56 protein-coding genes (2 of these 56 cut by a window edge) are annotated in these 57671 nt (G+C 40.7%); 33 read left to right on the top strand and 23 right to left on the bottom strand.

Going from position 1 to position 57671, the window contains the following annotated elements; translation table 11 throughout:
• From prpB to CWC16_RS05105, 7 genes are all read left to right on the top strand, one after another.
• Nucleotides 1–702 carry the 3' portion of a methylisocitrate lyase gene (gene prpB, locus CWC16_RS05135; protein WP_138540766.1) on the top strand. Its footprint begins 177 nt before the window's first position, so 702 of the gene's 879 nt are visible here — the last part of the coding sequence; its start codon lies off the left edge, out of view; it ends in the stop codon at nt 700–702.
• Nucleotides 703–744: 42 nt separating this feature from the next.
• Entirely contained in the window at nt 745–1872 is a 1128-nt protein-coding gene (prpC, locus tag CWC16_RS05130; RefSeq protein ID WP_138540765.1) for a bifunctional 2-methylcitrate synthase/citrate synthase, read from the top strand.
• A gap of 76 nt (nt 1873–1948) precedes the next feature.
• Nucleotides 1949–4558 (top strand): Fe/S-dependent 2-methylisocitrate dehydratase AcnD, encoded by a 2610-nt coding sequence (gene acnD, locus CWC16_RS05125; RefSeq protein ID WP_138540764.1) that lies wholly within the window; start codon nt 1949–1951, stop codon nt 4556–4558.
• 12 nt (nt 4559–4570) lie between these two features.
• Nucleotides 4571–5737 (top strand): 2-methylaconitate cis-trans isomerase PrpF, encoded by a 1167-nt coding sequence (prpF, locus tag CWC16_RS05120; protein WP_138540763.1) that lies wholly within the window; start codon nt 4571–4573, stop codon nt 5735–5737.
• A gap of 517 nt (nt 5738–6254) precedes the next feature.
• Nucleotides 6255–9281 (top strand): hypothetical protein, encoded by a 3027-nt coding sequence (locus CWC16_RS05115; RefSeq protein WP_138540762.1) that lies wholly within the window; start codon nt 6255–6257, stop codon nt 9279–9281.
• 64 nt (nt 9282–9345) lie between these two features.
• Complete coding sequence (locus CWC16_RS05110) at nt 9346–10437, top strand: hypothetical protein (RefSeq protein WP_138540761.1); 1092 nt, start codon at nt 9346–9348, stop codon at nt 10435–10437.
• A 9-nt stretch (nt 10438–10446) separates the two neighbouring features.
• Nucleotides 10447–12324 carry a hypothetical protein gene (locus CWC16_RS05105; protein ID WP_138540760.1) on the top strand — a complete coding sequence of 626 codons (1878 nt, stop codon included), beginning with the start codon at nt 10447–10449 and terminating at the stop codon, nt 12322–12324.
• A gap of 71 nt (nt 12325–12395) precedes the next feature.
• Here CWC16_RS05105 and moeA read toward each other — a convergent pair whose 3' ends face one another.
• Entirely contained in the window at nt 12396–13610 is a 1215-nt protein-coding gene (gene moeA, locus CWC16_RS05100; protein ID WP_138540759.1) for a molybdopterin molybdotransferase MoeA, read from the bottom strand.
• Nucleotides 13611–13657: 47 nt separating this feature from the next.
• On the opposite strand from moeA, the gene modA reads away from it, so the two are divergent.
• From modA to CWC16_RS05085, 3 genes are read left to right on the top strand one after another with little or no spacing between them, the layout of a single operon-like run.
• Nucleotides 13658–14410 (top strand): molybdate ABC transporter substrate-binding protein, encoded by a 753-nt coding sequence (gene modA / locus CWC16_RS05095; protein WP_138540758.1) that lies wholly within the window; start codon nt 13658–13660, stop codon nt 14408–14410.
• A complete protein-coding gene (gene modB, locus CWC16_RS05090) occupies nt 14397–15083 on the top strand; it encodes a molybdate ABC transporter permease subunit (RefSeq protein ID WP_055015044.1) in 687 nt (228 codons plus the stop codon). The genes modA and modB overlap by 14 nt, the downstream gene beginning before the upstream one ends.
• On the top strand, nt 15076–16113 hold the full coding sequence (locus CWC16_RS05085) for an ATP-binding cassette domain-containing protein (RefSeq protein WP_138540757.1): 1038 nt from the start codon (nt 15076–15078) through the stop codon (nt 16111–16113). The genes modB and CWC16_RS05085 overlap by 8 nt, the downstream gene beginning before the upstream one ends.
• Nucleotides 16114–16150: 37 nt before the next feature.
• Here CWC16_RS05085 and CWC16_RS05080 read toward each other — a convergent pair whose 3' ends face one another.
• On the bottom strand, nt 16151–16909 hold the full coding sequence (locus tag CWC16_RS05080) for a HesA/MoeB/ThiF family protein (RefSeq protein WP_138540756.1): 759 nt from the start codon (nt 16907–16909) through the stop codon (nt 16151–16153).
• A gap of 286 nt (nt 16910–17195) precedes the next feature.
• Between CWC16_RS05080 and CWC16_RS05075 the strand changes: the two genes are divergently transcribed.
• The 13 genes from CWC16_RS05075 to CWC16_RS05015 all read left to right on the top strand — a co-directional run bounded on the left by CWC16_RS05075 (nt 17196) and on the right by CWC16_RS05015 (nt 31258).
• Nucleotides 17196–18665 carry a NarK family nitrate/nitrite MFS transporter gene (locus CWC16_RS05075; RefSeq protein ID WP_138540755.1) on the top strand — a complete coding sequence of 490 codons (1470 nt, stop codon included), beginning with the start codon at nt 17196–17198 and terminating at the stop codon, nt 18663–18665.
• Between the two features lie 9 nt (nt 18666–18674).
• Nucleotides 18675–20414 (top strand): bifunctional protein-serine/threonine kinase/phosphatase, encoded by a 1740-nt coding sequence (locus CWC16_RS05070; RefSeq protein WP_138540754.1) that lies wholly within the window; start codon nt 18675–18677, stop codon nt 20412–20414.
• Nucleotides 20415–20423: 9 nt separating this feature from the next.
• Complete coding sequence (locus CWC16_RS05065; RefSeq protein ID WP_138540753.1) at nt 20424–21614, top strand: alginate export family protein; 1191 nt, start codon at nt 20424–20426, stop codon at nt 21612–21614.
• A gap of 208 nt (nt 21615–21822) precedes the next feature.
• Nucleotides 21823–23349 carry an FAD-dependent oxidoreductase gene (locus CWC16_RS05060; RefSeq protein WP_138540752.1) on the top strand — a complete coding sequence of 509 codons (1527 nt, stop codon included), beginning with the start codon at nt 21823–21825 and terminating at the stop codon, nt 23347–23349.
• Nucleotides 23350–23370: 21 nt separating this feature from the next.
• Entirely contained in the window at nt 23371–26061 is a 2691-nt protein-coding gene (locus tag CWC16_RS05055; RefSeq protein WP_138540751.1) for a nitrate reductase, read from the top strand.
• Nucleotides 26062–26077: 16 nt separating this feature from the next.
• Nucleotides 26078–27049 (top strand): GTP 3',8-cyclase MoaA, encoded by a 972-nt coding sequence (gene moaA / locus CWC16_RS05050; protein ID WP_138540750.1) that lies wholly within the window; start codon nt 26078–26080, stop codon nt 27047–27049.
• 1 nt (nt 27050) lies between these two features.
• Complete coding sequence (locus CWC16_RS05045) at nt 27051–27677, top strand: molybdenum cofactor guanylyltransferase (RefSeq protein ID WP_138540749.1); 627 nt, start codon at nt 27051–27053, stop codon at nt 27675–27677.
• Nucleotides 27674–28213, top strand: a complete 540-nt coding sequence (gene moaB / locus CWC16_RS05040) for a molybdenum cofactor biosynthesis protein B (RefSeq protein ID WP_004587753.1) — start codon at nt 27674–27676, stop codon at nt 28211–28213. The genes CWC16_RS05045 and moaB overlap by 4 nt, the downstream gene beginning before the upstream one ends.
• Before the next feature lies 1 nt (nt 28214).
• On the top strand, nt 28215–28685 hold the full coding sequence (moaC, locus tag CWC16_RS05035) for a cyclic pyranopterin monophosphate synthase MoaC (RefSeq protein WP_004587754.1): 471 nt from the start codon (nt 28215–28217) through the stop codon (nt 28683–28685).
• Nucleotides 28663–28962 carry a MoaD/ThiS family protein gene (locus CWC16_RS05030; protein ID WP_138540748.1) on the top strand — a complete coding sequence of 100 codons (300 nt, stop codon included), beginning with the start codon at nt 28663–28665 and terminating at the stop codon, nt 28960–28962. The genes moaC and CWC16_RS05030 overlap by 23 nt, the downstream gene beginning before the upstream one ends.
• Complete coding sequence (moaE, locus tag CWC16_RS05025) at nt 28962–29420, top strand: molybdopterin synthase catalytic subunit MoaE (RefSeq protein WP_138540747.1); 459 nt, start codon at nt 28962–28964, stop codon at nt 29418–29420. Before CWC16_RS05030 ends, moaE begins: the two co-directional genes overlap by 1 nt.
• A gap of 433 nt (nt 29421–29853) precedes the next feature.
• Nucleotides 29854–30537 carry a hypothetical protein gene (locus tag CWC16_RS05020; protein ID WP_138540746.1) on the top strand — a complete coding sequence of 228 codons (684 nt, stop codon included), beginning with the start codon at nt 29854–29856 and terminating at the stop codon, nt 30535–30537.
• A 76-nt stretch (nt 30538–30613) separates the two neighbouring features.
• Nucleotides 30614–31258 carry an MOSC domain-containing protein gene (locus tag CWC16_RS05015; protein WP_138540745.1) on the top strand — a complete coding sequence of 215 codons (645 nt, stop codon included), beginning with the start codon at nt 30614–30616 and terminating at the stop codon, nt 31256–31258.
• Between the two features lie 66 nt (nt 31259–31324).
• Here the strand turns inward: CWC16_RS05015 and CWC16_RS05010 are convergent, their stop codons facing one another.
• Together CWC16_RS05010 and metG are read right to left on the bottom strand one after the other, a co-directional pair.
• Nucleotides 31325–31969 carry a bifunctional 4-hydroxy-2-oxoglutarate aldolase/2-dehydro-3-deoxy-phosphogluconate aldolase gene (locus tag CWC16_RS05010; RefSeq protein ID WP_138540744.1) on the bottom strand — a complete coding sequence of 215 codons (645 nt, stop codon included), beginning with the start codon at nt 31967–31969 and terminating at the stop codon, nt 31325–31327.
• Nucleotides 31970–32067: 98 nt separating this feature from the next.
• The gene (gene metG, locus CWC16_RS05005) at nt 32068–34089 is read right to left on the bottom strand and encodes a methionine--tRNA ligase (RefSeq protein ID WP_138540743.1); all 2022 of its coding nucleotides are present in this window, start codon (nt 34087–34089) and stop codon (nt 32068–32070) included.
• Between the two features lie 187 nt (nt 34090–34276).
• Here metG and apbC point away from each other — a divergent pair, with 187 nt between their 5' ends.
• The gene (gene apbC, locus CWC16_RS05000) at nt 34277–35353 is read left to right on the top strand and encodes an iron-sulfur cluster carrier protein ApbC (protein WP_138540742.1); all 1077 of its coding nucleotides are present in this window, start codon (nt 34277–34279) and stop codon (nt 35351–35353) included.
• A gap of 2 nt (nt 35354–35355) precedes the next feature.
• A complete protein-coding gene (gene dcd / locus CWC16_RS04995) occupies nt 35356–35943 on the top strand; it encodes a dCTP deaminase (protein ID WP_055015027.1) in 588 nt (195 codons plus the stop codon).
• Between the two features lie 81 nt (nt 35944–36024).
• Here dcd and CWC16_RS04990 read toward each other — a convergent pair whose 3' ends face one another.
• The 4 genes from CWC16_RS04990 to CWC16_RS04975 form a co-directional block, all read right to left on the bottom strand.
• Nucleotides 36025–36390 (bottom strand): hypothetical protein, encoded by a 366-nt coding sequence (locus CWC16_RS04990; protein ID WP_138540741.1) that lies wholly within the window; start codon nt 36388–36390, stop codon nt 36025–36027.
• A gap of 21 nt (nt 36391–36411) precedes the next feature.
• Entirely contained in the window at nt 36412–36678 is a 267-nt protein-coding gene (locus tag CWC16_RS04985; RefSeq protein WP_138540740.1) for a type IV pili methyl-accepting chemotaxis transducer N-terminal domain-containing protein, read from the bottom strand.
• A 96-nt stretch (nt 36679–36774) separates the two neighbouring features.
• The gene (locus CWC16_RS04980; protein ID WP_138540739.1) at nt 36775–37557 is read right to left on the bottom strand and encodes a CLCA_X family protein; all 783 of its coding nucleotides are present in this window, start codon (nt 37555–37557) and stop codon (nt 36775–36777) included.
• Nucleotides 37558–37573: 16 nt separating this feature from the next.
• The gene (locus CWC16_RS04975) at nt 37574–38170 is read right to left on the bottom strand and encodes a tRNA-uridine aminocarboxypropyltransferase (protein ID WP_138540738.1); all 597 of its coding nucleotides are present in this window, start codon (nt 38168–38170) and stop codon (nt 37574–37576) included.
• Between the two features lie 137 nt (nt 38171–38307).
• Here CWC16_RS04975 and CWC16_RS04970 point away from each other — a divergent pair, with 137 nt between their 5' ends.
• A complete protein-coding gene (locus tag CWC16_RS04970) occupies nt 38308–38652 on the top strand; it encodes an Hpt domain-containing protein (protein WP_055015023.1) in 345 nt (114 codons plus the stop codon).
• Between the two features lie 240 nt (nt 38653–38892).
• Nucleotides 38893–40110, top strand: a complete 1218-nt coding sequence (locus CWC16_RS04965; RefSeq protein ID WP_055015022.1) for a pyridoxal phosphate-dependent aminotransferase — start codon at nt 38893–38895, stop codon at nt 40108–40110.
• A gap of 84 nt (nt 40111–40194) precedes the next feature.
• Here the strand turns inward: CWC16_RS04965 and CWC16_RS04960 are convergent, their stop codons facing one another.
• From CWC16_RS04960 to CWC16_RS04945, 4 genes are read right to left on the bottom strand one after another with little or no spacing between them, the layout of a single operon-like run.
• Complete coding sequence (locus tag CWC16_RS04960) at nt 40195–40662, bottom strand: outer membrane lipoprotein (protein WP_138540737.1); 468 nt, start codon at nt 40660–40662, stop codon at nt 40195–40197.
• Nucleotides 40663–40718: 56 nt separating this feature from the next.
• Complete coding sequence (gene lpoB, locus CWC16_RS04955) at nt 40719–41336, bottom strand: penicillin-binding protein activator LpoB (protein ID WP_055015020.1); 618 nt, start codon at nt 41334–41336, stop codon at nt 40719–40721.
• A gap of 11 nt (nt 41337–41347) precedes the next feature.
• Nucleotides 41348–41773, bottom strand: coding sequence for a YcfL family putative periplasmic lipoprotein (locus tag CWC16_RS04950; protein WP_024032667.1), 426 nt, complete (start codon nt 41771–41773; stop codon nt 41348–41350).
• An 8-nt stretch (nt 41774–41781) separates the two neighbouring features.
• The gene (locus CWC16_RS04945) at nt 41782–43146 is read right to left on the bottom strand and encodes a COG3014 family protein (protein ID WP_138540736.1); all 1365 of its coding nucleotides are present in this window, start codon (nt 43144–43146) and stop codon (nt 41782–41784) included.
• 690 nt (nt 43147–43836) lie between these two features.
• Here CWC16_RS04945 and CWC16_RS04940 point away from each other — a divergent pair.
• Nucleotides 43837–44700 carry a DMT family transporter gene (locus CWC16_RS04940; protein ID WP_138540735.1) on the top strand — a complete coding sequence of 288 codons (864 nt, stop codon included), beginning with the start codon at nt 43837–43839 and terminating at the stop codon, nt 44698–44700.
• A gap of 6 nt (nt 44701–44706) precedes the next feature.
• Here the strand turns inward: CWC16_RS04940 and CWC16_RS04935 are convergent, their stop codons facing one another.
• The 7 genes from CWC16_RS04935 to CWC16_RS04905 form a co-directional block, all read right to left on the bottom strand.
• Complete coding sequence (locus tag CWC16_RS04935) at nt 44707–45393, bottom strand: M15 family metallopeptidase (protein WP_138540734.1); 687 nt, start codon at nt 45391–45393, stop codon at nt 44707–44709.
• The gene (gene dapE, locus CWC16_RS04930; RefSeq protein WP_138540733.1) at nt 45393–46523 is read right to left on the bottom strand and encodes a succinyl-diaminopimelate desuccinylase; all 1131 of its coding nucleotides are present in this window, start codon (nt 46521–46523) and stop codon (nt 45393–45395) included. The genes CWC16_RS04935 and dapE overlap by 1 nt, the downstream gene beginning before the upstream one ends.
• Nucleotides 46523–46867 (bottom strand): ArsC family reductase, encoded by a 345-nt coding sequence (locus CWC16_RS04925; protein WP_138540732.1) that lies wholly within the window; start codon nt 46865–46867, stop codon nt 46523–46525. Before CWC16_RS04925 ends, dapE begins: the two co-directional genes overlap by 1 nt.
• Before the next feature lie 4 nt (nt 46868–46871).
• A complete protein-coding gene (locus CWC16_RS04920) occupies nt 46872–47369 on the bottom strand; it encodes a PTS glucose transporter subunit IIA (RefSeq protein WP_138540731.1) in 498 nt (165 codons plus the stop codon).
• Nucleotides 47370–47759, bottom strand: a complete 390-nt coding sequence (locus CWC16_RS04915; RefSeq protein ID WP_138540730.1) for an ACT domain-containing protein — start codon at nt 47757–47759, stop codon at nt 47370–47372. It abuts the gene before it with no gap.
• 226 nt (nt 47760–47985) lie between these two features.
• Nucleotides 47986–50145, bottom strand: a complete 2160-nt coding sequence (pta, locus tag CWC16_RS04910) for a phosphate acetyltransferase (RefSeq protein WP_138540729.1) — start codon at nt 50143–50145, stop codon at nt 47986–47988.
• A 2-nt stretch (nt 50146–50147) separates the two neighbouring features.
• Nucleotides 50148–51362: an acetate kinase gene (locus tag CWC16_RS04905; protein ID WP_138540728.1), complete on the bottom strand. Its 1215-nt coding sequence runs from the start codon at nt 51360–51362 to the stop codon at nt 50148–50150.
• 299 nt (nt 51363–51661) lie between these two features.
• Between CWC16_RS04905 and yfbV the strand changes: the two genes are divergently transcribed.
• On the top strand, nt 51662–52108 hold the full coding sequence (gene yfbV / locus CWC16_RS04900; RefSeq protein WP_138540768.1) for a terminus macrodomain insulation protein YfbV: 447 nt from the start codon (nt 51662–51664) through the stop codon (nt 52106–52108).
• On the opposite strand, the gene CWC16_RS04895 is transcribed toward yfbV, so the two are convergent.
• The 3 genes from CWC16_RS04895 to xthA are packed head-to-tail and all read right to left on the bottom strand — an operon-like array spanning nt 52092 to nt 54351.
• Complete coding sequence (locus tag CWC16_RS04895) at nt 52092–52895, bottom strand: putative RNA methyltransferase (RefSeq protein ID WP_138540727.1); 804 nt, start codon at nt 52893–52895, stop codon at nt 52092–52094. The two genes, yfbV and CWC16_RS04895, sit on opposite strands and share 17 nt — an antisense overlap.
• Nucleotides 52892–53539, bottom strand: a complete 648-nt coding sequence (locus CWC16_RS04890; protein ID WP_055017819.1) for an energy-coupling factor ABC transporter permease — start codon at nt 53537–53539, stop codon at nt 52892–52894. The genes CWC16_RS04895 and CWC16_RS04890 overlap by 4 nt, the downstream gene beginning before the upstream one ends.
• Before the next feature lie 5 nt (nt 53540–53544).
• The gene (gene xthA, locus CWC16_RS04885) at nt 53545–54351 is read right to left on the bottom strand and encodes an exodeoxyribonuclease III (RefSeq protein WP_138540726.1); all 807 of its coding nucleotides are present in this window, start codon (nt 54349–54351) and stop codon (nt 53545–53547) included.
• Nucleotides 54352–54592: 241 nt separating this feature from the next.
• Here xthA and CWC16_RS04880 point away from each other — a divergent pair, with 241 nt between their 5' ends.
• The 4 genes from CWC16_RS04880 to rluB all read left to right on the top strand — a co-directional run bounded on the left by CWC16_RS04880 (nt 54593) and on the right by rluB (nt 57376).
• Nucleotides 54593–55024, top strand: a complete 432-nt coding sequence (locus CWC16_RS04880) for a hypothetical protein (protein WP_055015006.1) — start codon at nt 54593–54595, stop codon at nt 55022–55024.
• A gap of 221 nt (nt 55025–55245) precedes the next feature.
• The gene (locus CWC16_RS04875; protein ID WP_055015005.1) at nt 55246–55767 is read left to right on the top strand and encodes an EF-hand domain-containing protein; all 522 of its coding nucleotides are present in this window, start codon (nt 55246–55248) and stop codon (nt 55765–55767) included.
• 152 nt (nt 55768–55919) lie between these two features.
• Nucleotides 55920–56510: an SMC-Scp complex subunit ScpB gene (scpB, locus tag CWC16_RS04870; protein WP_055015004.1), complete on the top strand. Its 591-nt coding sequence runs from the start codon at nt 55920–55922 to the stop codon at nt 56508–56510.
• The gene (rluB, locus tag CWC16_RS04865; protein ID WP_055015003.1) at nt 56507–57376 is read left to right on the top strand and encodes a 23S rRNA pseudouridine(2605) synthase RluB; all 870 of its coding nucleotides are present in this window, start codon (nt 56507–56509) and stop codon (nt 57374–57376) included. Before scpB ends, rluB begins: the two co-directional genes overlap by 4 nt.
• Before the next feature lie 73 nt (nt 57377–57449).
• Here rluB and CWC16_RS04860 read toward each other — a convergent pair whose 3' ends face one another.
• Nucleotides 57450–57671: the 3' end of a YciK family oxidoreductase gene (locus CWC16_RS04860; RefSeq protein ID WP_055015002.1), read on the bottom strand. 525 nt of this gene lie beyond the right edge of the window; the window shows 222 of its 747 coding nt (coding positions 526–747); the start codon falls outside the window, past its right edge — the gene reads right to left on this strand; its stop codon occupies nt 57450–57452.

The raw sequence follows: 57671 nt of genomic DNA, 5'->3' as shown, positions 1-57671 counted from the left end.
AGCCTTGATAACGTACTTGAAGATATTCGCCGTATTACCGGTGCCAGTGATTTACCACTTTTGGTAGATGCCGATACCGGGTGGGGCGGCGCGTTTAATATTGCGCGTACCGTTAAAGAAATGACTAAAGCTGGTGCGGCTGGTTTTCATATTGAAGACCAAGTAGCGCAAAAGCGTTGTGGACACCGCCCTAATAAAGAAATTGTAAGCCAAGGTGAAATGGTTGACCGCATTAAAGCGGCCGTTGATGCTAAAACCGATAGCGACTTTTACATAATGGCCCGCACTGATGCATTTCAAAAAGAAGGCTTAAATGCAGCGATTGACCGTGCCGCTGCCTGTGTAGAAGCAGGCGCAGACGCTATTTTTGCAGAAGCCGTGCATGACCTTGCCGATTACCAAGCGTTTTCGGAGGCGTTAAACGTGCCTATTTTGGCTAACATTACAGAGTTTGGCCAAACACCTATTTACACCAAAGAGCAGTTAAGCGAGGTAGGGGTTGAAATGGTGCTTTACCCACTTAGTGCGTTTAGAGCCATGAATAAAGCCGCACTTAATGTGTACTCTGCCATTTTAAATGAGGGCTCGCAGCAAAGCCAAATTGAAAACATGCAAACACGCGCTGAGCTATACGACTTTTTAGATTACCACACATACGAAAACACACTTGATAACCTTTTTTCATCAAAATCTGACAAATAACAATTATTAAAATCACACACAAATTTAAGATAGGAGAAGATCATGGTAGATAAAGCATTAGGCGGTGCAGGCTTACGCGGCCAAGTAGCAGGGCAAACAGCATTATGCACAGTAGGGCAAACAGGCTCGGGTTTAACGTATTGTGGTTACGATATTAGCGAACTTGCCGAAAAAGCGCAGTTTGAGGAGGTGTCGTTTTTACTTTCTCGTGGCGAGCTACCTACAGCCAATGAATTAGCTGACTATAAAGCTAAATTAAAAAGCCTACGTGGCCTGCCAGGTGCACTAAAAACCGTGCTTGAAAATATTCCTAAAGACGCGCACCCAATGGATGTTATGCGTACCGGTTGCTCTATGCTGGGTAACCTAGAAATGGAACTTGATTTTAGCCAAGCAAACGATGCGATTGACCGTATGGTTGCGCTCTTCCCAAGTATTATTTGTTATTGGTACCGCTTTACACACGATGGCGTACGCATTGATACACAAACCGATGACGACTCAGTAGGTGCGCACTTTTTAACTTTATTGCACGACAAAGCACCGAGTGAGTTATTTGCACAAGTAATGAATGTGTCGCTAATTTTATACGCAGAGCATGAGTTTAACGCCTCTACGTTTACGGGGCGCGTATGTGCATCTACTTTGTCTGATATTCATTCTTGTGTAACCGGTGCAATAGGCACACTGCGCGGGCCACTGCATGGTGGTGCAAACGAAGCGGCTATGGATATGATTCAAGGTTTTAAAAGTGCTGATCATGCCGAGCAAGAAATTATGGGTATGCTAGAGCGTAAAGACAAAATTATGGGTTTTGGCCACGCTATTTACCGCGAGTCAGACCCACGTAACGTTATTATTAAAAAGTTCTCTGAAAAACTAGCTAAAGAGGTGGGCGATGATGTGCTTTACCCTGTGTCGGTTAGGTGTGAAGAGGTTATGTGGCGCGAGAAAAAACTGTTTTGTAATGCTGATTTTTTCCATGCATCGGCGTATCACTTTATGGGTATTCCCACTAAGTTATTTACGCCAATATTTGTGATGAGCCGTGTTACAGGCTGGACGGCACATGTTAAAGAGCAGCGCGCTAATAATCGTATTATTCGCCCAAGTGCAGATTACACAGGGCCAGAGGCACGCAGCTACACGCCAATTGAATCAAGAGGCTGATTAGTCAGTATGTAAGGTGAGCAATACGCTCACCTTTTGCCTTTTATTTCCCGTCACTTATTAGCGAACCTGTACTATGACCATAATTAATAACACCCAATACCGAAAACCCTTACCCGGCTCAAATGTAGATTACTACGATACGCAAGAAGCCGTTGATGCAATAAAGCCAGGTGCGTATGCCACTTTGCCTTACACATCGCGTGTACTGGCCGAAAACCTAGTGCGCCGCTGTGAGCCTGATATGCTAACCGATGCGCTTACTCAGCTTATTGAGCGTAAACAAGATTTAGACTTTCCTTGGTATCCGGCGCGTGTAGTATGCCACGATATTTTAGGCCAAACCGCCTTGGTTGATTTAGCAGGCCTGCGCGACGCCATTGCTGCAAAAGGTGGGGATCCGGCAAAAGTGAATCCGGTGGTACCTACACAACTTATTGTTGACCACTCTTTAGCGGTGGAGCACGCAGGTTTTGACCCAGACGCATTTGAAAAAAACCGTGCCATTGAAGACCGCCGTAACGATGACCGTTTTCATTTTATAAACTGGACTAAAACCGCTTTTAAAAATATTGATGTTATTCCGCCTGGTAACGGCATTATGCATCAAATTAACCTTGAAAAAATGTCGCCAGTTATTCAAAACCGCGATGGCATTGCATTTCCTGATACCTTAGTGGGTACCGACAGTCACACCCCGCATGTGGATGCACTTGGCGTAATTGCTGTAGGCGTAGGCGGGCTTGAAGCCGAAAGCGTAATGCTTGGCCGCGCCTCTTACATGCGTCTGCCTGACATAGTTGGTGTTGAGCTAACAGGCACTCGCCAACCAGGTATTACTGCTACAGATATAGTATTGGCTATTACCGAGTTTTTACGCGAGCAGCGCGTGGTATCGACCTATTTAGAATTTTACGGCGAAGGTGCAGATGCACTAACCTTAGGCGACAGAGCAACTATTTCAAACATGACGCCAGAATTTGGTGCCACTGCGGCCATGTTTTACATAGACGATAAAACAATAGACTATTTACGTTTAACAGGGCGAGATGAAGAGCAAATAGCGCTGGTAGAAAACTACGCTAAAACAGCTGGCCTTTGGAGCGAGAGCTTAAAAACAGCTAAATATGAGCGGGTGCTTAAATTTGATTTATCAAGTGTAGGGCGCAACATTGCTGGGCCTTCAAACCCGCACCGCCGAGTATCCACCAGCGATTTAGCCAAAGAAGGTATATCTGGCACGGTTGAAAACGAAGAAGGCTTAATGCCTGATGGCGCATGTATTATCGCGGCTATTACAAGTTGTACTAACACCAGTAACCCGCGCAATGTAATTGCTGCAGGCTTACTTGCGCGAAACGCAAATGCTAAAGGCTTAATGCGCAAACCCTGGGTTAAAACCTCATTAGCACCAGGTTCTAAAGCGGTGCAATCATACCTAGAAGAGGCAAATTTACTCCCTGAGCTCGAAAAGCTTGGCTTTGGTATTGTGGGCTTTGCTTGTACTACCTGTAACGGTATGAGCGGCGCATTAGACCCTGTAATTCAACAAGAAGTAATCGATCGCGATTTATACGCAACAGCGGTACTTTCGGGCAATCGTAACTTTGATGGGCGTATTCACCCCTATGCTAAGCAAGCATTTTTAGCGTCACCGCCATTAGTAGTGGCGTATGCAATTGCCGGTACTATTCGTTTTGATATTGAAAAAGATAGTTTAGGGCACGATCAAAACGGCAACGAAATAACCCTTAAAGATTTATGGCCAAGCGATGAAGAAATAGACGAGGTAATAAAGCAAAGCGTTAAGCCAGAGCAATTTAAAAAAGTGTACGAGCCCATGTTTGACCTAACCATAGATTACGGTGAAGAGAACGATCCCCTTTATAACTGGCGCGAGCAAAGTACGTATATTCGCCGCCCGCCATATTGGGAAGGCGGCCTTGCCGGTGAGCGCACTATGACGGGCATGCGCGCCCTTGCTGTACTTGGTGATAACATTACAACGGATCATTTATCGCCTTCAAACGCCATAATGGCAAGCAGTGCGGCGGGTGAATACTTAACTAAAATGAATGTTCCTGAAGAGGATTTTAACTCGTACGCAACCCACCGAGGCGATCATTTAACAGCGCAGCGTGCCACGTTTGCTAACCCTAAATTACTTAACGAAATGGTACGTGATGAAAACGGCGAAGTTAAACAAGGTTCATACGCACGTATAGAGCCTCAAGGTACTCATACTCGTATGTGGGAAGCAATCGAAACTTACATGCAACGTAAACAGCCGCTTATAATTGTAGCGGGCGCAGATTACGGGCAAGGCTCGTCTCGCGACTGGGCTGCAAAAGGGGTAAGGCTTGCAGGCGTTGAAGTGATAGCCGCAGAGGGTTTTGAGCGTATTCACCGCACAAACTTAATAGGTATGGGTGTATTGCCGCTTGAATTTAAACCCGGCACTACCCGCAAAACACTTAACATTGATGGCAGCGAAAGCTTTGATGTAAAAGGCGAGCCTACACCTGGTGCTACCATTGATTTGGTGATTACGCGTAAAAATGGTGAGGTACTAACAGTACCTATGAAATGTAGATTGGATACCCAAGAAGAGCTTTCTATTTATGCTGCTGGTGGTGTATTACAACGTTTTGCACAAGACTTTTTAGAAGCAACCCAATCAGCATAAGGAGCGTGCATTATGTTTAAACCACAAATAAAAGTACCGGCAACTTATATGCGCGGCGGCACGAGTAAAGGTGTATTTTTTAAATTAACCGATTTACCAAAGCCCGCCCAAGTGGCAGGTGAGGCGCGCGACAATTTATTGTTGCGCATAATTGGTAGCCCCGACCCATATGGCAAACAAACTGATGGCATGGGCGGTGCTACATCAAGTACCAGTAAAACGGTTATTTTAAGTAAAAGCGAGCAAACCGATCACGATGTGGATTATTTATTTGGCCAAGTGGCCATTGATAAACCCTTTATAGATTGGAGTGGTAATTGCGGTAATTTAACCAGCGCAGTGGGTGCGTTTGCAATAACGAATGGCTTAGTTGATAAAAGCAGAGTACCCGATAACGGTGTAGCTATAGTACGTGTATGGCAAGCTAATATTAAAAAAAGCATTTTGGTTCACGTACCTATTACTAATGGCGAAGTGCAAGAAACAGGGGATTTCGAACTTGATGGCGTAACCTTCGCCGCTGCCGAGGTAAAGCTTGAGTTTTTAAACCCTGCCGATGGTGAAGGGGCGTTATTCCCTACAGGTAATGTAGTGGATGACTTAGAAGTACCAGGAATAGGTACCTTAAAAGCCACGATGATCAACGCGGGTATTCCTACTGTGTTTATTAACGCAAGCGATATCGGCTACAGCGGCACTGAGCTGCAAAATGACATAAATAATGATATCGACGCACTTAAAGAGCTTGAAACAATACGTGCCCATGGTGCGGTAAAAATGGGCCTGATCAGCAATATTAGCGAAGCTCAAACACGACAGCATACACCTAAAGTCGCTTTTGTGGCGGCGCCATTAGACTATAACGCGTCCAGTGGTAAATTTATTGAAGCTAAAACAATTGATTTATTAGTACGTGCTATGTCTATGGGCAAGCTGCATCACGCTATGATGGGCACAGCTGCAGTGGCTATTGGCGCAGCCGCGGCTATTGAAGGTACGCTTGTTAATGTGGCCGCAGGTGGCGGTGCGTTAAACGAAATTAACTTTGGGCACCCCTCTGGTACATTAAAAGTAGGAGCAGAAGCTCAACAGATAGACGGCGATTGGCAAGTAACAAAAGCGAGTATGAGCCGTAGTGCGCGGGTGCTGATGGAGGGCGTAGTGAGAGCACCTCAATAGTATTTCCAACGTTTTATTGAGTCATTAACGGTGCATACTGCGCGTTAATGACTTTTTAGCGTTTAGTCTTAATATAAAGCTAAATAAACACCCTGTTTATATATTTCATTTCAAAACACCCAACCCCATCCTTTTTCATTATATTAGCTTTGGCGGGCGTTTTTTTTAGCGTATCTGTCGCAATTACTTGAAGAATATTATTAACAAACTAAATTAAATGTAATATTCGCTTAATATTGTGGATATATGGTAGGCCAGAGCGATGCTTCTTAATGGTTTTAACATATGTTATTGAAAATATAGTAAAGCCTATGAAGAAGCGTCGTTTAAAATTAGATAAAAACTTGTACTCAAAACGTATAAAAATGTAGCAAAAACTCGTTACTTAATGTTACTTTAATTTATAAGTAACAAAGGTTGTTATTGTGTGTCTGTTTATGTTGTTTTGTAAACTTTCGCACGTATATTTAATAAAATAATTTTCTGATACTCATTGCAGGCTATCAAGGAGAAATAAATGGCACAGCGTATGACTAAAATTACCCCGATTGCAGCATCTGTTGCACTTACACTAGGTTTGGCGGGTTGTGGTTCAGACAACGACAGAAACACTTATGTTCCTCCAGTTGAATCGGTTACATCATCTGATGACGCTCAATTTAACGTAGAAATAACAGGTAAAGCTGTTAAAGGTGCAATGAAAGGTGCCGTTGTTAGCGTAATGACACTTGACGAAACAGGTCAAAGTGTTCCGGTTGCATTTAGATTAGAGGCTTCAGCAGAAGCTGAAACATTTACCGGCGAAGCAACGTCTCAAGATGCGGCTGATGCAGCAGTAGAAGCAAGTAAAATAGCGGGCAACCCCGATGCGCTAGTAACTGGCGATAATGGTAGTTACAGCATTTACCTTGAAGATGACTTTACAGGCCCTGTGTATATTACAGTTGCAACTGCTGAAGAGGGTGACGACAGTTATTTACGTTGTGATGCATATGTTGGCTGTGGAACTTACGATGAAGCGCCAGAAGCAGACGATGTAAACGATGGCGACACTAACATTGAATTTGGTGAATGGTATAAAGCTGATCTAGAGCTTTCGGTTGTTAAATATATTGCTGCAGCGGACGCTGATTCGTCTGATACAAGTGGTGCAGCAGGCGATGCAAATGTTGCTCGTTCGTTTAAAGCCAATGTAACCTTTTTAACTACGTTGGTTGCTCAAGCACTACTTGAAGCTGAAGCTGACGTTGACGCAGGTGCAATTGCATCAACAAGCTTAAATACGGTTATTCAGGTAATGGGTCCTGATGCAGCAGTATTATTATCTGCACTGTTAGGTGATGTATCTAACGGCGGCGCTGTTGATTTAAGTGATGTAGACGGTGAAGAAGCACTTTCACAAGGTGTATTAGCAATTGCTCAGCTGTCGTCGTCTATTCAAGGCTTATCTTCAATTAGCGAAGTAATGACCAGCATTAAAGAGGGTATTAAAGCAGGTACTTTAAGCTCAACCGACGTTGCAGCAACTTTACAAACAGCTGTTTCTAGTACGGCGAGTGTGTTTGTAGCAATTGCAACAGGTGATGAAGCAGCAATTAAAACAGCCCTTGAAGCGGCTTATGCGGCTAAGGTCCCAGCACCTTCGGCGGCAGAGATAGCTGCGTTTGCGCAAAACTCTGCTGGTATTGCAGCAAAAGCTAAAGAAGCAAAAGACAATGCAGTTAAAAACGGCGCTGCAAGTGAGGCAGAGCTGGCTGAAATTGCAACGGCTGTTCAAACAGTGTTAGAAGAACTTGGTTGTACAGGCGATGAATGTGTAGCGGGCGATGACTTTTATGCTGATTTAGCGGTTGCTCTAAATGCTCAACTAGATGCATCTTTTACTGAGCTTACAGAACTTCAAGCTTCGGTAGATGCTGCTGAAGAAATGCTTGCTGATGTTCAAGCATTAGGTGGTGATGCAATTACCGATGCAGACTCTGCAATTGAATTTGTTGCTGCTGTTGCAGCGCTTGAAAACGAAGCAGAAGCTGCTGACTTATCAAGTATAGCTGATATTTTATATGTTAAATCGCAGGGCTATGTTAGCACAGCTTCTTTACTTGTAGAGCAAAGCTCTGACTATCAAGGTGTATTTGATACTGCAACTGATTTACAAGACGCAGCCTTAGTCGAGGTAGAAAACCTAAGCGATTACGATGCAGCAATTGCGCAATTAGTAACTGATGCACAAGACGCTATTACTGAGTACGAGATTGAAGTAGCAGCTGCTAAAGAAGTTGCTATGAACACTGCCGATGTTGCAGGTGAAAAGAAAACAGCTGCTAATACTGCAGAAGCTGCATCTACAAGTGCGCTTGCTGCTGCACAAGCTGCTGTTGACTCGGGTGACGATGCACAAGCAACGGTTGCTTTAGTTGATGCTGCGGTTACTGCTGCTTCTGATTTTTCTGCTGCTGTCGATGCGCTTGAGCTTGCGATTGAGCAAGCCTTAGAAGCTGCAACTGAATATGAAGCTGTAGCAGTAACTGAAGCTGATATGGCTGAAGCCGCTGATTTAGTTGAAAGCGCAGAAATGATGGCCGAAGCTGCACAAACTCAGGCTGAACTTGCAAACGAGCAACTTGTAACAGCGCTTAGCTTACAAGCAGAAGCAGACCTTGCAGTGGCGACAGCATCAGTTAAAGAAACGTCAATGTCACTTTCTACAATGACGGTATTAACTAGCACGGGTGGCGATGCTCTATACGACACAGCCGAAGTGTTATTTGATGTGTTTGAAGAGCTTGCTGATATGGGGAACTCTGGTGAGGGTACTTCAACAACTCATCCTGAATGGGACTACGACTACAGCCTAGACAACTTGACGCTAATGCTTACAAACTCAACGACCGGTAGTGAAATTACCGCTTCGGCAGCGTACCAAGATGATCAACTTGTTGTTGCTTGGGGTGGCATGCTAAATACACAAAGCGATGCAACTGTTGAGCTTGTTACAGGCGATGTAGCCTCGGATGCACTAGAAGAGTGTCAAGCATTTGCTGATGGTACTATTACCGATTCAACACAAATTGATTCGTGTTTAGTATTTACTTTTGACGGTGCTGTAAATGCAGATACCGTTGATGACGCAGAGCTTACTATGGCGCAAGCGTGGAACCGTGTTGAAATTATGGACGGTGACTCAGGCTTTATGGGTAACCTAAACTTAAGCGGCATGGATGAAACTGATTCTGCAATGCTAGAAGCTATGGGTATGTCTGGTGACTTAGACTTTAGCGTAATGTCTGAAGTGGATAGCAGTGGTGATGAAGATATGACCATGCTTGAAATTAAAGTTAACGGTGACGCAGCTATGGGTTACACGCTGTCTATGTCGGGTACCGAATCAGCTGGTTACATGGGTGATGTTAAAGCGATGTACGATGGCATGATGATGACCTTTGGTACCGCAACTAAAGTAACAAACGGTGTTTCGATTACTTACATTGATGATGAAGTAATTGAGTACACAGATGTGACTTTAATTGACTCATCTAACTAATACTTAAACTATAAAAGGGAAAAGCGGTGCGCTTTTCCCTTTTTTTATAGAAAGCGATTAAATTATGAAAAAAAAAATTCTCTTGTTAGGATTTTCAACTGCTCTACTTTCACCTCTAGCTTCTGCAAATAATCAATTTCAAATATTTACTCACTTTGACGCCGAAATCTACACTGAGGCACAGCCAGTACAGGCATTTGTAGATGACTTTGACGAGCCTATTAAATCTGGCGATAGTGCATTTACTTATAATATTTTTGAAATTGGTGTGGGCTATAATAATTTTAAAGTGGGCCTGCAGAGCCGTTATGATTATGTACTTAATTTTGACCCAGACACTGCACTTTATACTTATTTAGAAAAAAACGACTTACCCTTTGAAGAACGATTTTACACATATCAGTTAAATGCAAAGCAAGTGACCTCTAATGGTGTATTTGTATCATACGATTTTAAATTTTTAGATAAAAACGCGCTTACTATTACGCCAAAAGTGTCTGTTTTTGCCAGTACACATTTTCAAGATGCCTCTGTAGATGGGCGAGTGTTTAGTGATGATGTTGAAGGCAGTATTACTGCTGATTATAATTTTTCGAAAGATATTTTATTCAAAAAGTTTACCCCTTCTGAAAACCCTGAAGGCCTAGGTTATAGCTTAGATATTTTTGCCGATTGGCAAATAAATGATGATTTAAAAGTAGGCCTAAGTGTAAAAGATTTACTTTATAAAACTGACTTTGATGATACTGGCTCAGTAAAAGGGCAAACGACCGAAATTCCTTTCAGCGAAGATGAGAGTGGTAATGTCGTCTCTACACCTACTGTATCTCTTCAAACCTCAGCTTTTGGTAATACCCAGTCACATACACTTGATATGGAAATGCGTATTACGGCTTTTGCCGATTACAGAATAAATAACCGCTACTCAACTGCTTTTACAGTAAAAAAGTACGATAAAGATACCTTTAGTCAGTTAAAAGGGCGTATTCATTTTTGGGATCATTGGAAGGTACAAGCTGGCTATGAAACAAAAAGTGAAGCGTTTTTAGTTGGTATTGAAAACGAGTACTTTGGTCTTAATTTACAAACCGACAGCTTAGATTTAGATAAAGCTTATTATGCGAATGTAAATTGGTACATGAACATTAAGTTTTAAGGAATGAAGATGTTAAAAAAACTTTTACCTTTGTCAGTTGCTCTAGCCCTTAGTGGCTGTGGTGGCTCTTCAAATGATAGTAGTGACGAAGCGATTGAAATAAGCGTAGCATCCACCTCTACCGTAAATTTTTATGTGCCTAAATGGCAATCAGCTAAAGGTACGCTTAATCAATTAGACGGCCAAGGCAATGTAGTAGAGTCTGTTGCAGTCGAAAACATAAATACTGCAAGCGTGAGCGTATCGCCTCTTAATTTTTATACATTTGAATTTATACCTGACGATGGTGCCTTGCCATGCCCACGCTTTACAGGTTGCGGCAGAACGCTTCGCGGCGATGTAAACGATATAAATGAAAACCGTTTAATTGATTTTAAAGAGATAACTGGCGTTAATTTAAACTATGCTGCTCGCGCTTATGTTGCACCGGGCGTTAATGAAGTATTTTTCTCGCCGTTAAGTACCGCAATTACGAATGCAAATGTTGACGCGACCCTTGCAAGTTTATCTGCGAGTCCTTTTTATCAGCTTACACACAGTGGCCTAAGTAATACACTAGAGGCAGAAATTGTGGCTGATGCATTTACCTATGGGGCTATTGTAGCTGGTGTGTCTGTTGAAGGGTTTGATTTAGCCACTGCATTAGATGATTTTATTACCGAGCAAGATGATACCAGTGCGTGGCAAACTTACAGTAATTTAGCTGATCAATACATTGCAGATAACCTTTACAGTGAGCAAGGTAATGGTTTAATTCAAAGTGTAGCAGGGCAGGTTAAGCAAACTATTGCGAGCGTGACTAGCTACACCAATTGGCAACAAAAGGTTGAAACTGAGCAAGCACTCGAGTCGCGTGAATTACTCGAAAATATAAGAGACGCACTGGGTGTTATTCGCTTACAGGACACAACCTACGCAGAGGATGTAGATGCTAAACTTGCGCAACTAGAAAGTGCACTTGATGATGATACCCAAAAAGCGATCACTGTGCTTGCTGAAGTACTTAACGAAGTGCTCATAAATTATTCGCCTCTTGCGGAAGTTTCTGCAAGCGAAGGACAATACAGGTTACGCGATCTTGATATTAGCTATTCTACATCCCCTTACGAATGGCTAATTACGGGTACTTACGACGGTTTACCAGTTAGTATAGATATGTCTATTCCTACTTTTAGAATAAGTGGTGTACTGGGCGATAAAGTAGAAGGGGTTATGAGTGCTTCTGTTATCAACGGCGATACTCGCTTAGATGTTGATGTGAGCGAATTACTAATTGAATTTGATGGGGTAAGTGAGCAAAGCGAGTTATTACCTGATGCGCAAACAGGCATAGCTAATATTATCACTGATGTTGTTATTGCTAAGCAGTCTGGCGAGCTAACAGGTGAGATATCATTAGATTTAAACCGTTTTGTATCTGCGTTTGCACAGGAAGTTACTTCTCTTTCTTCATTTGATTTTGAAGGGCAGTTTCAAAGCGATATTCAAACAACACCTTTTCATATTACCGCGCTTGAGGCTTCACCACTCAGTGGTGAGGAAAACGACGATTTAATGTTTGGCCTTGAGTTGGCGCTGCCCTTGGGTGGTGCGAGTGATTTTAGCCTGGCGTATGTAGGTGATGTTATTGATTTATCGCAGCTTACTAGTAGCGATGTCTTTATTAGCGTAAAACAAAAAGCCTTAGATTTACGCATTAGAGAAGTAAATAGCAATATTAGTTTAACTGCAAAAGGTGAAAACGGCCGTTGGCTCGACGTAAAACAAGCTGGCAGCAACTACAGCGGTGGCTTGTACTTAGGCGATACAAAAATTGCGGATGTAACTGCAGTACGTGGTATCCCTGGGGTGTTATTTCCTAATGGTGATTTTGAGTCGTTGTTTTAAACGCGACTTAACCCAATTTTAAGCCCAGCAAATTTAGTAAATGTGCTGGGCTTTTTTATGGACAAGGTTTTTTATAATAGCTCTATTTCTACGGTTTCGTTTTTTTCAATATTGCCACTTTCTGCGGGCACTACAATAAGGCAATTTGCATGACTAAGCGATGAGAGTACCCCCGAGCCTTGCTTATTTATAGGCGTTACCAACAGGTTATTGTTTTCGTCGGTACTGGCAATACCGCGTTGAAAGTCGGTACGGCCTGGGCGCTTTTTAATCAGTGTGGTTGTAGTCGCTTTTAAGCTTAACTTAGCAGTATGCTCATTTCCTGAAAGCTTTGTAAGGGCGGGTTTTACAAGTCGCTCAAGCGTTACAGCCGCTGATACTGGGTTACCTGGTAAACCAAAAAAGTAGCTGTTAGGTAATTTACCAAAAGCAAAAGGTTTACCCGGTTTCATGGCAATTTTCCAAAAATGGATATCGCCAATCTCATTTAATACTTCTTTGGTAAAATCGGCTTCACCAACGGATACACCACCAGAGCTTATTACAGCATCAGCTTGCTCATTTGCTTTTAAAAACGTGTTTTTAATGAGCGTTTTATCATCGGGAATTATTCCAAAATCAATCACTTCTATATTGCTATCATTAAGCTCGCTTAAAATAACTGCTCGATTACTTTCATAAATAGCGCCTGCATGAAGCGCATTGCCCGGCTCTATAAGTTCATCCCCGGTAGAAAACACCGCAACTTTAAGTGTTTCATATACGCTTACTTGGCTAATGCCAATAGAGGCAAGTAAGCCTACATCGACTGCTTTTAGTTTTCTGCCAGCTTTAAAAACAGCACTATTTTTTGCAATGTCTTCACCTGCAAAACGTACGTTAGCATTGAGTTCAATTTTGCCTGTAAATGTTATTTCGTTGTTATTTACAGTGGCGTTTTCTTGCATCACTACCGCATTAGCGCCAGAGGGCAGGGCTGCGCCGGTCATAATTCTCACGCATTGCCCTGGGATTAAAGTGCCCTCAAAGGTTTGCCCAGCAAATACACTGCCTACTTGTTGATAAGTTGTTAAGCCTTCACTTAGGCAAAGCGCATAGCCATCCATTGCCGAATTATCGTGACCAGGCACATTTATATCAGATTTAATATCGCGTGCTAGAACACGGCCCACACTGTGCATTATAGAAATGGTTTCTGCGGCTTTATTAAAGTTAATGGCGTTGAGCATATTACTTATTGCGGTATCTACTGGTAATAAACCAGGTGCATTGCATACATCGTTCATATATATTGTTTTTTATAATGTGACTGATTTTTAAAACAATACTTATAATGTTAAAGCTTTACAATACATGGTGTGGTTATTTGTTGTTACTGTTAGTGCTATTTAGCAACTGCGTTAGCGCAAAAGAAACACTGCATATAGCCGTTGCGAGCAATTTTAAACCAGTGCTACAAAAGCTGATTACTGATCCTGCACTTAAAAATATAAATTTTAAAATATCGGCAGCATCTAGCGGTGTATTACACTCGCAAATTATGCATGGAGCGCCGTACGATGTTTTTTTATCTGCTGATGCGTCGCGTCCACAAGCACTTATAGAAGATGGTTTTGCAATTAAAGACAGTTTAACAACCTATGCAATAGGTTTATTAGCACTTTGGCAACCAAGTAGCAGCGTTATGAATAATAAATTAGCCATTGCGAACCCACGTTTTTCGCCTTATGGGCAATCATCAATGCATTACGCAAAAGCGTTTATAAAAACCCCCTATGAGTTTGTCTATGCAAATAATATTACTCATGCCTTTCAATTTGTTGAAACAGGCAATGCCGCTAAAGGTTTGGTGGCGTTATCTACGTTAAAGTCGGCTTATGGTAAAACTAAAAATAAAAAATATTTAAACTACACGCTTATCGACACTAAAAATTACCCAGAAATAACACAGCAAGGCGTTATTATTAGCGCATCAAAGCATTTAACTGTTGCTAAAAAGTTTATGGCTTTTTTAAATGCCCCCGCAACCGCAAAAACATTATTAGCACTTGGCTACAAAGCAAAGGACAGTGATGCTAGCAAGTGATTTAACAGCGCTGTGGCTTACAATTAAACTTGCCTTTATAACAGCCGCTATTTTGTTAGTGATATGTATTCCGCTTGCGTGGCAACTTGCCAGTTATAAAGGTAAGTTAAAGCCTATATTAGAAGCACTTATAGCCATGCCTTTGGTACTGCCGCCTACGCTAATGGGTTTTTATTTATTAGTGCTGTTTTCACCTACGCATGCATTTGGCCAGTTTTGGTTTTGGCTTACTGGTACGCAGCTCGCATTTAGTTTTCAAGGGGTGGTTATTGGCTCATTATTTTATTCACTTCCGTTTGTGATGCAGCCGCTACTGGCGGGTTTTAAACAAATAAATACCACCTATGACCAAGCAGCTATTGCTTTAGGAATAAGCCCATTTAAACGATTTATGTATTTAACGTTACCGCTATTAAAGCCAAGTATAGGCAGTGCCTTTGCGCTGGGTTTTGCCCATACATTAGGAGAATTTGGTTTAGTGCTAATGATTGGTGGCAATATACAAGGCGAAACCCAAGTGGTGTCTATTGCACTTTACGACCATGTAGAGTCACTTAATTATGGGGCTGCGCATCAATTATCGTTGGTGTTGCTCGCAATGGCGTTTGCGTGTTTAGTGTTGTTGTTTAAATTTAATAAAACCGTGATAAACGGAGCTGCTAATCGTGCTTAAAATACAATGCCATCAACGTTTGGACGATTTTGAACTCAATGTTGACTTAGCTATAAACCAATTTGATATTTTAGGGGTGTTTGGTCCTTCGGGCTCTGGCAAGTCGAGCTTATTACAGGCGATAGCGGGGCTTACTACGGCGCAAAATGTGTGTATAAATAATCATAATATAACCCATCTAAAGCCAGATAAACGCCTACTTACTTTACAGCTGCAGTCGTGCCCGTTATTTCCACATTTAAATGTGATGGGTAATTTACTGTTTACTCACAGGCATTGTAAAAATAAAAGTAACAACCTAACGCCTGAACAGGTAATTGATTTATTAGCACTAAATCCATTACTCAATCGTGATGTGGCGGGGCTTTCGGGCGGTGAGCGCCAGCGTGTAATTTTTGCCAGAACACTTCTAAGTGGGCAATCTGTTATTTTACTTGATGAGCCATTTAGTGCATTAGATTGGTCAACGCGTTTTACTATGTTGGCGGGAGTGCAACAACTTAATAAATCCCATGGTATTAAATTTATTATTGTTAGCCACTCTTTAAAAGAGCTCCTTTATTGTAGCGATACATTAATACATATGGCTAAAGGTAAGGTGCTTAAGTGTGGTGCCACACAAGACGTGGTGCACAGTATTTATACAAATAAGAGCCAAACACCACTGAGTGTACTTAGTTTTAGTAAGTCTGAATTTAATGATGCATTTGGGCTATGCAAGCTAACTCTTAGTAACAGCTTACAACATGTATATGCAGTGCCTTCGCTGGTAAAACAAAGTCATAAGTTAATTATAGAAAGCGGGCAAATAACCTACAGCAAAGTAAAACCGTCTAACCAGTGCAGTGCAAACGTGCTAATAGGTATGCTTGAAAATACCCAGCAGCTTGATGAGCAATGGCTACTTACTGTTAATGTAGATACGCAGTTGCTGTATTGCGCGGTATCTAAAAGGCAATGGCAACAAAGTAATGTGCAACTGGGTGAGCAGGTTTACCTGACAATAAATAATTTAGAAACACTGAGCTAGGCTTTTAAAAGCAGTCATGAATTTTAAATGTATTAAATCAGGCACTGCAAACTGGGCAGTGCTTATTTTTAACAATGTTAAAACGGTTAAACTCCATACTCAAACCATCTACAAGTAATAGTTGCTCAGTGAGTTTACTGTTAAGTCCTGCAATAATTTTAAGGGCTTCAGTCGCTTGAATACTGCCAATAAGCCCTACAATAGGGGAGAGCACGCCTGACTCGGAGCAACTTTGAGTTTGTTCGCCAAAGAGCTGTGATACACAACCATAGCAATGGCTATTAGGCGCCATTGTAAAGCAAGCAACTTGCCCCTCAAACCGAATAGCAGAGCCAGAAACCAAAGGCGTGCATGTGTTATAGCAGGTGCTATTGAGTAAGTTTCGCGTTGCTAAGTTATCAGAGCAATCAATAACAACATCCACTTTGCTAAGTAAGTGCTCAAGGTGCGCACTTTCGTCTAAAAATTCATCAATCGTGTGTATTTCTATTTCATTATTCAACTGAGTTAAATGCTTTTTTGCACTGTGGGTTTTTAAACTGCCGATATCAGTGTGTTTGTAAAGCACCTGCCTTTGCAAATTTGTCGCATCAACCACATCGTTATCTACAAGCGTTAATGTTCCTACTCCTGAGGCAGCCAAGTATTGTGCTACAGGGCAACCTAATCCACCTAGCCCAACTATAAGCACATGACTTTGCCATATTTTTTCTTGCCCATCGATATCCAGCTGAGGAAGCATAATATGGCGTGAATAGCGTAATTGCTGCTGATAGGTTAAAGGCGGTTTTTGCATTTATTTTTTCTCATAATTTTTTTAAACAATACCAATTAGTTAAATCTTAGAGCAAGTAAAGCTTAAAATTTCTTTGCACTGTTTACGCTCACAGTGGCTGCTTTAATAGTGCAAAGCAAAAAAAATAACATTTCCAAAAAATATAAGTGCATGAAAAGCCTAACTAATAATTATTGGCTTAGTAATTGCTGAAGGCGGTTAACGTTAATTTAACAATCGTCGCAGTGTTTTTACTACCAAAGTTGTATTCGCTGCTTAAAACAATAATCGTTACAAGGAAAAAAACATGCAACCGAGTACTGGGTTTAATCTCATATCGTTTAGCGGAAAAATGAAAATACTGCATTTAAGCTGGATGGTGTTTTTTATCTCTTTTTTTGTATGGTTTAACCATGCGCCATTATTAGGTGCCATAGCGAGCTCGCTGGGAATATCCATGGCACAGGTTAAAACGCTACTAATTTTAAATGTCGCTTTAACCATTCCTGCACGTGTAGTGGTTGGCATGCTAACCGATAAATTTGGCCCGCGTATTGTTTATGCGGCTTTACTTATTTTATGTAGTATTCCGTGTTTTATGTTTGCCATGGCGACCACGTTTGAACAAGCCGCTATTGCCCGTTTTGCACTTGGCTTTATTGGTGCGGGTTTTGTTGTGGGCATTCGCATGGTGAGCGAGTGGTTCCCGGCAAACGAATTAGGCACAGCAGAAGGTATTTACGGTGGCTGGGGTAACTTTGGCTCTGCAGCAGCTGCAATGCTATTACCTGTATTAGCGCTTATGTTTGGCGGTGACGATGGCTGGCGTTATGCGATAGGCCTAACCGGTGTATTAAGTGTCATTTTTGGTGTTATTTGGTACATCAACGTAACTGACACGCCAAAAGGTGGCACTTACTTTAAACCAAAAAAAGTAGGGGCAATGGAGGTAACCAGTAAAGGCGACTTTGTACTGCTGCTTATAATGAAACTCCCTATGTACGGTGCTTTAGCACTACTTACTTGGAAACTTTCGCCAGCGGGCGCCAGTTTACTGTCTGAAAACGTTGTAATTTGCACCTATGCCTTTTTAGTACTGCTTTATTTATACGAGGTATATAAAACTTACGACATAAACGGCCATATTTTTAAACAACCAGTGCCAGAGTCGCACCGTTACGAGTTTAAACAAGTGGCAGTATTAAATATTCTTTATTTTACTACTTTTGGCTCAGAGCTGGCTGTTGTATCTATGCTGCCATTATTTTTTAGTGAAGTGTTTAGCCTTGATATGGTGTACGCCGGTTTACTTGCATCTGCTTATGCATTTATGAACTTAGCTTCTCGCCCTGGTGGTGGTTGGATCTCAGATAGAATGGGTCGTCGTAAAACACTGATTGTACTTACTACTGGCTTAGCTGTAGGTTATTTTGTTATGGGCTTAGTTGACGCTAGCTGGCCGCTTTGGCTTGCAGTTGCTGCTGCCATGGCGTGTTCGTTTTTTGTTCAAGCAGGAGAAGGCGCAGTATTTGCCGCTGTGCCACTTATTAAACGCCGTTTAACAGGGCAAATTGCAGGTATGACGGGAGCTTACGGCAATGTAGGGGCTGTTGTATATTTAACGGCGCTATCGCTGGTGGACTACCAAACATTCTTTATGATTATTGCAGCAAGTGCATTGTTAGGTTTGGCTGCATTATTTTTCATGAAAGAACCCGACGGTCATATCACAGAAGTTAACGAAGATGGCACCGTTGAACTGATTTCAGTGACTTAAGGCATACTCATGTTTGATGAAACCCAAAAAGCCAGCGCACTCACCAACGAACTTAACGTTGAGTTTGGTGGGCACAGTAGCAAAGGTATAAAAACCGAAAACCAAGATGCGTTTGCTGCCCTTAATACTCAAGCGCAAGAAAGAGAGTCAAAAGGGGTAATTGCCTGCTTGGCCGATGGGTGTTCATCATCAAAAAATGCTAAACAAGCGTCACAGTTATCGGTAACGCACTTTATAAATGAGTATTTAAATACACCACCAAGTTGGGCCGTTAAAAAGTCGGTATCTAAGGTATTGGCCAGTTTAAATCAGTGGCTGTATTCTCAATCGGTTAATTACAATCACCTTGGCCAGCGCCAAGCAGATTGGATGACCACGTTTACAGCGCTTATTTTAAAATCGGCTACGGGTTATATTTTTCATTTAGGTGATACCCGAATTACGCGTTTACGGAAAAAAAATATGGAAGCGATAACTCGCGACCATAAAGTAAACGATACCCTAACGAGGGCTTTAGGCGCACAGCTTCATCAAGAAATTGATGTATACGAAGTTGAACTTAAGGCGGATGATATTTATATACTTACCTGCGATGGTGTACACGACGTGTTGCCATACAGTGATATACAAAAGCTAATTGATGAGCATACTAATTTAGAGCACGCAGCAAAAGCCATGACAGAGCTTGCCATAGCAAGAGGTAGTGATGACAACGTAAGCTGCTTGCTTGTAAAAGTAAATAGTATTGCAAAACAAAATTTAGACGAGCTTTATCACTCTTTAACCAGGCGAAAAATTCCGCCCCCGTTAAAGGTTGGCCAAAAAATTGATGACTTTACTGTTATCCGTGAATTACATGCTAGTAGTCGCTCGCATATTTATTTGGTGCAACAAACACCCGATACGCCGCCAGTTGTATTAAAAGCGCCTTCGGTAAATTTTGAAGACGACGTACATTATCTTCAGGGCTTTATAAGAGAAGGCTGGGTGGGGCAACGTATTAACCATCCCAACGTTATGAAGGTTTTAAATACGCAATCGCAAAGCCGTTTTTTATATCATATTTGCGAATACATGGACGGGCAAACACTCAGTGATTGGAAGCATGATGTGCCGCATCCAGAAATTACCCAAGTGCGCAGTATTATTGAACAAATAGTGCACGCACTGAGAGCGTTTCAGCGTTTGGATATGGTGCACCGCGATTTAAAACTCGATAACGTGATGATAGACGCCCACGGCAAAGTAACATTAATCGATTACGGCACGGTAAGTGTTGCGGCTATGGATGAGTCGGTAAAGCAAATTGCTGATGATTGCCCCCAAGGTACGGTAGATTATACCGCACCAGAGACACTTATTTCGCTGCATGCTGATTTTAAAAGCGATATGTTTTCGCTTGGGGTGATTGCTTACGAGCTATTGTGCTCAAAGCTGCCCTATAAAACATTGCCGATAAATCATACCCCTATTGATTACAGCCATTGGCAATACACAAGTATTCGTAAATACAGAGCCGATATCCCGTTTTGGTTAGATCAGGCTTTAATGAAAGCATTGGCGCCAAAACCAGAGCTCAGATACCACGCATTTTCTGAGTTTTTAGCAGATATTAATAAACCTAACCCACATTTAAAAAGTACCGCACCGAAAGACTCAATAATGAAACGCGATCCGGTTTTAGTCTGGAAATGTATTTCGTTGTGTTTACTTATAGCCTTGATGTGCGTACTCATAATTAAAAACTAAGAGACCAACATGTTTAATCATAAAAAAAACTTACCTATTATTTTTATACTGGGTAGCTTAACTGCGCCTTCAATAAGTCATGCAGCACAAACCGATCTTAACTTTAGACTGCGTTTTGAAAGCGCAGAGCAAGACAACCCGTTAAAAGATGCAAGTAGCTTAACGCTACGCACACGCCTCACTCATAAAACAGATGAAGTGAATGGGTTTTCTGCTCTTATTGAAGTTGAAGACAGTCGAAGCCTGTTAGGTGTGGACGATTACAACAATACACTGGGTAAAAATACTAACTACTCAGTAATAGCCGACCCAGAAACCACAGAGATCGATCAGGGTTTTATAAAATACGCCAAAGATGCTTTAGCAATTAAAGTGGGTAGGCAAGTAATAGCCCTTGATGGGCAACGATTTGTGGGCCACGTTGGCTTTAGGCAAGACAGGCAAACCTTTGATGCTGCAACAGTAAATTACACCTTTGATGATATTAACCTGCACTATAGTTACATAAGTAAGCGCAACCGTATATTTGCGGATAGCAAAGATATTGATTCATCCGATCATCTTATAAATGCAAGCTTTAAAACAAGCGTGGGTAAGGTGGTTTTATACAGTTATTTATTAAGTAACGACGCAGTAGATGATGACAGCTTAGATACCTATGGCGTGTCTTTTAATGGTAATAAAACGCTCAGCGATATTAAATTTTACTATAAAGCAGAGTACGCCACGCAATCTGCATCAACGAGCATGAGCGATTTTGACGCAGATTATTATGCGTTTGAAGGCGGTATTGATTTAGTCGGTTTAGGTGAAACCGTTACATTAAAAGCCGGTATTGAATCACTGGGTTCTGATAATGGCGATTATGGTTTTGCTACGCCGCTTGCCACAATGCATAAATTTAATGGTTGGGCAGATACGTTTTTAGCAACACCTGCACAAGGGCTTGATGACACTTATGTAAGCTTAAATGGTAAAGCCTTTGCCGGTAAATGGTTAGTGGCGTATCACAGCTTTGATGTAAACGACAACGTCAACGGGGTTGATGATTTAGGCTCAGAGCTTAATGTGCAATACGTTAAGCCTATTAATAAAACCTATGCCATAGGTGCTAAATATGCCGATTATTCAGCAGGCGATAGCGCGGCAGGCAAAGTCGATACCCAAAAGCTATGGATATGGGTAAGCGCTAAATTTTAGCCCTCATAATTTAAAGCGTTACAAGTTGGTGCAATAGCGCCAACTTGTGGTGCTTTCACTTCTTTTTAACTGCACCAAGTTGGATAACTCACTGAAATATATTGATTATATATCTGGCTTGTATATTGCTATAACAACTTAATGACAAATTATACGTTTGAAGTATTAATGTATGCTTTCAGTGCTTTAAACAAAATAGGTGATTTTAATGCCAAGTAAGCAGCGTGTTGTCGTCGTAGGAAACGGAATGGTGGGGCATCATTTTGTGCAGCAACTAGTATCGCAACAAGGTGATAGCAAAAATATTGATATTACAGTGCTCAGCGGTGAAGACCGCCTCGCTTATGACCGTGTTCAGCTCTCGTCATTTTTTAAAGGTAAAACCGAAGACGATTTAGCACTTACCTGCAGTAAAACCTATCAAGATTGGCAAGTGAGTTTTCATACTCATTCTAAAGTGGTTGATATAAACCGAGATGCAAAAACGGTGACTACTTCAAAAGGTAAGTCATTTGCGTACGACAAGCTAATACTGGCAACGGGCTCATTTGCATTTGTGCCGCCCATTCCAGGTAAAGATCGTGAGCATTGCCTAGTTTACAGAACCATTAACGATTTACATGCTATAAAAAAATCTGCACAGGGCAGTAAAGTAGGCGTGGTTATTGGTGGCGGATTATTAGGGCTAGAAGCCGCAAATGCGTTAAAGCAGCTTGGCTTGCAAACTCACGTAATCGAATTTGCACCACAGCTTATGGGTGTACAAATAGACGGGGCTGGTGGGCGGTTACTAAAAAATAAAATTACTGACCTTGGCGTTACAGTGCATATCTCAGTGGCTACAGAGCAAATTATTGAGGGTGAAAAAAGTCGTTATAAAATGTGCTTTAAAGGTGGTCAAACTTTAGAAACCGACATGATTGTATTTTCGGCAGGTATTCGCCCATACGATAATTTAGCTCGCGAGTTTAATTTAGAATTAGGTGAGCGCGGCGGCATAATAATAAACAACCATTGCCAAACGAGTGATAAAAACATATACGCAATAGGCGAATGCGCCCTTTGGAATAACTTTATTTTTGGACTTGTAGCACCGGGCTACGCTATGGCTAAAGTAGCGGCAGGGCATGTATTAAAACAGCTACTTTCAAGTACTGCTTCAGACACACCTTTAGGCAATTATTCAAACAATACTGATGAATTTAGCGGCGCTGATATGAGCACAAAGCTTAAATTAATGGGCGTTGAAGTAGGTTCAATTGGTGATGCCCACGCCCGCACTGAAGGCGCAATTAGCTATTACTTTGAGGATCAGCCAAATGGTATTTACAAAAAAGTAGTCACTAATGAGCAAGGCAACAAACTTATAGGTGCTGTACTTGTTGGCGATACCAGTGATTACGATAATTTATTGCAGTACCACTTAAATAATATAGAGCTTAGCGTGCCTGCGGAGTCTTTAATAATGCCGCTTGCAGGTGAAACGGGTGAACTAAGCGCTGATGATTTACCAAGTGATGCCATTATTTGTACGTGTCACAAAGTGACAAAACACACTATTGAACACGCTGTTATGCAAGGCTGTAGTGACTTAAATACTGTGCAACAAGCCACTAAAGCAAGTACGGGGTGTGGAGGCTGTGAAAAACTAGTGCAAAGCGTTATTAGTAGCACACTTAATAATAAAATTGCCACGCTAACCCCAGTAGATGAGCCTGTATCACAGAGCGCTTAACGCCAACAATAAGAGAGCAGTATGGAAACTTTAAACACATGTTCAAATAAGCCTTTGCTTAAACAAACTACTTGCGCTTATTGCGGTGTAGGGTGTGGGGTTGATATTTCATTATTAGATAATACACCAACAAAACTTGAAGGCACCCGCGAACACCCCGCTAATTTTGGCCGCTTGTGTGTTAAAGGCACGCATTTGTTAGATACAACCGGCACCGACAACAGATTAACATCGCCCCTTATTGATAACGAACCGTTCAGCTGGGATGCTGCAACCAAATATGTGGCTAACAGGTTTAACGCCATTATTAAAGAGCACGGGCCAGATTCGGTCGCGTTTTATGTTTCTGGGCAGTTACTCACTGAAGATTACTACGTTGCCAATAAATTAATGAAAGGCTATATAGGCTCAGGCAATATAGATACAAACTCAAGGCTGTGTATGTCATCGGCGGTTGCAGGTTATAAGCGTGCGTTTGGTGAGGACGTAGTGCCATGTACCTACGAAGATTTAGAGCAAACGGAGCTACTTATTTTAATTGGCTCGAATGCCGCGTGGACGCATCCGGTGCTTTATCAGCGTATGGAGCGCGCAAAAAAGCTTAATCCAAACATGAAAGTAGTAGTTATCGACCCACGTAAAACCGATACAGCCGAACTTGCCGATACCTTTTTAAATATAAAACCAGGCAGCGACGGGGCACTTTATAACGGTTTACTTAATTATTTAATTGAACATGACTACTTAGATACGCAGTTTATTAACGAGCATACAAACGGTTTTGAAACCGCGCTTGCAGAGGCAAAAAAGTGGAATGTTAAAGCGGTAAGCGACTTTTGTGATATAGACGCACAGCAAGTGAAAGACTTTTACGCCTTATTTGCAAAAAGTCCAACCGCCATTAGTTTTTATTCGATGGGTATTAATCAATCAAGCTCAGGGGTTGATAAGTGTAACGCTATTATAAATGCGCATTTAGCGTCGGGCAAACTGTTAAAACCGGGCTGTGGCCCGTTTTCAATAACTGGGCAACCTAATGCAATGGGTGGGCGCGAAGTCGGTGGCTTGGCTAATCAATTAGCGGCTCACTTAGATATAGAAAATGAAGAGCATCAGTCCCTTGTACAGCGTTATTGGCTTTCACCAAAAATAGCTAAAAAGGCAGGCTGCAATGCGATTGATATGTTTGATGAAATAGCCAAAGGGAAAATAAAAGCTATTTGGGTAATGGCCACCAACCCAATGGTGAGCTTACCTAATAACGCAGCAATACAACATGCACTTGAGCAATGTGAGCTGGTGGTTGTGTCTGACTGTATTGCCAAAAGCGATACCCTAAAATTTGCTAATGTGGCGTTTCCATCTACCGGATGGGGTGAAAAAAACGGCACAGTAACTAACTCAGAACGCAGAATATCAAGGCAGCGGCCGTTAGTTGAGCCATTTTCGGGGGCTAAAAATGACTGGCAAATAATATGCTCAGTTGCTCAAAAAATGGGTTTTGAAGGGTTTGACTTTACAGACCCAAGCGGCATTTTTGATGAATGGGCTCAGCTAACTGATTTTGAAAATAACGGCAGCAGAGCGCTTAATTTATCAGGTTTAGTAGGGCTTACGCAGCAGCAATACGATAATTTAAAACCGGTTATGTGGCCGGTACTAAAAAATGAGCCTTATAAAAATGGGCAGGTGTTTGCTAATAAACAATTTAGCACCGCAGATAAAAAAGCCCGCTTTATACCTATAACGCCTAAACTTCCTGTGCAGCAAACATCAAGTGATTACCCTTTTGTAATGAACTCAGGGCGAATACGCGACCAGTGGCATACAATGAGCCGCACCGGAAAAAGTACTGCGCTTTCAACACATATTACACGCCCGTATATTGAAATAAACCCCATTGATGCCAGCGGATTAAACATAAAGGCAAACGATTTAATAACGGCCAATGCTAAAGCGGGGCAGGTTACAGCGCATGCAAAAGTGACCGATGCCGTGCGCAAAGGCGAGTGTTTTATGCCTATTCACTGGAACAAGCAATTTGCCTCATCCGCTACGGTAAGTGGGCTTTATCAATCGGTTGTTGATCCGATTTCGGGCCAAGCTGAATGTAAGCATGGTGCCGTTGATTTAGTCAAAGCGCAGTTTGCTCAGTACATGCAATTTTTTAGCAAAACCGAGCTTAAAATAAACAGTGATTTTTGGCTTAAAGTTAACGCAAGCAATTGTGTTAATTACCAGTTAGCGCTTAATGAGGCACAAAATGACTTACTTTATTACTGCCAAACATTAACTGGGTTACAAGGGCACTGGTCGGCAATGAGCACGGCAAAAGCCATGCATGTTCAATGTATTCAAAATGAGCAGTTAGTGTTTGTTGCGGTTATTTCGTCAGATCAAAAAGACATATCACTTGAGTGGATAAATCATTTATTTGCAGAGCCTTTAATAACCTTTAGCCAATTACAGTCATTGCTGTATGCAACCCCCGATGAAGAGTTTACCCAAGGCGCGCAGGTGTGCAGTTGCTTTAAAGTACGTGAGCAACCCATTATAAGTGCCATTAAAAGTGGTGCAAATACAGTGGAACAATTGGGGTCTAAACTAAAATGCGGCACAAACTGTGGCTCGTGTAAAACGCAGTTAAGCCAACTAATTAAGCAACATACTACGCAAAGCGCTCAAAGTATTGATGTTGCAGTTGAAATGTAAATAAACAAGGAAGCATATGCTTAATGATCAATTTGGTCGGCAGTTTAACTATTTGCGCCTCTCTATTACCGATGTGTGTAACTTTAGTTGCACCTATTGTTTACCAAACGGGTATCAGTGCGATACTCCGCGTAACTTTTTAAATAAAAATGAAATAAACACCTTAGTAAATGCATTTGCGCAATTAGGCACTAAAAAAGTGCGTATTACAGGCGGCGAGCCGTGTTTACGCAGTGATGTAACCGACATAATAAAGCAATGTAAACACACGCCAGGTATAGAAAAAGTAGCCATAACAACGAATGGTTTTAACTTATTTAATAAAATTGATGAGTTATACAGCGCTGGCTTAGATGCGCTTAATATTAGTATTGATAGCTTAAACCCGAGCATGTTTAAATTAATTACAGGGCACGATAAGCTAACCCATATTTTAAAAGGGATAGACCGAGCAATTGAGCTGGGCATAAAAGATATAAAAATAAATGCCGTGCTGGCTAAGCAGTTTAATAAAAACCAATTAAAGGATTTTTTAGACTGGGTGAAATATAAAAAAGTAACGGTACGCTTTATCGAACTAATGGAAACAGGCAATGGCGCCACCTTTTTTGAACAAAATCATTTAAGCGGGCAAAGTGTTAAAACACAGCTTTTAGCACAAGGCTGGTTACAGGTAGTGAGAGGTAAATTAAACGGCCCCGCAGAGGAGTTTTGTCACCCTGAATTTGAGGGCCGCATTGGGTTAATTATGCCCTACAGCAAAGATTTTTGTAAAAGCTGTAACCGATTAAGAGTATCGTCATTAGGTAAACTGCATTTATGTTTATTTGCCGAGCAAGGGATAGACTTACGCCCGCATTTAAATGCGCAAGATACGCCAGCTACTGTAAACGCAATACAAGCTGCCATGGGCAATAAAACCATTAGCCATGAGCTTGATAAGCGCATAACGGGCGCCACAACCCATTTAGCTATGTTAGGCGGCTAAAATGAGCAATAAAGCCGTGTTTACCGGGGTTGTACTCGCGGGTGGGCAATCATCAAGAATGGGCAGCGATAAAGCCAACCTCATTTTAAATAATAAAACGTTACTGCAAAATGCATGTGAGTTACTAAAAGCTGCAGGAGCAAGTAATGTACTTATAAGTCGTAATGTACAAAGTGCTAATGCGCAATACATACCCGACATATACCCAGATTCTGGCCCGCTTGGAGGGATTTATTCAACCTTAATGGCAACAGAGCAAGATATACTTGTAACCGCTGTAGATATGCCGCTGCTTACCTGTAATTTATTATCGCAAATAGTATCTGCAGCAAGTGATAATGCCCCCTTTCAAACAAATCAGCCACAAATACATGCATGGCACTTTGAAAATGAACCGTTACCCCTGTATATTCGTAACACCCAAAGCGTTAAACGTCATTTAAAACAATTACTCATAAACGCAAAGAGTCATAAATCAATTAAACAGTTTACCCGTAGTATTGGTGTGCAAACGCTTAAATGTGATAAAGAATATGCGCTTGTTAATACTAATACACCGGCGCAATTTAAAGCTGTTAATGAGCAATTTGACCAACACAAACCTAATCTATTGAGAAGAACCCTATGAGCCACACAACTGAGTCACAAATCGCATTAAACATTGCCGTAATGACAGTAAGCGATACACGTGATGAAATTACGGATACCTCAGGCCATTATTTAATTAAAGCCCTTACTGAAGCCGGCCATCACTTAGCGGATAAAGACATAGTTAAAGATGATGTTTATCAAATGCGAGCAGTTGCCTCGCAGTGGATTGCCGATGACACCATTCACGCTATTTTAGTCACCGGTGGTACGGGGTTTACCGAGCGCGACTCAACCCCTGAGGCATTTGCACCGCTATTTGATAAAAGCGTAGATGGATTTGGCGAGCTATTTAGACATATTTCGTACGGCGAAATTGGTAACTCAACTATTCAATCGCGTGCACTCGCGGGCCTTGCTAATAATACCGTTATATTTTGTATGCCAGGCTCTACGGGCGCATGTAAAACAGCCTGGACAGGTATTATAAAAGATCAGTTAGACTCAATGCACAAGCCATGTAACTTTGCCCCGCATATTACTATTGGTAAAAAATGCGAATCACGAGAGCAATAAGATGCTGAGCCACGTAGACGAAAATGGCCAAGCAAACATGGTTGATGTATCGCTAAAAGAGGTTACTCTGCGCGATGCATCTGCCGAGGCCTATATTAAAATGAGCAAACAGGCTTTTGAGCAAGTGCTGCTTAATCAAAATAAAAAAGGTGACGTGCTAGGCGTTGCCCGTATTGCAGGTATTCAGGGCGCTAAAAAGTGCGCCGATTTAATTCCGCTTTGTCATCCGCTTGCACTGAGTAAAGTAGCTGTTGATTTTGAGCTTGATGAAGCAAATAGCCAGATTAAAGTCACCAGCTACTGTAAATTGGCGGGCAAAACGGGCGTTGAAATGGAAGCGCTCACCGCTGTATCTGTGGCGACCCTTACACTATTTGATATGTGTAAAGCCGCCGATCCGCTTATGGAAATACACGGTATGCGTGTCACGCAAAAAGCAGGGGGCAAGCATGGCAGCTGGCAGCGAGACTAATTTAAATAATACTAATGCAGCTGCAAGGCAGGTAAAGGTACTATTTTTTGGCCAACTAAAAGAACGCCTAAAATGCGATAAGTTAACCGTTGAGATAGCGCACCCCCTTAGCATTAAAGCGTTTAAACACATGCTGGTTGAGCAAAATCCGCTTTGGCAGGCGTGGCTTGAAGAGCGTGATGTTTTGTGTGCGCTTAATCAAACTATGTCATCAAGCGATGAGCTTGTAAAAGCAGGGGATGAACTTGCTTTTTTCCCACCCGTTACAGGTGGCTAATGAGTATAAGCATTAAAGTACAAACGCACGATTTTTCAGTAGGCGTGCAACATGACGCACTTTGTAGTAATAACAAAAGCGATGGTGCTGTAGTTACTTTCACAGGGCTTGTGCGAGAATTTAGTAGCGGCGATAACGTAATCGCCCTTGAGCTTGAGCACTACCCAGGTATGACTGAGCAACTACTGCAATCAATAGCTGAGCAAGCGCAAACACGCTGGCAACTTGCTCGCATAAGCATTATTCATCGAGTCGGCTATTTAGCGCTTGGGGAGCAAATTGTATTTGTTGGCGTAACCTCCCGCCACCGCCAAGCTGCGTTTGAAGGCGCACAATTTATTATGGATTACTTAAAAAACCACGCCACGTTTTGGAAAAAAGAGCATTTTAAAGATTCATCAAATTGGGTCGAATTTAAACAAAGCGACAAGCAAGCGTTAAAAAAGTGGGAAAAGTAGGTCCGTGTAAGCCTATATATATGCGTTTATAATATTAATGAAAAAACTTATCTCAAAAAGAGAATCGATAGAGTCAGCTTACCTTTGGATTGCGGCTCTACTTATTTTTATAATTATGTTAGAGCTATTAACTGGGTGGTCAATTGGGTCCAAAAGCTCGCCGAGTCAATCTTTAAAGATTAATCCGGAGCAGTTTTGGTTTGAAATAAAACTTCACTGCAGTTTCGTTTCATGGGCAATTTTTAGAGCTTTTATTACATTTCCACTTTTTAGAGCGACATACAATGGCATGCTTCGCTTTAGAGAAAAACACAAAATCATAGCAAATATCCTTTTCTATGTATTTACCCCTATACTCGTGGTGTTCCTTTTTTTAACATTATTATATATTACCGGCTTATAACATTGCTCTACTGTTCATCAAGGATGAAAGATGAAAACTTATACACTCTTTTTATTGGCTATTTTTTTGCAACCGTTCTGTATTTACTTTGCGTTGTACGCAAAAGCCAAATATTCATCAGAAAATAAGCCAATTAACCAACTTGTATTAGGTGTAACACCAAGTCTTGCTTATATATCTACAGAAGACTTCTGGGGTGCCTTTGTTTTGCTTTTTATAGTTACTGCCGGGTCTCTTCTTTTATCGTTATTGCTAAATTTGAGATACGTTATGACAAGAAAAGTAAATACGAGCACTGTCCTTACTTCAATTTTTTCATTTCTTTTGGCAGGTGGGTTCTTTAATTGGTTAATTGGCCACTTAATAGTTGAAAACTGGTATGAAATATATTGGCCCACACTTTATTTTTTAGGGCTACTTTGTTGTGTTTTTGTTATAAAAATTATTGAAAATAAGCGACAAATTAAAGACGGTTTAAGTAATATGCTTGTGCTTGCTTTATGCGTTGCAGCATCAGTTGTTCCTGCATTCGGGGATGCATTTTTATTATGTACCTGTATTAATATATTTTTACTCATTCCAATAGGTGGCGCTATTATAAGCTCAGATGTAGATAAGACGTCTGCAGGTGGTATTGCCTTTTTTTATGGATATGTATTTATTATGAGTATGCCTCTTTCTGGCCTGCTTTATTTAGCGCTTAGTTCTAGTTAATGCCTGTTAAATATAGGTTTTGATAATAGTATAAATTAGCTACAGGCTAACTAACGTAGCTAATCAAAGGTTTAATATGAAAATAATTTCTACCAATATCTCTAAAATAAAAACGGTTGTTCATAATGGCAAAGAAGTTAAAACCGGTATTTTTAAAACGCCAACCAACGAGCCGGTTGTTATTGAAAAGCTAAATATAATAGGTGATGAACAAGGCGATTTAGTTAATCACGGTGGGGTGGATAAAGCGGTTTATGCGTTTTCACATAGTCATTATGCTTACTGGAAACGCACCCTAAAAAATGATGATTTAGCAGTCGGTGCCTTTGGCGAAAACTTTACAATTTCAGATCTTGATGAGCAAAACATTCATATAGGCGATCGTATTCGTGTAGGTACTGCACTGCTTGAGGTAAGCCAGCCGCGTGTGCCTTGCTTTAAACTGGCTATTGCACTTAATAATAAACAAAGCCTAAAACTGTTTACGCAGTATTATCACACGGGTGTTTACTTTAGAGTGCTTGAGCAAGGTATTGCAAAAACGGGCGATGCAGTTACTATTGAATATAAAGCTTCGCATAATATTTCGGTTAAAACGTTGTTTCAGGCGTTTTTTGATAAACAATACCCAGATTATGAAAACGTATTATTAGCAGCACTTGAACTACCCGAACTTGCACTCGAGTGGCAAACTAAAATCAAAAAGAAATTAGGTATTTAAAAGAGCGTTATTAAAGCTGGATTACCCTTAATAAAAGCTCACTTTTAGCCAGTATTATTTAGTTTGTTAAGCAAGCGCTGATATGTATTTGCACACCAATTGGCTTAATGTGTCGTATTGATGGTTGTTGTTTATCGGCTTACTAAAATCACTACTTACTGCCACTGCGCATGCCCCCGCTTCAAACCAATCTGTTAGGTTGTCTAAGTTAATGCCGCCTACGGGCATTAATGGCACATCAGAAAAAGGTCCCGTTAGCGCTTTAAAGTAATTAACCCCCATACTGCCTGCAGGAAAAACCTTAATAATATCGGCGCCATAGTCTATAGCATTGGCGACATCGGTAGGGGTGAGTGCCCCCATTAACACAGGTAAACCATGGCGGTGGGCAAGCTCTACAACGGCTTGATTAGTATTGGGTGTGACTAAAAATTGCGCACCGGCATCAATCGCTTGGTGCGCAAGGGCGGTGTTAATTATTGTGCCAGCGCCAATAAGTGTATTTTTATAAGCAGCACGTGCTTTTGTTATTTCTTGCTCAAAGCCTGGTGTATTTGAGGTGATTTCTAGTGCGTTAATGCCTGCATTAACTAAGCAATTAATTAAGGGGGCTACATCGCTTTGTTGCTTTAAGCGAATAATAGCCACCAATTTATCTTGCCTTATTTTCTTGCTTATTTTTATTCTGTGGGCATTTAAAATTTGGCTCATAATTTTAATTCACTTTATTTTATTAAGAGACTTATCTATCAGCGGTTTTTTAACTATAAAAAAACCGCTGATATCAGCGGTTTATTTTAAGTAATATATTACATTACACGCATACCAGGCTCTGAGCCATCATCTGGGTTAAGAATATAAATTTCTTTACCGCCAGGGCCTGCAGCTAGTACCATGCCCTCAGACATACCAAAACGCATTTTACGTGGCTTAAGGTTTGCAACCATTACAGTAAGTTTGCCTTCGATGTCTTCTGGTGCATAAGCTGATTTAATACCTGCAAACACTTGGCGAGTTTCGCCGCCTAAATCAAGTGTAAGTTTAAGTAGTTTGTCGGCGCCTTCAACGTGCTCTGCTTTGGCAATTTTGGCCACGCGTAAGTCTACTTTTGCAAAGTCATCAAATTCAATTTCATCTGCAATTGGCTCTTTTGCAAGTGGGCTATTAGGGTCAATTGTTACTTTTGATTCTAGGCTTTCTTTTGATTCTTCTACCATTTTGTTCACTTTATCCATTTCTACACGTTGCATTAACGGCTTAAACTTATTAATAGGGTGGTTTACTAGTGCATTTTGAACACCATCCCACGCTAAGTCGTCGTTTAAAAAGGCTTCTACGTTCGCAGCCATACCTGGTAATACAGGTTTTAAATAGGTAATTAAAACACGGAACAAGTTAAGGCCAAGCGAGCACACTTCGTGCGCTTCTTGTTGTTTTGCTTCATCTTTAATAAGTACCCAAGGTGCTGCGGCATCAATAAATTGGTTTGCTTTGTCGGCAAGGGCCATAATTTCACGAATAGCGCGGCTGTATTCACGGTTTTCATAGTGGGCAGTAATGCTTGGTGCCGCAGCTTGAAATTCTTTAAGTAATTCAGGCTGCATGATTGTACTGCTTAATTTACCGTCGAACTTTTTGGTAATAAAGCCCGCACAACGGCTTGCTATGTTTACTACTTTACCTACTAGGTCTGAATTTACACGTTGTGCAAAGTCTTCTAGGTTTAAATCAAGGTCAATAATGCCGCTGTTTAATTTAGCTGCGTAGTAATAACGTAAATATTCTGGGTCTAGGTTATCAAGGTAAGTACGTGCTTTTATAAACGTACCCTTAGATTTAGACATTTTTTCGCCGTTTACAGTTACAAAGCCATGTGCAAACACGTTAGTTGGCTTTCTAAAGTTAGCGCCCTCTAGCATGGCTGGCCAAAATAAGCTGTGGAAGTAAATAATGTCTTTACCAATAAAGTGGTACAGCTCAGCATCAGAACCCTCAGCCCAAAACGCATCAAAGTCGAGGCCTTTTTCGTCACACAAGTTTTTAAAGCTGGCCATGTAGCCAATAGGCGCATCTAACCACACGTAAAAATATTTACCAGGTGCGTTTGGAATTTCAAAACCAAAGTAAGGTGCATCGCGGCTGATATCCCACTGTTGCAGGCCATCGGTAAACCACTCATCTAGTTTGTTAGCCATTTCTTGCTGAATAGTACCAGAGTGTAACCACTCTTTTAGCATGCCTTCAAACGCTGGCAGGTCAAAAAAGTAGTGCTCTGAATCTTTTAAAATAGGTTCAGCACCTGACATTACCGAGCGCGGGTTTATTAATTCGGTAGGACTATAAGTTGCGCCACACGAGTCACAGCTATCGCCATTTTGGTTTTCAGACTTACACGTAGGGCAAGTACCTGTTACAAAGCGATCGGGTAAAAATATGCCTTTTTCAGGGTCGAATAACTGTGAAATGGTGTGCTTTTTAATATGACCAGCATCGTTTAGGCGGTTATAAATAAGCTCACTCAATTCTTTATTTTCTGAGCTGTGGGTGCTGTGGTAATTATCAAACTTAATGTTAAAGTCGGCAAAGTCGCGCTGGCGTTCAATGCTTACATTTTTAACCATTTCTTCAGGCGTGATCCCTTGCTTTTGCGCATTTAGCATAATTGGCGTGCCGTGAGCATCGTCGGCGCAAACATAATACGCTTCATGGCCTTGTAGTTTTTGAAAACGTGACCAAATATCAGTTTGAATATATTCCAATAAATGGCCTAAGTGAGTAGGGCCATTTGCATAAGGTAATGCGCTGGTAATGAGGATCTTTCGCTGCGTCATAATCATTCCGAATTGAGGATAAATCACCCTTTTTACTACAAAAAAAGCGATTATCATTAATTTATCAATAAGCTTTGGACTAATAGGTCGCTTAGCTTATGGATTTTTGTTAATTGACTGGTGTTAATGCCCTGAATGTTACATAATTCTGTGGCACTTTTCATCAAAGAAACGCTATTTAATTGCTATGTTTGGACTGTCGAAACTATTCTCCTCTAAATCGGTTCAAAAACAACCGATTATTACCGCTTTAGCGGCGTATCGTAGCGCGGCGTTTGCCGTGGGTATTGATGAAAGCTTTATCGATAGCATTTCACAAAATGACGATAAATCAATACGTATAAAACTGATACTGCCTTTTGCAGCGCAATCAGAAATGCCGCTTGTTGAGCAGCATGTAAGTGAAAGTATAAAAACATCAGTAACCATAAATTCTTCGGTTATCATAAATGAACCTGCAAAATTTAAAGCCATTAAACATATTGTGCTGGTTGCCTCGGGTAAAGGCGGTGTGGGTAAATCAACTACCGCGGTAAATTTAGCGGGTGCGCTAAAAAATGAAGGCGCTAAAGTAGGGATTTTAGATGCCGATATTTATGGACCATCTATTCCTATGTTATTGGGGCTTGTAGGCGCAGAGCCACAAACCAAAGATAACAAACTACTACAGCCATTTGATGCTAACGGCATTAAAGCGCAATCAATCGGCTTTTTAGTGCCAAGTGATGACGCAACAGTGTGGCGAGGCCCCATGGCATCTGGAGCGCTTAACCAATTGTTAAACGAAACAGATTGGGGTGAACTTGATTATCTGATTGTTGATATGCCGCCAGGTACCGGTGATATACAGCTAACTATGAGCCAAAAAGTACCAGCCAGTGGTACGGTTATTGTGACTACGCCACAAGACTTAGCTTTAGCCGATGCTCAAAAGGGCATTGCTATGTTTAATAAAGTAAACGTACCGGTGCTTGGTTTAATTGAAAATATGAGCCATTACATTTGTACTCATTGTGGTGAAGCAAACCATGTGTTTGGTAAAGATGGCGCAGAAAAACTAGCCCATAAACACGGCGTACCGGTGTTAAGCCATATTCCACTTGCTATAGATATTCGTGAATATTCAGAGCAGGGTAAACTTATTGCCAGCGATACCAGCGCAGATATTAGCGACACATACAGTGCTGCGGCAAGACTGATTGCCAGCACGCTTTTTTATCAGCAACACCAAAGCAGTGTTGAAATTGTGATTACAGAAGATTAAAAATGAGACTTTCAGACACACATATAAAAGAATACCTAAATGACGGCCGTATTGTTATTGAGCCTGCGCCAACGAGCGAGATGATTTCGGGCGTAACAGCAGACTTGCGCCTAGGGAATAAATTTAGAACTTTTAACGCACACAATGCAGCGTACGTAGATTTAAGTGGCCCTAAAGATCAGCTTAATAAAGCTATGGAATCAATAATGAGTGAAGAGATTGAGCTTGCTGATGGGGAAGCTTTCTTTTTACACCCAGGCGAGCTTGCGCTGGCCATTACTCATGAAAAAGTAACATTACCTGCTGATATAGTCGGCTGGTTAGACGGACGTTCATCGCTTGCCCGCTTAGGTTTAATGGTGCATGTAACAGCACACAGAATCGACCCAGGTTGGAGTGGCAATATTGTTTTAGAATTTTATAACTCAGGTAAGTTACCACTAGCGCTGCGCCCAATGATGAAAATTGGTGCAATGAGTTTTGAAATGCTTTCAGGCCCGTGCGAAAAGCCATACAACATTCGTAAAGATGCAAAATATAAAGATCAAAGCAGTGCGGTAGCAAGCCGCATTAGTGACGATAACTTATAACAATATAAAGTTTTTAAGCGTTTAAATGGCCGTGTTGTTAGCTAGTTTAAACGCTTAATTACTTAACTGAACGAACTAATATTAAATCTGTTTTTTATTTCTGGCTTTATAAACGAGTAAAAGCTCAACTAGAAGAGAGAGTAAAATTACAATAATTACAATACCTTGAATAGTATGTAGTTTTTTAATTCGATCAACACTTTCTTTTTCGTACTGCATAACCACCGCATTAAATGCTTTTAAAAGCGGCTCTTTTGCTAAAGAAAAAAAGCTTTCTTGAGCTGTATCTAAATTAAGTGTTTTTATTTTCAGTACCTCTTCAACTCTATCTGAAAACATCCTTAATTTTTTATCAACATTAATTGGCTCTTTAAAATACATTGCTAATAGCTCGTCTGATAGCGGGCTTTCGTTACCTAATACTTGCGCCCCGTAGTGCTCACTCAATAAGTACTTATGATTATTTTTTTAAGAGTTTAAAGCATTAATGGCCAGTAATTTTGAATCCTGCGAGCCATACATTAAATACTCAAATGTAAACATGCTTACCCGTTGTGAGAGCATTCTTTGTTGGCCACTTACATTAACTATTTTCCCCGTATCGGATTGCGCTTCAATGACTTCTTCAAGCATAAAGTGTATACAAATAGATAAAATCGCTATAACAGTTAAAGTAACAATATAAACAAAAGAGATAGCACTGCGCTTTTTATATGTAGGATCAGTATTTACCATTTAAATGCTATTTATTTAAACTATTTATTCTTTAGGATAGGATAGTTTAAATATAAGATTTTTCACGTAAATAAAATTTACAAGGTAGCTTGTAACTTATTGAAATTTATGAAGTGCATAACCTAGTAGTTCAAAATATTTATTAAGCGCTTCATTTGCTTTATTAACATGCTGAGCACTTGGGTATATTAAATTACTGCTTTTTAAGCCACTGACTAAAAAGCTATTTTGAATAGTGTTGTGGGCATCTATGCAGGCTTCAAAGCAGCGTGCTGCTAACTCCTCAGGCATGCTCATGTAGTTCATGTTGTGGGCTTGGTCGTGTTTAATGCATGTTTGTACAAACTCATTCGCATCTTCTCCATGACAATCTAAAAATACTTCTTTGTAAAAATCGTTTAGCGCTTTATTTAGAGGGTGAGCTAAGTTAGGTGTATTTGAAAGCCATAATTTTGATGCAAATCCAAAGCGAGGTTTAGCTGCAAATAAATGCTCGCTTATGTGGTGGTCAAATGCATGAAACCATTCGTGAGCAAGTGCGCCACCGCCCGCGTTTTTAGCAAGCGCAAGGGTTTGCGAGGCTGCGTTATAATGCGCTTGCACACCTTTTTGTCCACCGTGCCCAAAGGCAAAATTTAGTTTGCCGCGCAGGCCAATGGCTTTGGGCGGTAAATGTAGTATTTGAGCAAGGTCGGCGAGGGCATCGTAAATTAAGTTTGCACTAATAAAACGCTCTTCTTTGGTTACCCATTTACCGATCACCATAGACCTAAAACCAAAGGTATCTCTAATATCGCTAAAGTCGACTTGGTCGTCAAAGCGATAATCGGGGCCTTGGCGTGTAAAGCCTCGTTTTAGTCTGTTTGGGTAACTACGCATTATAATTTAAGTGTGGTTAATTTAAGTAACGGGCTTTTACGTATTCAGGCATGTGTTGGGTTTGTTTTTTTATTAATTCGTCTAATAAATTATAAAGTGGAGCAGGGTCTAGCTGCTCTAATAAAGACAAACTATGTGCAACGGCCTCAAGTGTAGAGAGACTATCAGCTCTAGGGGCTTTTCGAATAGCATAACGGTTTTTCGGCAACTGCTTAAAGCTCACGGTTTTGAACTTACTTAGCAATGGGGTGAGCTGTAAAATTTTATAGGCTTTTTTCCATGTGCCGTCTATCACAATTAAATGAGTGATATTGTTTATCACAGCGCTGCGAGCTTTCTCATCTAAATTTATAGCCTGCTCATTAGGGTAAAGTAAAACTGTTGATTCTAAAGGCAGGCTTTTTAGTATTGCAAAGTCATTATTATTTTCACCTTTGACTATTTCGCAACCAGTAAGGCTTAAATTAACTAATTTTGCAGTGTTTTTAGCTATTTTTTCTTCGCTTGGGTGTTGTAGAATAATAACTCTAACTTTGTTGTTTATACGTGAAACAGCCTTGCATATACAGGTTGAGGGCGTGAACTTACAGCGTTCACAAATTTTGCGACTCATTACTTAAACTTTTTATAGTGAGAGTATTCTGATAATTATACATTTATAAAGCAATAAAGTTGGATTTTTTTACGCATAGATATACAGTAATACTATTAATTATAAAATGACACGGAATGTTAAAAAGGGCTTAAAATATGACAGAAATACAAATAGATGACGCTGCCTTGCAAAGTATGCAGTCGTTACTGGGCGAGCAGTTTAAAGATACACTTGAATTTTGCTGTAGTGAGTTCGAGCGCCTTGCAAATGAAGTAATAGCGACTATTGGTAACGATAAAGAAGCGGCTATACGTCACGCCCATAGTTTAAAATCGAATGCAGCTCAGTTTGGTGCGACGAGTTTATCTGAGGTGGCCCGAGAAGTTGAGCTTAATTTAAATCAAGATAATGTAGAAAAAGCAGTTAACGCATCTACTGATTTGTTAGCTCAAGTAAGTGGTTCACAAGCGCAGTTAAGAGCTTGGCTAGAGGCTAACTAGCATTATCTGCCAGCGTGAATTTATTTCAGTACTAAGCAACTAATTACGCTAGCATTTTACGCCTTTACTAGGGTAGTCTTAGAACCGTCTAGTGCGTGTTTGGCCTCTCGATAATAAATTAAAGATCGCATAGCCTAAGGAGCATCCTTGGGCTGATGCCACAATTTTAACGATTATACCCCTCGCATTACCAAGTTTAATTTTTATACTATAAAGCCAGTTCGCCGCAAAGAGGTAAAAATGTCAGATATTAAAAAGAGTCACAAATTAGAGGGTGTATGTTATGACATTCGTGGACCGGTTTTAGCACAAGCCAAAAAAATGGAGGACGAGGGTCAGAAAGTACTAAAGCTTAATATTGGTAACCCTGCTGCATTTGGTTTTGATATGCCAGAGGACATGCACCGCGATATTATTCGTAATTTGTACTCGGCTCAGGGCTATTGCGACTCTAAAGGCTTATACTCAGCTCGTGTAGCGGTTTATCAGCATTATCAGCAACGGGGTTTACATAACCTTGATGTTGATAATATTTATATAGGTAATGGGGTGAGTGAACTTATTCAAATGATCACCCAAGCGCTATTAAATAATGATGACGAAGTGCTTATTCCAGCACCTGATTACCCGCTGTGGACTGCGTCAGTTAAATTAGCAGGCGGCAACCCTGTTCATTACTTGTGCGATGAAGAACAAGATTGGTTCCCTGATATTGCAGATATAAAAAGCAAAATTACGTCAAAAACCAAAGCACTTGTGCTAATTAATCCTAATAATCCTACTGGCGCGGTTTATAGTGACGATTTATTAAAAGAGTTAATTAATGTAGCACGCGAGCATAAGCTGTTATTGCTTAGCGATGAAATCTACGAAAAGATTTTATATGATGGCATCACCCATACCTCTATTGGTGCACTGTGTGATGACGTGCCAATCATTACCTTTAATGGGTTAGCTAAAACTTATCGTGCGGCAGGTATACGCATGGGGTGGATGGTACTAAGCGGGCGTACCTCAGCAATGGAAGATTTAAGTAAAGGGCTCGATATTTTATCGTCTATGCGCTTATGTGCCAATGTGCCAGCTCAATATGCAATTCAACAAGCATTGGGTGGCGTACAATCAATAGACAGCTTAATAGACCCAGGCGGGCGATTGTATGTTCAACGTGATATTGCTTGGCGTGGGCTTAATGCGATTGAAGGGATAAGTTGTAAAAAGCCAAAAGGGGCGCTTTACGCGTTTGCCAAAGTAGACACAGCGCATTTTAATGTAACAGATGACGAAAAAATGATGTTTGATTTACTCAAAGCAGAAAAAATATTACTTGTACATGGGCGAGCATTTAACTGGCCTGAGCCTGATCACTTTAGATTGGTGTTTTTACCTAATAAGGATGATTTGTCTAGTGCCATGCTTAAAATGCAGCGCTTTTTTAAAGACTATCGCCAAGTTTAGTTAATTCTAACTAACGCGTTGTAAAATAAAAAACGAGCTTAAATAGCTCGTTTTTTATTAAAGTGAAAATGCTGGTACGGCTTGTTAGTAAGCGCGGTCTACTCTTACGGTATTATCACTTAAATAAACAAGGCGTACGTTATCACCTTTACTAAAGCGCATTGACTGATCTTGGTCTTGTACCACCATGTATTGGTCGCCGTTTTCTACTTGAATCAGTAATTCGACTAGGTGGGTTTGCTTATAATAACTTTTTTGCTGATTATTATGGGCAACACTACCACCGATGACAGAACCCAAAATAGTGGCGACCGTTCGCCCGCTTCCACCACCAAACTGATTACCAACAACACCACCGAGTAGGGCACCGCCAAAGGTTTTCCAACCACTGTTTTTATCTTGGACGAGTTCTTGCTCAGTTATTTTGCGAACAGATTTTACATCACCAAATAATACTTGCTGCACAGGCACGGCTTTGTTTCGCTCATAGTTTGCAAAACTAGGTACACTGAGTGTGAGCAATGCACACATTGCTATGGTTAAGGCTTTCATAGATGTCTCCTGTTGGTGCTACGCAAAGGCAATATTTAGCCTTTGCGTGGGGTTTATTACCAACCAAATGTCGATTTTTCTTTCGTTTTACGAATTTCAGTTTCGTCTGCCCACTCTACTAGGCCACTTTCCATATCCATTAAGCGCATTGTAAATTTGTAATACACGTCTGACTTATCGGCATTTGACTTAACAATGCTCGAAAGGTTGCCATATAGCATGTATTGCGCACCAATTTGTTTTCCAAACGCTACAGCTGTGGCTGGGTTTACGAGCGCATCTTCATTTTGAAAGTTAAGCTGCTCACGTACTGATTCAACGCGGGTCATGTCAACAAAACGAAATTTACCGCTGCGTAATAACTGCGTTGAGATTGAGTCGGTGATAGATTCGGTATCTATGTGTTCGCTGGTTTTATTTTTAATACGCTCGACAAACACCACTGGGCGTTTGTTTTGCGTCATTGTGCCAACAACGGGCGAGCTAAGCAGTGAGTCGGTCATTTGGCTGGCTACTTTTTGCAAATCGGTAGAGCCAAAGTTTATATCGGTGGTTTCTACAGCTTGTGCATCACCGTAACTGACTACGGCTTTATTAGCACAACCGCTTAAAATGAGTGCGCTAAGGCCAATTGCAGCATAACTTGATAATGTTTTAAATTGCGTAGTGATCATTTTTATAACCCTTATTCTTTAAATTCTTGTGCGTCGGTCGACACTTCTCTTACAGCAAGCGAAAATGTAACCGCATCCGGTGTAGGCGCTAAACCGGGTAATTGTGTTTTAGAAAAACCAAACAGTGTTAAGGCTTGCCAAGGTGAGTGGTTTCCTTTAATTACAAAACCGTCTTTGTCGTACCAATTAAACTGATATTGTAAATATTGCGATTTTTTATATTGGCTGCTTAGTGTTACTACCACGTCGGTTAACTGGTTTGTCTGGCGTGTTTTCACATCGGTAATGGCAAGCTTTTCACCTAGAGCAGGATTATCAACATGTAACTGTTCGTTAAATGTATTTTTGCTTTGCTCAACCGAAATACCTGATGTATCAGGTTGGCTTGCACATGCCCCAAGCATTAATGCGGCCACTAATGGCAAAGTATATTTCATGATGACTCCTAAAGTTGAACCACATGGTAGTTAAAATAGTTATTAATAGAGGTTAGGTAAATTAAGGTTAACCCTTGCTTACTAACGGTAAAATTAATAGGCGTATGGTTACCTATTAAAAGTGAATGCGACCCAGCGCTTAAACTGCTGCGTGCCATGCTTATTTGATTAGGTAAAGTAAGCCAGCTGCGTGTATCGGCCTGCTCGGACGCCAAATTGTAAATATTAGCAATAATATTGCCAACATCGCCTGTGCTACGCGCAAGCTCTGCGCGCACTTTTTCTTTGGCTACCAAACGCAATACTTGCCTAGATACACGAGCCGGTATTTGCTGCTCTAATGTTTTAGCTGCTAATGCTTCTATATGCACTAATGGGTCAAGTTCTAAATTTTGCGAACCTATATTTACGCTATTAACATTAGGTACAAACGCATTATCTTTATAAACTGGCATGGCTAAACTGTAAAAACGCGCATCGCCACCTGAGGTGTAAATAGGCAAGCGTAGTTTAAATTCATCTTGTTTAGGCACTAAGCCTTGTTCAACCAATATAACCACTTCACCGTGTGCAGAAGGTAAGGGCTGTAATGGACTAAAGTGGCGTTCAAACTCTTCTAAATCTTGGCTAAAACCTTGTTTTTTTGCTAATCGCATTACATCTTGCTGTAAGTAGTGATTATTAGGTTGAATCTCTAATGCTTTTTTATAGTCGATGTAAGCGTCATCATATTGTTTATCACGTTGGTACAACAGTGCAGATAAATAAAACGTAAAAGCATTTTGAAAACCATTTTTTATATCGCGTGTCACATTACTCATACTTGGGTAATGCTGTTGTGCTTGCTCTATTGTGTCGTTTATTTGTGTTTGATTATCAGCAAGTGCATCTACTTGTACTTTGTTAGCGCGGCGTATCTCAACCAAGGCGCTTTCTAAATCATTGTTGTATACATAATTAAGCGCTTTGTAGCTATGTAGCATGCTCATTTCATATGCCGGTGGTACATAAGTAATGGCAGAGTCGTTAGTAAATAAGGCGTTACTTTGTTCAAGCCCTGCACTTAATTGAATTTTTGCAGCTTCTCGTTTTGTTTGTACCTGAGTGTATACATTTTCAAATTGTTGTTGTGAAACACTTTGCTCATTAGCAAGGTCTTTTAAACGGGCTTGCTCTAATTGGTTCAGTAAATAGCTACTGTGTAATTTACTGTTATTTGCAATAAGTGATTTGGCCTGTTCAATATTGTTATTTTGAATTGCGTTTCTTACAGGCGTCATTTGGCTTGCATAGTCGTTAAATAAATCATTAAAGCCTATGGTGCTGCATCCACTTAATATAAAACAAACACTTAAAATTATACTTTGGCGCACTGAGCACTCCTATATAGTTAGGGTTTAAAGATTAACATACTCTGGTTTTAGATTTGTGTGAAATAGTGTAAAAAAGCGTAGCCTACTTTAGGGCTTATAGACCGGTGAGGATTAAAAGCTATTCTCCCTAAGGTCAGCACGCGTTAGGGCGTGTTGGCCTTTGCGGATTGAAATTTGTTCAACCTAGGGGTGATTAAATCGCGGCGCGAGGTTTGTAACCTAGTGGGCTAAGTAAAAACCGAGCAAAGCTTCCGCGTCCTGCTCACGCCCCTTACCTACATCCATGTAGGCAACAAAGAGTTTATCGACCCTAGGCAGAACCCGAAGGGCAGCGCATGTTTGGCATTTATGCTGCGTTATCGCCTATTTATGGGGAGTAACCACACTTCATAGACTCTGCCTTGCCTAAAAACCAAACATACTGCTGCAAATTCAACCATCAAAGGTCAACACGCCCTAGTTACGTGTATTTAAGGTAGGCGAATCATTATGAATTGCCTGTGAATACGAGAGGAGAGGCGTGTAATTACAGCAATTTGGCAGTATAGAAAGTTATAAAGCATCGATTAAAAGTATAGTAAATACAATAATGCGGCTTTACAGCTAAATGGCTCAGCTGCTTAAATACACAGCTGGCTAAGCAAGCCAATTTAAAGCATCTCATTGTAAGGTTTTAGCTAAGGAGCGATTTTGAAAGCCACGTTATACACCCTAGTTGCATTAATTGCCTTTGCGGCAAACTCTTTACTTTGCCGTATGGCGCTCGCGCAAGGGTATATTGACGCGTGGAATTTTACTCTAATTAGGCTACTGAGCGGAGCCATTTGTTTAGGCTTAATTATGACTGTATATACGTATAACCTAAAACGTAAGGGCATGCTTAATAACGCTATTTTAAGCGATACGGGAAGTTGGCGTAGCAGTATTAGTTTATTGATATATGCACTTTGTTTTTCTATTGCTTATATAGAGCTTGATACGGGCACCGGTGCGCTCATTTTATTTTCGGCGGTGCAACTTACCATGATTGGTTGGGGCATATATAAAAAAGAGCAGCTGAGTAAGTTGCAGTGGGGGGCTTTTTTTGTCGCATTAGCTGGATTTATATATTTAATGTTGCCCTCTGCCGCAGTGCCTTCTTTGTTAGGGGCATCGCTTATGGCGCTCAGTGGCGTTGCATGGGGTGTTTACAGTATACGCGGTAAAGCGTGTGTATCTCCTTTGCGTACCACCGCCTTTAATTTTATAAGAAGTTTAGTGGCTATTCCTGTTTTATTAATTGTAGCAATAAGTTATTTAAAAACAGTGAGTATAGAAGGCGTGCTGCTAGCCTGCGCTTCGGGCGCTATTGCATCAGGCATAGGTTACAGCATTTGGTATGTGGCCATGCCACTACTTAAAAGTACACAAGCGGCGGTTGTACAGTTATGTGTGCCTGTACTTGCAGCATTTGCTGGGGTTATATTTTTATCTGAGCAACTTACTTTTGAGTTTTTAATAGCAAGCTCGCTGATTTTAGGTGCTGTTTTGGTCTTTATTTTAAACAAAAAATAAGCCCTATTAAGGTGGGCTTACATTTGTTATGAAGCGTTTATAGAGTGCGGGCAAATTATTTAAAATGGCTGACTTACCCTCTAAATCGCTGTTGCTTATACATTCGTAAAGCATCTCTTCGCTCAATGCACTTACTAACACTTGAGATTGCTTAATATGGCTAATATGCCAAAGCTCAGGTGCTACACCGCCTAAATCCTGTTTGTAGGGGCGATAAAAACCATATTTTGCTAAGTTATTATCAAGCCACTGACTCAGTGGTGCAAAGGGCCCTTCATGTTGGTATTCATTAGGGGTAAGTTGCAGCTTATAGTCATCGTCAATTGCGGCGCTATCATACACATCAAGGTCAGTGCCTAAATGATGCCGACTAGCACCTGGCAAAGCAGAATAGAGCATAATAGCCGTGCACTTTTCCAGCTCATTTAGTTGGCTTAAATCAATTTCCTGCTGCTGTTTATTAAAAACAGGGCGTAGTCCTAAATACTTGTTATTCCAAATCATAGCTTGGCGATTGAAATCGCGAAAACTTGAGGCAATAGTCAGCTTAAAACCAGCGTTTTTAGCGCCATTTTGCAGTGCTAAAAAGTCATCAATAATATCAGTATGTAACCGATGCGATTGAATCTCAGTGAGGTGTGTATCACTTTGTCCAGTGATACACGTTGCTAATGTATTGGTATCGAGTGCCATTAGGTTAACAGTTGCTCTAAAATTTGCTCGTAAATATCAGCTAAAGCGATTAAATCATCTGTGCTTACACATTCATCTACTTTATGAATAGTGGCGTTGCGCGGGCCTAGCTCAATCACTTTGGCGCCTGTTTGCGCTATAAAGCGTCCATCTGACGTACCCCCACTGGTTTCGAGGTTAGTGGTTAACCCCGTGACAGATTTAATCGCATTTACGGTGGCATCAACTAACGGACCATGCTCTGTTATAAACGGCAAGCCGTTTACTATCCAGCTTAATTCGTAGTTTAAGTCATGCGTTTGTAAAATAGCATTAACCCGTTCTTGTAATTGCTGATGAGTTACTTCGGTACTAAATCTAAAATTAAATTGCACCTCAAGCTCACCCGGTATGACATTACCGGCACCTGTACCACCATTTATATTTGATACCTGGAAGCTGGTTGCAGGGAAAAATTCATTGCCGTTGTCCCACACTGTTTGGCTAAGTTCAGTAATGGCGGGAGCAGCCAAATGAATTGGGTTTTGTGCTAAGTGTGGGTAGGCTACATGACCTTGAACACCTTTTACTTTTAAAAAGCCAGTAAGGGATCCACGACGGCCATTTTTTACTACATCACCGAGTACATCTCGCGATGAAGGCTCACCCACTAAGCACATATCAATTTTTTCGCCGCGTGCTTCAAGTGTATCTATTACTTTGGTTGTGCCGTTGATAAAGGGGCCTTCTTCATCAGAGGTAATTAAAAATGAAATAGAACCTCTATGATCTGGGTTTTTAGCCACAAAGCGCTCAGTAGCAACAAGCATTGCCGCCAGAGAGCCCTTCATATCAGCTGCGCCTCGGCCATGCAGCAAACCATCTTCAATTAAGCCTGAAAATGGCGGGTGCTGCCAGTTTGATGCGGGGCCGGTGGGGACTACATCGGTATGGCCTGCAAAGCAAAAATGCGGTGACTCACTTCCTTTTCGGGCCCATGTATTGAGTGTATCGGTAAAAAATAATGACTCGATATTAAAGCCTAGGTCTTTTAAACGCTCGTTCATCATTGTTTGGCAACCCGCATCTTCAGGGGTTACCGACTCGCGCTGAATAAGCGCTTGGGCAAGTGCAATTACATCATTTGTCATTATTTAAATATCTCATCGTATTGCGCAGCTTTAAAGCCTAAGTGGTAGCTGTTGTCATTAACAAGCACAGGGCGCTTGATCATAGCTGGTTGCTCTGTAAGTAATGTAATAGCCGTGTCTTTAGTTAGGTTTTGCTTTTGCTCATCAGAGAGCGCGCGATAGGTTGTGCCACGCTTATTAACTAATTGCTCCCAGTCAATATGCTCAGCAAATTCGCTTACAAGCTGCTCGTTTACACCGTCTTTTCGATAATCGTGAAAGGTAAAATCTATGTTGTTGTCGCTAAGGTATTTTTTGGCTTTTTTAATGGTGTCGCAATTACTAATGCCGTAAAGAGTGATCATAGGTTTAGTTCTTCTTAATAATAGTTAAAAGGGGGTCTACACCCGCATTTACTTGCGTGTGCGAATAATGAAACGTGCCTAAGTTATGGCCATTTAATAGAACTAAGCTGGCCAGTAAGGGCGATTTAAGTTCGCGTAAATCAAAGTAAGCTAAGCGCTGTCCTTTGCTTATTTTGCTGCCATTGAGCTGTGCAATATGTGTATGGGTTATAGGTTGCTGCGTGGGTAGTGACAAATTAATAAGCACTTTTAAGCCATTTTTTGCTTGGAGAATAAATTCACATCCTGCATTTTTGACCTGTATTAAAGTGCCATCAAAGGGGGCTAAAATTTTATGGCTACTTAACTCAACCAATACGGTTGGCCCAAGGATTGAGAACTTAAAAAAAGGCTCAGGGTGTTGGTTTAAATCAATGACTTTGCCGCTAAAGGGGCTCGTAATTTTTAAAGCGCTGGCAGGGAGCTTATTTTGCGCTAAAAACGCGATAGAGGCTGCTCTCATTTATTGATCTACTACTAAATTGTAGCCATCGTTTGTAAGTGCAGTGATGGCTTGCTGCGCAGTGTGTTTTTTTACCAAAATATAATCTGTATCGTAGGTTGAGATAGAAAAAATAGAAATACTAGCCTTTGCAAGTACGCCAGATATATTGGCCATAATGCCTGTTAAAGAAAACCCTAACGGGCCAACGACTTCAAGTGCTTGCCAATCGGGCTCTGTGTCTAAACAGTCAATAGGAAAATGACTAGGGCAAACAATAGAAAGTTCATCGTGGGTTTTTGAAATAAAAAATAGGGGTAACTTTAATAGCGCTACAGGAATGTCTGCATCCACTTCTAAACTATGAATTGACAACAGCGTGCTGTGTAATTGTAATGTTTGTTTTGACATTAATAACCTGCATACAGCGTATAGTGTCAGTTAATAGTATAGATTATTGGCTTTAAATTAAAGGTGTAACAGTTACTAAAATTAAGACTGTGTAGCTGTGGATAATAAGGATTTAAAACTTACCCACAATTTCTGTGGATAAGTATGGGAATTGGCAGGTATAAATAGCCTAACTAACTAATTAATAAGTAAATGTTAGCTAGGCTATAAAAAGCACTAGTGTGATTTATGCGTTGTTGAGCGCTTCAACTTGTGCTGCTTGAATAGCCGTAAGTGCGATGGTGTACACTATATCATCGACTAGGGCGCCACGACTTAAATCGTTAACAGGCTTTCGCATACCTTGTAGCATTGGCCCTATGCTGATCAAATCGGCACTACGCTGTACGGCTTTATAGGTGGTGTTACCGGTATTTAAATCGGGGAATATAAATACCGTAGCTTTACCGGCTACTGGACTATTTGGTGCCTTTTTAAGCGCAACATTTTCCATAATTGCAGCGTCGTATTGCAATGGCCCATCAATAATTAAATCTGGACGTTTTTGTTGGGCAATTTGCGTGGCTTCACGCACTTTTTCTACATCGGCGCCAGAGCCAGAAGTGCCTGTACTGTAGCTTATCATGGCAACACGTGGCTCTATGCCAAACGCGGCTGCAGAGTCGGCTGACTGAATAGCGATATCTGCTAACTGTTCTGCATTAGGGTCGGGGTTAATTGCACAGTCGCCGTATACCAGTACTTGGTCAGGCAGCAGCATAAAAAATACAGACGATACAAGTGATGACCCTGGGGCGGTTTTAATCAACTGTAGCGGTGGACGAATTGTATTGGCTGTTGTGTTTACTGCGCCAGATACTAAGCCATCTACTTTACCTTGCTCGAGCATCATAGTGCCAAGGACAACATTATCTTGTAATTGCTCTTGTGCTACGACTTCTGTTAAGCCTTTGCCTTTACGAATCTCTACCATAGGTGCAACGTAGTCGTTGATCACCGATTTTGGCTCAACAATACTTACATGCTCATTAAGCTCAATACCTTGTTGCTCGGCAATACGCATTATTTCATCGCGGTCGCCTAGTAATACGGTTTTTGCAATACCACGTTGTCCACAAATAGCGGCGGCTTTAATAGTACGCGGCTCATTTCCTTCAGGAAGTACCACCGTTTTAGCCGCTTTACGGGCTTTATCAGTAAGTAAATAACGAAACGCAGGCGGAGAGAGCTTACGTGTTTTGCCAACATTTTTTGCAAGCGTATCGAGCCAATCAGAATCGATATATTCTGCGTTGTGATCTTTTACTTTTTCAATACGTTGGTCATCATCGCTCGGTACTTCCATATTAAAATTATGCAGCAGTAATGAGGTACGCCAGGTATCGGCCTCTGTGGCTAATATAGGCAAGCCTGTTTGCATGGCTTGTTCACACAGCGCCATTATACGCGGCTCTGGTTCAAAACCACCGGTAAGTAAAATTGCGCCAATTTTAGTGCCGTTCATAGCCGATAAACACGCAGCAACAAGTATGTCGGAGCGATCGCCCGGGGTTACTAATAAAGCACCCGGTGTAAAGTGGTTTAAAATGTTTGATACGGTACGCGCACAAAACGTAATGCGACGCAGGCGACGGTGTAGCATGTCGCCTTCATTAATAATGGTTGCTTTTAAATAGGCACTTAAGTCTTTAACGCGTGGCGCGACTAAGTCAAAATCCCATGGGATGGCGCCTAACAGCATAAACGGATTTTTTCTGAAAATAGGTAAAGATGCTAAACGGTTTAATTCGTTATCGAGCTCTTCTGCTTTGTATGAATCGACCAAGTCAGCGCGGGCGCGGCCTTCTTCATCAAGCGGGGCGTTCACTTTATTAAAAATGCAGCCTAAAACGCGAGGGTGATCAATCCCACCATAATACCCAGCAGCAATTTCTAAACGGTCTTCAATTTGCGTAATGTTATAATTACCAGGTGTTAATACAAATACAATATCCGCACCGAGTGTTTGGGCTATTTCGCGGTTTACACGCCCTGCATAAGGCTGACGGCGAGTAGGCACCATACCTTCAATAATAGCGACTTCGTCATCATTAATTTTACTTTCAAAGCGCTCAACTATTTCTTCAAGTAAATCATCGCCTTTACCATCGCCAATCATTTGCTCTGCATAGCTTAATGCAAAAGGAGTGGGCGGGGTAATTGATGAGCCTTGCATTATAATTTGAGTCGACTTTTCAGGGCCTGTTTCACCTGTGCGTGGCTGGGCTATTGGCTTGAAAAAGTTCACTTTTACGGTTTTTTGCTCAAGCGCACGCACTAACCCGACAGAAACAGATGTTAATCCAACACCAGTAGAAACCGGAATTAACATAATACGACGTGCCATAATTAAAGCTCCTTCACAATGTTAGCGGCATCAAGGGCAATCACCCATTCTTCATTAGTTGGCATTACAACGGCTTTCGTTGCTGCCTTTTCAGAGCTGATAACGCCTTCATTACCAAAGCGTGCATCTAAATTGGCTTGTTTCTCGCAATCTAAGCCTAAAAACGCCAATTGTGTGATTACTTTTTCACGGATAATGTCTGAGTTTTCCCCTATACCGCCGGTAAAAATAAGCGCATCTAATTGCTGTAATGGCACCATGTAGGCGGCAATCTGTTTCGCAAGGCGGTAGCAAAAAATATCAAGCGCAAGGGTGGCTTGTTCATGGCCTGCTAAAGCGGCTTCTTCAATGGTTCTGCAGTCGTTAGACAGTTCACTAATACCTAATAATCCACTTTCTTTATTAAGTAAGTTGTCGATTTGTTTTGCATCGTAATTAAGTTGTGTCGTTAAAAAGTTAAACAAACCTGGGTCGATATCACCACTGCGGGTGCCCATAACTAACCCAGCAAGCGGGGTTAAGCCCATGCTCGTATCTACACTCTTACCGCCTTTAATTGCACACACAGAACAACCATTACCTAAATGTGCACTAATAAAGTTACTTTTCTCAACAGGCTTATTAATTAATTCTGCGGTTTGTCCAGCTACATAATAGTGGCTTGTGCCGTGCATACCGTAACGGCGAACACCGTGTTCTGTATAAAGTTTATAAGGAAGTGCATATAAGTAGGCCACTTTATCCATTGTTTGATGAAACGCAGTGTCAAAAACAGCAACCTGTGGCAAGCCAGCAAACGACGCTTGCGCTGATGAAATTCCCAGTAAGTTTGCATGACCATGTAAAGGAGCAAGGCTTGAAGCATCTGAAATACCTGCAATAACTTTTTCATCCACTAATGCAGATTGAGTAAAGTGCTCACCACCGTGAACAACACGATGGCCTACTGCAATTAAATGCTCATCTAAATGGTGATCTTTTATCAAGCTTACCAACGTATTAATTGCCTCGCCATGCGCTTGATTAGCAGCTAAGGTAATAACGGTTTTATTACCTTGGTATTTATATTTTATAGATGGATTTTCTGAACCTAGGCGTTCAGCTAAGCCCGAAATAATTTCATTTCCGTTATCAGCATCAATAATGGCAAATTTTAAACTCGAGCTACCACAGTTTAATACTAAAACGTGTTGTGACTTTGAGGGCGTAGTTGGCATAGAGGCAGTTTCCATAAACAATAAATTTAGTAAGTGTATATTAAGCTATAAACAATACACTTAAGATGAAAATTAAAGGTAAACTTAGCCACTATAAAGGTAATAAAAAAGCGACTAAAGTCTAATTTTTAAGGTAACTATTTTAACCCAGTTAGTAAATTTAGTTTAGTGTTTAGTTGCTTATATATACAAAAACAATAACTTTTAATGCTAAAGTGTGAAGCTGTTTATTTGTGTTACACTTATAAGCAGTGTCAAGCTGGCGCTGCGGGTTAAAAGTTTAGATGTGAGGGGTCATGATGCAAAAAAGTGTGATGTCACAGTTACAAGCGGGTAGAGAATATGCAAAAAAATGGCCTATGCGTAAAGAGTTAGCACCGTTGTTTAACGAATTTAAAGTGATTAAAGCTACTGAGCTTGCAATTACTGTTATGCCGATATTAGCTATGCTTACACTCTTTTTTCAGCTAAATTATTTAGGCCCTGATTTTTTACCGCAAGCGATTGCCAGTGCTATGTTTTTCTTATCACTTCCTTTACAAGGTCTTTTTTGGTTAGGAAAGCGCTCCCAAACAGAGTTAGAACCAAGTATGCAAAAATGGTACAACGAGTTGTATTCTAAAATGGTTGCAAACGGATATCAGGCTCAATTAAGCGAAAACAAGCCCCGTTATATGGAGCTTGCTCACCTGTTAAAAGACATGTTTGATAAAATGGATAAAGCGTTTACTAAAGATCAGTTTTAGTAAATTGAGTTATGTAAAAAGATAAGGTGACAGTATGCTCACCTTTTTCCTCGAGTGCGCTCCAGTGTTCTGGTCTAAACTTCCACGCAAACGGTGTCATCATTATTAAATTTTTAATATCTGAAAAATTAAGCGTAACCTGCTCTGTAATGAGCTTTTGATCAGCTTTTGTAAAGCCGCTCGGCGTGTCAATTTCTGTGTGTTGTGCTACATCTGCATATATATATTCTTTAAGCTCTTTCAAATGCCATGGCCCAGGGCTTGCAACTACTAATATGCCATTAGGCGCTGCTAAACGGGCCAGCTCTTGATCAAATAAAGGCGCAAAAACACTCAGCAATACGTCAGCAGTGCCTGATTTAAAGGGGGCTTGGCTAATGGATGCAACACTAAAATGACACTGCGAGTAGCGCTTTGCTGCATATTTTACGGCTGATTTAGAAATATCGACACCGTAAACCTGCGCCTCTACTTTATTGGCAATAGCATGAGTATAAAATCCTTCGCCACAGCCAAGATCTATAAGTACTTTTGGTTTGCGCTCACTAATGATATTACTTAATGCGTTCTGTAAAAATGCATAAAAGCCGCGTTCTAAAAAAGCACGTCTAGCCTGTACCATTTCGAGTGAATCACCCGGTTGTTTAGAGTTTTTGTGCTGCACGGGTAGCAAATTTACATACCCTTCTTTTGCAAAGTCGAAGGTGTGATTATTGTCACATCGAAGTGATGAATTATGTTTTAACAGTGCGTGGTTACATAAAGGGCAATGGTATTGCAGACTCATGAGTCTAGGTAGTCCTTATCATAAAAAGTTTTAACCCAGTGTGGTCGATAAGTGATCAAAAGCGTAATGGCCATACCGTTAAGCATTGCCTCAGGAAACCAAATGATAGCACTTAGGTATACGTAATTATCCGCCAATTCTTGCCAATTATATTGCCCTATAAGTAAATAAAATAAAGCCCCTAAGCTTATTTTTAGGCATGCAATAAAGCCCGCTAACATAAAAGAGCACACAAAAATATAAACAAAAAAATGACGTGGTAAATACTGATAACTTATTATAAAGCCAAGGTAGCTTAATAATGTAGGAATAAATGCGCCAAACAGTATTTGCATGGGCAAAAGATTAAGATCAACGTTTGTGAAAGCCGCTAACAAAGCACTGGCAAGCAGGCTACTTAAAATAGTAAGGCGCCACCCTAATATAAGCGTTACTGCAGTTACACCTAAAATGTGTAAATCAAGGCCACTTAAAATCCCCGCTTTAATTTGCCATAACATTGCAAAAACTAACGCGCACGCCAATACACCTATCTGCCGTGCTGGGGTAATATAAAGTGCTTTATAGGTAGTTTTTTCTACACTTATAAAGGTAACAATGATTACAAGGGCCCAAAGTAGCCCTTGTATTTCAAGCGATAACATATGAATTATTTAAAGGTTGACCAAATAGGCGCATGGTCAGAAGGCTTTTCTATACCGCGTAGTTCGTAATCTATACCGGTATCAATACAGCGCTCGGCAAGAGCGTGGGTAGCAAGCACAACATCAATGCGAAGACCCCGATTATCTAAAAATCCTTTAGAGCGATAATCAAACCATGAGTATTTGTCGTTTGTTTCAGGGTTTTGCTCTCTGAAGGTATCTTTAAAACCCCAATCTAATAATTTTGCTAGCCATTCGCGCTCTTCTGGTTGAAATGAGCACTTACCTGTTTTAAGCCAGCGTTTAGCATTCACTTCACCAATACCAATATCTAAGTCGGTGGGAGAAATATTGATATCGCCCATGACAATAACGTCTTCACCTGGCGTGTGGTTTGTATCTAGATGGGTCATTAAGTCTTTGTAAAACTGACGCTTATAAGGGAATTTTGTTTCATGATTTATATTATCGCCTTGCGGGAAATAACCATTCATTACCGTTAGGTCGCGGCCATTTTCTTGCTCAACTGTTACACTTATCATACGCTTTTGTGCTTCTTCGGTGTCGGTAGCAAACCCTTTTAATACCGATTTAGGCTCATTTTTGCATAACATTGCCACACCGTAGTGTGCCTTTTGACCATGAAAATAAACGTGGTAACCCATTTTTTGTACGTCCTCAAGAGGGAACGCCTCATCATGAACTTTTATTTCTTGCAAACCAATAATGTCTGGCTGGTGTTTATCTATAATTGCTTGTAACTGGTGTAAGCGTGCTCGCAGACCATTGATATTGAAAGAAATAACCTTCATAAAATTTACCTTTAATTAGACTCTGTTTTTATAACTAAATTGTATCAGTAAATAAGCCTACATAACATGATCGAAATGAGAAAATAGCTGCGCAAATGTTGATCAATTGGTGTGTAAAGTTTAAACACTGTAAATGCTTTATTAATTATTTAAATAAATAAAAAATTCAATTGATCTCGCGATTATTGAATATATAATGCGCAAAAATTACTTGTTTAGTCGTTCAAATAGGATCTCTCTCATGAAAACACAATTACTTTTAGCTACTGCTTTATTAGCCTCTGCGTCTGTATCAGCAAAAAGCAACACTTACTTTAGCCAAGATAATAAACTTGAATCTAAATTATGTGTATTAAGTGCAAATGAAGGCTTTAGCGCAGCGCGTAAAGAAGCAGCACAACACGGTGTATACTTATCGCGTTTTTCTAAAAGTGTTTTATGTAATGGCCAAGATATCCGCGACATTGCTAAAAAAGTAACGTCTAACCAAGCTGCTAAATCAAAAGTAGAAGTGTTTGCAAAAGATGCACAACAAGAAACACAGCTATGTATCACAGCGTTAAAGAAAGGTCTTACGCCTGTTCGCCAAAAAATTGGTAACTTAAACTCATTAAAGTGTAACGGTCAAAAAGTTACTGAATTTGTAAAGCGTTATCAAAACGCAGCAATCTAATTGCGCAGTAACATGTAGATTAAAATAATGCCCAGTTTTTACTGGGTATTTTTTTGCAAAAATTACAAGGTAGGCAGCAATCATTGCAAAGCTAAGTAATTGATTAATGTATATAAAATGCACTAGCATTACGTAACTCATTGATTTTTTGTGACTTGTGCACTTTGGCACTGGACTTGTATTAGTTAAAGTGACATTTACTAACTACAAGGATACGTCTTATGAAAAAGTTAACACTCGCAACAACAATTTTAGCTTCATTAAGTTTAGCCGCTTGTGCCTCTAACCAAGGCCTTGAAAAAATCGATAGCGATTTTGCAAGTCTGGATAATGACAGTGATGGTTATATTTCAAAAGTAGAAGCAGATGACGATAACATTTGGGGTCACTTTTCAAATATTGATACCAATATGGATAACGAAATCAGTCGTAAAGAATTTAACACTTACATGCAGTTAAACACCGGTAAGGTAGCAACTGACAGCGAAGTAAGTGAATCGGCTTTTAAAGCTAAAATTGCTAAATTTGATAAAATCGAAAATGATTTTAGAAGTCTAGATAACGATAGAAATGGTTATATCTCAGTAGAAGAAGCTGACGATGACGATATTTCAAACCATTTTGGTTACATGGATAACAATAACGATAAACGCATCAGCAAAGGTGAGTTTAAAGGTTATATTAGCAAATACGGTAAAGCCGTGGCTGAAGATGATGCACTTAAGCATTATAAAAACAGCTAATATTAGCTAAACATACTATATACAAGAGCCAGCATAAATTGCTGGCTTTTTTTATACATTTAATTAGGTTTAAAAGCAGATATATTTTCCCCCTTTTGCGATGTTCTGTCATAATAGATAGCTACGTATTTTAAAGGGCAAAGCAGGTCAGTATGGCAGGTCGTCGAGTTAGTGATGAACAATTAATTGAGATCATTGAAGCGGCAATATTTGTCGCAGACAAACCTGTTAGCAAACGCCTCTTAAAAGATACAGTACTTGCTGATTTAGCTATTTCTATGTCACGAATTAACACTGCAATTGAGGCTATACATACTCACTACCAAACGCGTGGTATTAAGCTCGTTGAAGTAGGCAGTGGTTATCGCTTTCAAGCCTGTAGTAGTTTAAGCCCTTGGCTTAGTAATTTATGGCAAGAACGGGCACCTAAATATTCTCGTGCACTATTAGAGACTTTGTCGTTAATTGCTTACAGGCAGCCAATAACGCGGGGTGAAATAGAGCAAGTAAGAGGTGTAACAACCGGATCAGCAATTATTAAAACCCTCCTTGAGCGAGAGTGGGTTAAAGTAGTAGGGCATAAAGAAGTTCCTGGTAAGCCAGCGCTTTATGCTACAACAAAATTATTTTTAGATTATTTTTCTTTAACCGGTTTGGATGAGCTCCCTGCATTGCCTGCGCAACAGGAAAGCAAAATAAACCAGTTATTAAGTGATCCTTCTGTGAGAGAACCATCCGAATGAGTATTCAAGGTGAAAAGTTACAAAAAGTCCTAGCCCGTGCAGGGGTAGGCTCACGACGTGAAATGGAAAAATACATTGATGCAAACCGCGTTAGTGTTAATGGTAAAGTGGCTAAATTAGGTGACCGTGTTGAGGAAACAGACTTAATACGTGTTGATGGCCACACAGTTAAAATTGAAGAGAAAGCTGACCGCATTTGTCGTGTAATTATGTACAACAAGCCAGAAGGGGAGTTAAGTACACGTAAAGACCCAGAAGGACGTCGTACTGTTTTTGACCGTTTACCACGCATAGACGGTGAGCGTTGGATTGCTGTTGGGCGACTAGATATTAATACGGCTGGTTTAATGTTATTTACCAACGATGGTGAGTTAGCGAACCGCTTAATGCACCCAAGTTATGAAGTTGAACGTGAATATTCAGCCCGTGTATTTGGTGAAGTGACCAATGAAACCATTAAAAACCTAACGCGTGGCGTAGAGCTTGAAGATGGACCGGCTAAATTTTTAACGGTTAAATCACTTGGCGGTGAAGGCATTAACCGTTGGTACAATGTAACGCTAAACGAAGGGCGTAACCGCGAGGTTCGTCGTTTATGGCAATCGCAGGATGTAGAAGTGTCTCGCCTTATTCGTATACGTTACGGAAAGTTAGAGCTTGATAAGCGCCTACCTCAAGGTGGCTGGGCTGAACTTGATTTAGAAACCGTAAATTATTTGCGTAAAACCGTTAAATTAGGTCGTGAAACACAAACTAAACTGTCAGTAATGCCTGAAAAACGCAAAGATAAGCGTGCTAAAATTAACCAAATTCGCAAAGCTGTTAAAAAACATAACCAGCGCGTTAAGCAAACTAAGCGTAAGTAATATCGCTTTTAAAATAGATTACTAACAAAAAAGCCGCAATTTATGCGGCTTTTTTTAGAATTAAAAATGCATCTTACCTTTTTGGTTGTGCATCGAGAGATTCACCGTTTACATCACTCGAGTCATCACTCATTAAATATAGATACGTTGGCATTAAATCTTCTGGGGTTGCAAGTTTATCGCGATCTTCCCCTGGATAGGCTGCAGCACGCATAGAAGTACGTGTAGCGCCAGGGTTGATACAATTGACGCGGATATTCGTTTTGCCTACTTCACAGGCCCACGTTTGCATCAT

This window comes from Pseudoalteromonas sp. S3776 (assembly GCF_005886915.1).
Classification (GTDB): domain Bacteria; phylum Pseudomonadota; class Gammaproteobacteria; order Enterobacterales; family Alteromonadaceae; genus Pseudoalteromonas.
Note: the sequence above shows the minus strand (reverse complement) of the source record. Positions and strands in the feature narration are given on the sequence as shown.

Excerpts from the sequence above, each read along its gene's own strand:
- pta (WP_138540729.1), bottom strand. The coding sequence starts at position 50,145 with ATGGCACGTCGTATTATGTTAATTCCGGTTTCTACTGGTGTTGGATTA.
- modA (WP_138540758.1), top strand. The coding sequence starts at position 13,658 with ATGTTAAAGCTTTACAATACATGGTGTGGTTATTTGTTGTTACTGTTA.
- CWC16_RS04925 (WP_138540732.1), bottom strand. The coding sequence starts at position 46,867 with ATGATCACTCTTTACGGCATTAGTAATTGCGACACCATTAAAAAAGCC.
- CWC16_RS05080 (WP_138540756.1), bottom strand. The coding sequence starts at position 16,909 with ATGCAAAAACCGCCTTTAACCTATCAGCAGCAATTACGCTATTCACGC.
- CWC16_RS05010 (WP_138540744.1), bottom strand. The coding sequence starts at position 31,969 with ATGAGCCAAATTTTAAATGCCCACAGAATAAAAATAAGCAAGAAAATA.
- CWC16_RS04915 (WP_138540730.1), bottom strand. The coding sequence starts at position 47,759 with ATGTCAAAACAAACATTACAATTACACAGCACGCTGTTGTCAATTCAT.
- xthA (WP_138540726.1), bottom strand. The coding sequence starts at position 54,351 with ATGAAGGTTATTTCTTTCAATATCAATGGTCTGCGAGCACGCTTACAC.
- CWC16_RS05105 (WP_138540760.1), top strand. The coding sequence starts at position 10,447 with ATGTTAAAAAAACTTTTACCTTTGTCAGTTGCTCTAGCCCTTAGTGGC.
- CWC16_RS05030 (WP_138540748.1), top strand. The coding sequence starts at position 28,663 with ATGGCAGCTGGCAGCGAGACTAATTTAAATAATACTAATGCAGCTGCA.
- acnD (WP_138540764.1), top strand. The coding sequence starts at position 1,949 with ATGACCATAATTAATAACACCCAATACCGAAAACCCTTACCCGGCTCA.
- CWC16_RS05110 (WP_138540761.1), top strand. The coding sequence starts at position 9,346 with ATGAAAAAAAAAATTCTCTTGTTAGGATTTTCAACTGCTCTACTTTCA.
- moeA (WP_138540759.1), bottom strand. The coding sequence starts at position 13,610 with ATGAACGATGTATGCAATGCACCTGGTTTATTACCAGTAGATACCGCA.
- CWC16_RS05055 (WP_138540751.1), top strand. The coding sequence starts at position 23,371 with ATGGAAACTTTAAACACATGTTCAAATAAGCCTTTGCTTAAACAAACT.
- apbC (WP_138540742.1), top strand. The coding sequence starts at position 34,277 with ATGTTTGGACTGTCGAAACTATTCTCCTCTAAATCGGTTCAAAAACAA.
- CWC16_RS04975 (WP_138540738.1), bottom strand. The coding sequence starts at position 38,170 with ATGAGTCGCAAAATTTGTGAACGCTGTAAGTTCACGCCCTCAACCTGT.
- dapE (WP_138540733.1), bottom strand. The coding sequence starts at position 46,523 with ATGACAAATGATGTAATTGCACTTGCCCAAGCGCTTATTCAGCGCGAG.
- moaA (WP_138540750.1), top strand. The coding sequence starts at position 26,078 with ATGCTTAATGATCAATTTGGTCGGCAGTTTAACTATTTGCGCCTCTCT.
- metG (WP_138540743.1), bottom strand. The coding sequence starts at position 34,089 with ATGACGCAGCGAAAGATCCTCATTACCAGCGCATTACCTTATGCAAAT.
- moaE (WP_138540747.1), top strand. The coding sequence starts at position 28,962 with ATGAGTATAAGCATTAAAGTACAAACGCACGATTTTTCAGTAGGCGTG.
- prpF (WP_138540763.1), top strand. The coding sequence starts at position 4,571 with ATGTTTAAACCACAAATAAAAGTACCGGCAACTTATATGCGCGGCGGC.
- yfbV (WP_138540768.1), top strand. The coding sequence starts at position 51,662 with ATGCAAAAAAGTGTGATGTCACAGTTACAAGCGGGTAGAGAATATGCA.
- dcd (WP_055015027.1), top strand. The coding sequence starts at position 35,356 with ATGAGACTTTCAGACACACATATAAAAGAATACCTAAATGACGGCCGT.
- moaB (WP_004587753.1), top strand. The coding sequence starts at position 27,674 with ATGAGCCACACAACTGAGTCACAAATCGCATTAAACATTGCCGTAATG.
- moaC (WP_004587754.1), top strand. The coding sequence starts at position 28,215 with ATGCTGAGCCACGTAGACGAAAATGGCCAAGCAAACATGGTTGATGTA.
- CWC16_RS05015 (WP_138540745.1), top strand. The coding sequence starts at position 30,614 with ATGAAAATAATTTCTACCAATATCTCTAAAATAAAAACGGTTGTTCAT.
- CWC16_RS04905 (WP_138540728.1), bottom strand. The coding sequence starts at position 51,362 with ATGCCAACTACGCCCTCAAAGTCACAACACGTTTTAGTATTAAACTGT.
- prpC (WP_138540765.1), top strand. The coding sequence starts at position 745 with ATGGTAGATAAAGCATTAGGCGGTGCAGGCTTACGCGGCCAAGTAGCA.
- CWC16_RS05060 (WP_138540752.1), top strand. The coding sequence starts at position 21,823 with ATGCCAAGTAAGCAGCGTGTTGTCGTCGTAGGAAACGGAATGGTGGGG.
- CWC16_RS05115 (WP_138540762.1), top strand. The coding sequence starts at position 6,255 with ATGGCACAGCGTATGACTAAAATTACCCCGATTGCAGCATCTGTTGCA.
- CWC16_RS04950 (WP_024032667.1), bottom strand. The coding sequence starts at position 41,773 with ATGAAATATACTTTGCCATTAGTGGCCGCATTAATGCTTGGGGCATGT.
- CWC16_RS04965 (WP_055015022.1), top strand. The coding sequence starts at position 38,893 with ATGTCAGATATTAAAAAGAGTCACAAATTAGAGGGTGTATGTTATGAC.
- CWC16_RS05045 (WP_138540749.1), top strand. The coding sequence starts at position 27,051 with ATGAGCAATAAAGCCGTGTTTACCGGGGTTGTACTCGCGGGTGGGCAA.
- CWC16_RS05065 (WP_138540753.1), top strand. The coding sequence starts at position 20,424 with ATGTTTAATCATAAAAAAAACTTACCTATTATTTTTATACTGGGTAGC.
- CWC16_RS04880 (WP_055015006.1), top strand. The coding sequence starts at position 54,593 with ATGAAAACACAATTACTTTTAGCTACTGCTTTATTAGCCTCTGCGTCT.
- CWC16_RS04890 (WP_055017819.1), bottom strand. The coding sequence starts at position 53,539 with ATGTTATCGCTTGAAATACAAGGGCTACTTTGGGCCCTTGTAATCATT.
- CWC16_RS04920 (WP_138540731.1), bottom strand. The coding sequence starts at position 47,369 with ATGAGAGCAGCCTCTATCGCGTTTTTAGCGCAAAATAAGCTCCCTGCC.
- modB (WP_055015044.1), top strand. The coding sequence starts at position 14,397 with ATGCTAGCAAGTGATTTAACAGCGCTGTGGCTTACAATTAAACTTGCC.
- CWC16_RS04980 (WP_138540739.1), bottom strand. The coding sequence starts at position 37,557 with ATGCGTAGTTACCCAAACAGACTAAAACGAGGCTTTACACGCCAAGGC.
- lpoB (WP_055015020.1), bottom strand. The coding sequence starts at position 41,336 with ATGATCACTACGCAATTTAAAACATTATCAAGTTATGCTGCAATTGGC.
- CWC16_RS04935 (WP_138540734.1), bottom strand. The coding sequence starts at position 45,393 with ATGGCACTCGATACCAATACATTAGCAACGTGTATCACTGGACAAAGT.
- CWC16_RS04985 (WP_138540740.1), bottom strand. The coding sequence starts at position 36,678 with ATGGTAAATACTGATCCTACATATAAAAAGCGCAGTGCTATCTCTTTT.
- CWC16_RS04970 (WP_055015023.1), top strand. The coding sequence starts at position 38,308 with ATGACAGAAATACAAATAGATGACGCTGCCTTGCAAAGTATGCAGTCG.
- CWC16_RS05075 (WP_138540755.1), top strand. The coding sequence starts at position 17,196 with ATGCAACCGAGTACTGGGTTTAATCTCATATCGTTTAGCGGAAAAATG.
- CWC16_RS04875 (WP_055015005.1), top strand. The coding sequence starts at position 55,246 with ATGAAAAAGTTAACACTCGCAACAACAATTTTAGCTTCATTAAGTTTA.
- CWC16_RS04960 (WP_138540737.1), bottom strand. The coding sequence starts at position 40,662 with ATGAAAGCCTTAACCATAGCAATGTGTGCATTGCTCACACTCAGTGTA.
- CWC16_RS05070 (WP_138540754.1), top strand. The coding sequence starts at position 18,675 with ATGTTTGATGAAACCCAAAAAGCCAGCGCACTCACCAACGAACTTAAC.
- CWC16_RS04895 (WP_138540727.1), bottom strand. The coding sequence starts at position 52,895 with ATGAGTCTGCAATACCATTGCCCTTTATGTAACCACGCACTGTTAAAA.
- rluB (WP_055015003.1), top strand. The coding sequence starts at position 56,507 with ATGAGTATTCAAGGTGAAAAGTTACAAAAAGTCCTAGCCCGTGCAGGG.
- scpB (WP_055015004.1), top strand. The coding sequence starts at position 55,920 with ATGGCAGGTCGTCGAGTTAGTGATGAACAATTAATTGAGATCATTGAA.
- CWC16_RS05020 (WP_138540746.1), top strand. The coding sequence starts at position 29,854 with ATGAAAACTTATACACTCTTTTTATTGGCTATTTTTTTGCAACCGTTC.